Here is a 54,166-nt window from a genome sequence, read left to right on the forward strand (position 1 = left end):
GTATCGGGACACCCGTCCCTAACAGCTACAGGCCCAGGCCCGGAATCGTATCGGCCTCCACGCGGGCGAGGTCCTCGTCCGACAGGACGATCAGCTTGCGGGTCGAAAGGTCGAAAGACACCGCGATCGCCTCGGCGCTGCCCCAGGGACGACCGGTGTCCGGGTCCAGCATCCAGTGGACCAGCCGCCGGATACGGGCGTCACCGCCCGCCGAGCCCGACCGGATCTCCACCCGGTCGCCCGCCCGCGGCCAGGCATGATGGATCAGTCGGTATTCCACCGCCGCGCCGCCCACGTTCGGCCGCCCCTCGCCGGTTCCGGGCCGGCGGCCGGCGAAGACATGCGGAACCGCGTCCGAGAGCCGCGCCATGAACCCCTCCGTCCGCATCCGCCCGAAGGCGTCGCAGTCGGCCGCCAGCACGGCGCCCAGGCCGGTCCGCTTAAGGCCCAGCGCCTGTGCGCGGTCCAGGCTCGCGCCCGTCTCGACGTCGGCGAGTCCGATGGAGCGCGGCCCCGCCCCCTCCGGGACCTCGACCGAAAGCTCCGCCGCCCGCCGGCGGATGCGGTCGGACCAGGGAAAGGCCTGCGCCTCGCGCGCGGTCACATGCGCCACCCGGGTCTGGAAGGCCGCGGCGAGCGCCCCGTCGGGGTGGCGCAGCAGGAAGAGCAGGCGCGCGTCCGCCTCACCCATCTCCAGGACGCCGCCCGTCATGGCCAGCGGCGCGCCGGGCCGGGCTTCGCGCAGGAAGCGGATGTGCTGCTCGCGGACGACCAGCGTGGCCGCGGCGGCGGGCGCAAAGGCTCCGGCCATGCCCAGCTCGGCGGCCATGCCCGCCAGCGCCTCCATCGACTTGGCGACGTAGTGTCCCACGTTGAGGTGGCCCATGGCGTCGCATTCCCAGGTGGCGACACCGCCCCGCCACACCTCGACCTCCGCCACGCCGCCCCCCGTTGCAAACCCGCAGGAAGCTTAGGGAGTTGACGCCGGCCGATCCACCGCCCTTCTGACGTCGCGTCTAGCGCCCGTCGCCGGCGCCTTGGCGGGGCTGGGGATTGTCGGGGCCTGGTGAGGTGCGGCGCACCCGGCCGGGGTCCACGGAATCGTCGCGGTTCACCGACGGATAGCGCTCGGCGCCGGGATTGTCCGGCGCATTGTTGAGGTGCTGCGCCGCGTTGTCCTTGCGGCCCTGGCTCTGGATCTTGTCTTCCGGTCGGCGTTCCGCGCCCATGATCGAACTCCCGCTTCGGGTTGTGGCCTGTGTTCGTCCTTCCGGACAAAGCGCCCCGAGACCGGGTATCGTTCCGTGGCCTGCCCCGCCCCCTCCCTCGACAGCCGGATCGAGGTCCCTGAGTGGGATTGGCGGGTGGGATTGGCGGGTGGGACGGACGGACATGGACGACAGAGGCACGGAGGCGCGTTCGATCCCGATGGCCCGGCCCGCGCGGCCCAGAACGGTTCTGGTGAAGCGGCACGGGATCGTGACCCGCGTCACGCATGGGCTGAACGTGGTGTTCGTGATCGTGCTGCTGATGAGCGGCCTGCAGATCTTCAACGCGCACCCGGCCCTCTACTGGGGCGAGGTCTCGACCTTCGATTCGCCCTGGATCGCCATGACCAAGGCCGAGATCGGCGACGAGGCGCGGGGGATCACCACGATCGGATCGCTGCGCTTCGATACCACGGGCCTGTTCGGCTGGTCGGGCCGCGAGGGCGCGCGCGAGCCGCGCGGCTTCCCCGCCTGGGCCACCATCCCGAGCTGGCGCGACCTCGCCGCCGGACGCCGCTGGCACCTCTTCTTCGCCTGGCTTTTCGTGGCCAACGGCCTCGTCTACCTCTCGTGGACGTTGCTGAGCGGGCGACTGAAACGCGATCTGCTGCCGAGCCGCGACCAGCTCCGGCCCTCTCACCTGGCGCGCGAGGCCCTGGACCACGCCCGCCTGCGGTTCCCCAGGGGCGAGGACGCGCGCCGCTACAATGCGATCCAGAAGCTGGCCTATCTGTCGGTGATCCTGGTCCTGCTGCCCGCCATGCTGCTGACCGGGCTCTGCATGTCGCCCGGCTTCAATGCGGCGGCGCCCTGGCTCACCGACCTGTTCGGCGGACGGCAGTCGGCGCGGACGTTCCACTTCCTGTCGGCCGGGCTCATCGCCCTGTTCGTGGCCGTCCACGTCGCGATGGTCGTCGCCTCGGGCCTGTGGAACAACCTCCGCTCGATGATCACCGGGCGCTACGCCATCCAGGCCGGGGAGCCGCCCCGATGAGCCTCCATCGCCGCGGATGGCTGAAGGCGGCCGGCGCCGGCCTGGGCGCGCTGTGGCTGGCGGGCTGCGACCGGCTGAGCCGCAGCCCCGGCTTCACCGGTGTCCTGCGCGTCGCGGAGAAATGGACGCAGGGCGCCCACCGCCTGGTCACCGACCGCAACGCGCTCGCGAAGGAGTTCGGGCCGGAGCACATCTCGACCGACTTCCGCGCCAACGGCACCGTGCGGCCGCAGAATCCCGGCTACCTGGCCCTGCTGGCGGAGAACTTCGCCGGCTACCGGCTGGTGGTGGACGGGCTGGTCGAGCAGCCCCTGTCGCTGAGTCTGGCCGAGGTGCGCGCGCTGCCGTCGCGAACCCAGATCACCCGCCACGACTGCGTGGAGGGCTGGTCGTCCATCGGCAAGTGGACGGGCGCCCGGCTCTCGGCGCTGCTCGACCGGGCCGGCCTGAAGCCCGAGGCGCGCTACATCGTCTTCCACTGCGCCGACACCCTGGACCCCTTCGCCACCGACGGCGCGGGCGGCTACTATGAAAGCATCGATCTGATCGACGCCTACCACCCACAGACGATCCTGGCCTACCGGATGAACGACGCCACCCTTCCGGTGCGCCACGGCGCGCCCCTGCGGCTGCGGGTGGAACGCCAGCTCGGCTACAAGCACGCCAAGTACGTGATGCGCATCGAAGCCGTCGCATCCCTCGACCGCATCGGCCGCGGCCAGGGGGGCTTCTGGCCCGACCGCGGCTACGAGTGGTACGCGGGGATATAGGGGCCCATGGCCCGCGCCGTCAGAACGCCGAGCTGTTCAGCGGCGCCTGCGCCGCGCAGGCGGCGGCCTCCGGCTTCGGCCCGTTGGCGCGCAGCGCCGCGATCTCGGCGCGGACGGCCTCCAGGTCGGCCTTGAACGCGGGCTCGCCGTGGGCGGCGGCGACCTGGGCCGAGGCCAGCAGCATCCCGGCCTCGACGGCGCTCAGGGTGTGGACGCCGCAGACCGCCCGGCTCTCGGCGAAGGCGCGGCCGCGGGCCAGGATCTGGCTGGCCCTGTCGGGCGCGGCCTCGGCCAGCACCAGGGCGTTGGTCCAGCCGAGCTGGGCGTGGCCGGACGGATAGTCGTAGCTCTTGTCCAGGCTTGGGCTGGGCGGCGTGCAGATCGTCCCGCCCCAGCGCTGGTAGGGCCGCACGCGGTTGTAGAGCGCCTTGGCGGCGCCGTTCAGCCGGCCCACGTCCATCGAGGTCTTGCCGATCAGGGCCGCCAGCTTCGGCGCGGTCTGGGGCGTGAGCGTCGCGCCCACGGCGCAGGAGAAGCCGCCCATCTGGTCGGCGATCCCATAGGGCACGTCGGCCTGGGCCATCGCCCAGCGCGGCCCGCCCTCCAGCTTGCGGGCCGCCTCGTAGACGCGCTTGTCCTCCAGGTCGCGGGCGTCGCCGTCCCTGGGCGAAGGCCGCAGGATGGCCGCCGGATCGGGCACGGCCGAAAGGTAGCCCGGCGGGATCGCCGGCGGCGCGGCCGGCGGCTGGGCGATCGCGATTCCCGCCGTCGCCGCGGCGGCCGCGAAGGCCGCGCCCATCATCCATCCCCGCATTCCGCGCTCCCTCCAGATTCGTGATTTGCCGGCGATCATGGCGCCCGTCGCCGCGAAACGAAACGGCCGGGGAGATCCCCGGCCGCTCGGACTACGTCTGGAAGAGGTCGGCCCAGCGGCGCTTCTTCCGGTTCTTGTGGGCGCCGCGGTGCCAGGCGTCCGAGGCGATCAGCGGCACCACCGTGGTGGCCTCGGCGAACACCATCTGCTCCCACGTCACGTCCACCTTGCCCCAGGAGCAGGCCTCCTTGAGCGTCGAGGACGAGCAGGCGCCGTCCCGCACGTCGGCCACCGTGATCTGGACGGCGTACTTGTGCATGTCCACCTCGTGGCCGAGGATCTCGGCGCAGACGACGGTGTCCTGGGCGAAGTTCTTCGGCACGCCGCCGCCCACCATGAACAGGCCCGTGGCGCCGGCCTTCAGCTTGATCTCGGTCAGTTCGCGGAAATCGGCCACGGCGTCGATGGTCAGGTAGGGCTTGCCCGCCTTCATCCGCTCGACCTGGTGCTTCACGAGCCCGAAGCCGGCCGACGAATCGACGAACGCCGGGCAGAAGATCGGCACGCCCTCGCGGTACGCCACCTCGATCAGGCTGTCGGGCTTCTTGGCGTTGCCGGCGGCCAGCCACTTGCCCATCTCGTGGATGAACTCGCGGCTGGAATAGGGGCGGGGCTCCAGCAGCTCGCAGATCTGGTAGATCGTGCCGTCGCAGTTCTGGAGCTCCTCCTCGTCGATGTAGGTGTCGTAGATGCGGTCGATGTACATCTCGCGCAGCTCGCGGTCGTCGACCGTGGAGTCCGCCTGGTAGTGCTTGAAGCCCAGGGCCTCGAAGAAATCCATGTCGACGATCGAGGCGCCGGTCGCGACGATCGCGTCGATCATCCCGTACTTCACCATGTCGCGGTAGATGTGCATGCAGCCGCCCGCCGAGGTGGACCCGGCCAGGGTCAGCCAGGTGGAGCAGTCGGCGTCCTCCAGGCTCATCCGCCAGATGTCGGCGGCGCGCGCGGTGTCGCGGCTGGTGAAGCTCATCTTGCGCATGGCGTCGATGACGGGACGGGCGTCGTACTGGTCGATCGCCACGTGCTCGACGGTGTTGGCCAGCAGTTCGGCCTTGCGGTTGGAGTTCGCCGGAGCGTTCATCTTCCGAAGTTCCCTTCTGAGGGTGAAAGCCCGTCGCGAATAGAAAAGGCGCGACCGGGACGGAGCGACCGGCCGCGCCTACAGCACCATTGTGACCGTTCTTAGCGTCGACGGCGCTTCTTGCCGGCGGCGCCCTTGGGGCGGGAGAGCCGGACGACCTTGCGTTCGTCCTCACGCTCCTCGCGGGGCGTGCGGATCACGCGGCCGGCCAGGCCGAACATCGAGGCCATCGGCGCGTCCCCGACCTCGACGATCTCGGCGTCGCCGAAACCGTTGAAGTTGGTGGTCATGGCCACCCCGTAGGCGCCCAGCATGCCGATCTCGACATAGTCGCCTTCGCGGATGTCCTCCGGCAGCCAGAACGGGCCCGGCATGTGGTCGATGGAGTCGCAGGTCGGCCCGTAGAAGCGGAAGGGCTTCAGCGGCCCGCCCACCTCATGCGCCTCTGCGCCCTCGCCACGGTACAGCTTCACCGGAAACGGCCACTTCATGTGCGCCGCGTCGAACAGCGAGCCGTAGCTGCCGTCGTTGAGGTACACGGCGTCGCCCTTCTTCAGCTCGACCTTGGTGAGGATCGAGGAGGCCTCGGCCACCAGGGCGCGCCCCGGCTCGCACCACAGCTCGGTCTCCTCATGCACGCTCATCTCGGCGAAGCCGCGCTGGATGGAGTCGACATAGTCGATCATGTCCGGCGGGATCATGCCCGGGTAGATCGACGGGAAGCCGCCGCCCACGTCCACGATGTCGACCATGACGCCGGCGCGCACGATGGCGCGCTGGGCCTGGGCCATCGCCGCCTGGTAGGCGGTCGGCCGCATGCACTGGCTGCCGACGTGGAAGCTGACGCCCATCTTGCCCTGGGTCGCGCGGCGGGCGGCCAGCAGCAGCGACGGCGCCTCGTGCGGCTCGACGCCGAACTTGCCGGCGAGCGAGTAGGACGCGCCCTCGGCGCTGACCGCCAAGCGGACGATCAGGGTCAGGTCCCGCGCGCCATCGGTCGCCTCGAGGATCTTGGCCAGCTCCTCATGCGTATCCAGGGCGAAGGTCTTCACCCCGAAGCGATGGTACGCCTCGGAGATCGCCTTGCGGCTCTTCACGGGATGCATGAAGGCCATGCGCGCGCCCGGGGCGTACGCGGCGACCAGTTCGATCTCGCGGATCGAGGCCACATCGAAGGATTGGACGCCGGCCTTCACCAGGGTCTCGATGACCCACGGCGAAGGGTTCGCCTTTACGGCGTAGAAGACGTCGCCTCGAAAATTGTCCTGGAACCAGCGCGCCGCTACGGCCACCACGCCCGGCCGCGCAAAGGCGACAGGACGCTCCGGGGACCGCTCGCGGACCAGGTCCAGGGGCGTATGGTACGTGTGCACCTCACGCAACCCCCAACGGATTGTTGAACCCAGACCGGCGTTAGCAGCGCTTTTTGAGGACATCGGGTCCGCCGGAAGGCGCGCAAATAGGGTCTTTGACGGGGGATGTAAAGAGCCGGCCTGTCGTCCGTTCCGCAACATGCCCCGGCGCGCGGCGGGCGGACGGGCCGGCAGCGACGGCGCGGCAGGGATGGGGCGGCAGGGATGGGACGGCAGGGATGGGACGGCAGAAGGCGGGACGGCAGGCGCCCATCCGGCGCGCGTTCCGCAGGCGGAGCGCCACTTCGTCGGCGAGCGCGCTAGACCGGACGCGCGTCGCCGTGCCATGTAGCCGGCGTATCACGGGAAAGCTCCGACCTCTCTCATGTCCGACGCCGCCGTTCTGTCGATACGGAACGTCTCCAAGACCTTCGGCCAGCGCCGGGCCCTCGACGGGGTCTCGCTGGACGCCTGCAAAGGCGAGATGATCGCCCTCATCGGCCCGTCAGGTTCCGGGAAATCCACCCTCCTGCGCTCGATCAGCGGGTTGCAGACCATCGACGGCGGCGCGGGCGAGATCGTCGCCTTCGGCGGCCCCATCCAGAAGGACGGGAAGATCGACTCGGGCGTGCGCAGGACGCGCACCCGCATCGGCATGATCTTCCAGCAGTTCAACCTGGTGGGCCGGCTGTCGCTTTTCTCGAACGTCGCCCTGGGTTCGCTGGGGCGCATCCCCGCCTGGCGCGGTGCGCTGGGCCTGTGGCCGGCCGAGACCCGGCACGCGGTGATGGCCGCGCTGCACCGCTTCGGCGTCGCCGACTACGCCGCCCAGCGTGCGAACACCCTTTCGGGCGGCCAGCAGCAGCGGGGCGCCATCGCCCGCGCGCTGGTCCAGAAGGCCAAGATCATCCTGGCCGACGAGCCGGTGGCCTCGCTCGACCCGGTCTCGGCGCGGCGGGTGATGGAGATCCTGCGCGAGCTGAACCGCAACGACGGGCTCACCGTCGTCGTCACCCTGCACCAGGTGGACTACGCCCTGCGCTACTGCGACCGCGTCGTGGCGCTCAAGGCCGGACAGGTCGTCTACGACGGCCCCTCCGACGGCCTGAAGCGCGACCAGCTCATCGACATCTACGGCCCCGAATTCGAGGACGTCTTCTGGGAAGGAGCGCCCACATGATCCGCCGCACCCTCATGTCCGCCGCCGCCGCCCTGGCCGCGACCCTGGCCCTCGCCGGCTGCGGCCAGCCGGCCGAGAAAGCCGATCCCGACGCGCCCCTGAAGGAGCTGACCTTCTCGATCCTGTCGGCCGAGAACCAGACCTCGATGGAGCCGCTCTGGACGCCGCTGCTCACCGACATGTCCGAAGCGATCGGCGTGAAGGTGAAGCCCTATTTCGCCACCAACTACACCTCGCTGGTCGAGGCGATGCGCTTCAAGCAGGTGCAGGTCGGCTGGTTCTCGGCGTCGCCGGCGCTCCAGGCGATCCGCCGCTCGGACGGCGAGGTCCTGGGCCGCGTGGTCGATGCCGGCGGCGAGGCGACGTATAAGTCCGTCATCATCGTGCGCAAAGGGTCCGGCCTGACGGTCGACAAGATCCTGACGTGCGACCGCAGCCTGTCGTTCGGCCTGGGCGACACCCAGTCGACGTCGGGCACGCTGGCCCCGATGACCTACCTGTTCACGCCCCGCGGGATCGACCCCAACCGGTGCTTCAAGTCCGTGCGGTCGGCCAGCCACCAGGCCAACGCCTTCTCGGTGGCCAACGGCGTCGTCGACGTGGCGACGAACAACTCCGTCGGCATGCTGTTCTTCGCGCGGCAGAGCCCCGAGCTCGCGGCCAAGGTCGAGACGATCTGGGAATCGCCGCCGCTGCCGGAAAGCTCCATCGTCGTGCGCCGGGACCTCGATCCGGCGCTGAAGGAGAAGATCCGCCAGTTCTTCCTGACCTACGGCACCGGAGCCGACGCCAAGGCCGAGAAGCAGCGCGAAGTCCTGAAGGGGCTGGCGTACGGCGGCTTCCGGCCCGCCGACAACTCGTACCTCGATCCCGTCCGCGAGATGGAGGCCAGCGAGGCCCTGGCGGCGGCCAAGCGTTCCGGCGACAAGGCGCGCATCGACAAGGCCCAGGCCGAGTTCGACAAGATCAGCGCCGAAGCCGCCCGCTCGCGCGCCGTCGCGCCCGTGACGACCCCGTGATCGACCCGTCCGCCGCCGTTCCGCCGCCGCCCAGGCGCTCGCTGTCGCAGCGCGCGCCCGACCTAGCCCTGTGGGGCGGGCTGGTCGTCCTGCTGGCCATCGCCTTCGGCCCGGCCGAACTCAGCAAGCTGCCGTTGCTCTTCCAGAACTCGGCCAACATGCAGGAGCTGGGGCGCGGCTTCCTCTCGCCCGACTTCACGGAATGGCGGCTCTACGTCTCGAAGATGTGGCTGACGATCCAGATGGCGCTCTGGGGCACGACGCTGGCGATCGTCGCCGCCACGCCGCTGGGCCTGCTCGCCTCGCGCAACATCACGCCGGCCTTCATCCAGCTCCCCGTCCGCCGCTTCCTCGACGTCGTGCGCTCGGTGCCGGACCTCGTCATCGGGATGATCTTCCTGGTGGCCGTCGGCCCCGGCCCCCTGGCGGGCGTCATGGCGCTGGCCATCGGCACCACCGGCGTGCTGGCGAAGCTGTTCTCCGAGGCCGTGGAATCCATCGACAAGGGCCCCGTGGAAGGCGTCCGCGCCACGGGCGGCGCAAAGCTGCACGAGGTGGTATGGGGCGTGATCCCGCAGGTGGCGCCGCTCTGGACCAGCTATGCGCTCTATCGCTTCGAATCGAACAGCCGCAGCGCCACCGTGCTGGGCCTGATCGGCGCCGGCGGCATCGGCCAGGTGCTGTTCGACAGCCTGAACGCCTTCGCCTACTCCAACACCGCCGCGATCGTCGTGGTGATCATCGTCGCCGTGAGCCTGATCGACATGCTGAGCCAGGCGATCCGCACCCGTCTCCTCTGAACGACGCGCGGGGGTCGGACGGCGTCAGGCGATGATGTCCGGGTTGAGCATGTCCTCGACCCGGGCGATCTCGTCCTTCAGCGCCAGTTTCTTGCGTTTCAGGCGGCCGATCACGATCAGGTCGGGCACCGGACTGGCCGCGAGGGCCTGGATGGCGGCGTCCAGGTCGGCGTGATCCTGGCGAAGCTCGGCGAGCCGGGCTTCCAGCGCCTCTTCTGTGAAGGTCGTGTAGTCGATCATGCGGAACGCGGATCCTGCGCCAGCGCGGCGGCCAGCGCGGCCAGGGCGGCCGGCGGCGCGGGCTTTTCCCACGCCCGGGACGCCGCTTCCAGGGCCTCCAGCGCAGGCGCGCCGCCCGAAGCGTGTCTGGGCGCGCCGCAAAGCCCGGCGAGGGTCTCCAGCAACAGGCGTTCGGCGGCCAGCTCCAGCCCCTTCACCTCATCGCGGAGAGCCTGGCGGGCGCCGTCGGGAAACGGCGGCAGGGCGGGCTTCAACGCGCGCCGCACCTCGCGCAACGGCCTCAACGCCGTCGCGTCCCACGCCCGCGCCGCCTCGACGCCGCGCGCCAGCAGGGCCGGATCGCGCGCCTCGGCATAGACGGCCCAGAGCAGCAGGGAGGTGTTCTGGCCGTGCTCGTCCTGGAGGGCGAGGCAGGCCTCGGGCACGCCCGGGAGCGCGTAGGCGGCCAGCGCCCAGTCCCAGATCGAGGGGGTCCAGATCGGCATCGTCAGGTCTCCGCGGCGCTGTCCGGGCCAATGGGGGCCGTGGGGCCGATGTCGTGGCCCCAGCGGCGCACGGGCGTCCAGGCCAGGCCGAACAGGTCCAGCGCCCGTCCCACCGACTGGTCGACCATCTCCTCCAGGGTCCGGGGCTTGGCATAGAAGGCCGGGACGGGCGGCGCGATCACCGCCCCCATCTCGGCCAGCCGGACCAGGGTGCGCAGGTGGCCCAGGTGCAGCGGCGTCTCGCGCACCATCAGCACCAGGGGCCGACGCTCCTTCAGCGTCACGTCGGCGGCGCGGGTCAGGAGCGATGCGGTCACGCCCGTGGCGATCTCGCTCATGGTGCGGATGGAACAGGGGGCCACGATCATGCCCAGGGCGTGGAACGAACCCGAAGCGATGGCGGCGCCGACGTCGCCGGCCTTGTGGACCACATCGGCGCGGGCCTGGGCGTCCGCCAGGCTCTCGTCGGTCTCCTGGGCCAGGGTCAGGGCCGCCGAACGGCTCAGGACGAGGTGGCTCTCGACCCCGAGATCCCGGCAGGCGTCCAGGGCCCTGAGGCCATAGACCGCGCCCGAGGCCCCCGAGACGCCCACGATCAGCCGCGGCCTGCGCGTTGCGTCCATGCTTCCAAGCGTCTCCGACAGGATCCCCGGTTCCAGCGGGACCGCGTGCAAACATATGTGATCTGACAGCCGCGGGAAGCGGGTGTTCACTCGAACGCCGTTCAACTGAGAGGAGGCTCTCGATATGGCGCTAGATGCCCGGATCCGCGAACTCGGATCCCGTCACCAGTCCCTGGAACAGGCGATCCAGGACGAGATGCGCAGGCCCTACGCCGACGACCTCAAGCTCAAGGAACTCAAGCGACAGAAACTCAGGCTGAAGGAAGAGATCGAAACTCTTCGCGGCCGGGTGCACTGACCGGTCCCGGCCCCCTGGGAGGAACCCTTTCCCGGAAGGCCGAGGGAAGCAGCGACCGGGCGAGGCGTGGGAGTCATCCCGCGCTTCGCCGGCTGGCCTGCATATCATCCTGACCGCGGATGCGGCTCGTCCCCCTTCGGGAGACGGAGAGGGAAGCTCAGGCCCTGTCCAGGCTCAGGCTTCGTCCCAACTCAGGCTTCGTCCTCGTCGTCGTGGCCCGAGTCGTCGGCATGGGTCGCCTCGGGCTCGGGATCGTCCTGGGCCGAGCCGGTTTCGGACGCCGGACGCAGGGTGTCGCCTTCCGGCTCGACGATCCCGCGGCGCGCGTCGTCCTTGGCTTTCTTGTCGGCCGCCTTCCGGACCACCGCATCCAGTTCGAGCTGGCTGGCGAGGCCCAGGGTCACCGGGTCCACCGGCTTGATGTTGGGCGAATTCCAGTGCGTGCGGTCGCGCACCTGGTCGATGGTGGCCTTGGTGGTGCCCAGCAGGCGCGCGACCTGGCTGTCGGGCACTTCCGGGTGGTTGCGGACGAACCAGGCGATGGCGTCGGGACGGTCCTGGCGGCGCGACACCGGGGTATAGCGGGGCGCCTTCTTCACCGGCTTCAGGAGCTCGGCGTGGCGGCTCTTCTGGACCTTCATCCGATAGGCCGGGTTCTTCTCGGCCGCATCCAGCTCGTCGCGGTTGAGCTGGCCGTTCGCGATCGGGTCGGCGCCGCGGATATCGCGCGCGACCTCGCCGTCGGCGATGCCCTTCACTTCCAGGGGGTGGAGGCCGCAGAAGTCGGCGATCTGGTCGAAGGTGAGCGAGGTGTTGTCCACCAGCCAGACGGCGGTCGCCTTGGGCATCAGGATCTGGGTCATGGTCTGCAACCTTGGACTGGGCCGGAAGGACCGGAAGCCTGGAAGGCGGACCGGATTCCGGAGCCCCGGAAACGAAGGCGCCCGGCCTTTCGGCCGGGCGGTTGGGAAATCCCATATAGGCCGGTTACGGCCGCCTGGAAACGGGATTGTTCGCGCGGCAGGGCGCTCCACGCCCCAGACCCCGGATTCACCCGAGCTCGCATACTCAGGCCGCGTGCCGGGTCAGATATCAGGCCAGATATCAGGCCCCGAAGATCCAGCCCGCGGGCAGGGTGTCGAGCTGGACGTTCACCAGCACCATCCGGTCGATCGTCCCGGCGATGGCGATCACGGTGTCGGCGCCCACCTGGGTCACCGTGTAGGCCGTTCCCGGAAGGAGGTTCACCCGGTCCCCCTCGGCGGCGTTGAAATCCAGCACCCGGTCCATCCCCGCCTCGGCGAAGAAGTGGAAGATGTCGGCGCCGGCGCCGCCCACGATGGTGTCGTCGCCCCGGTCGCCGGAGAGGAAGTCGTTCCCGGCCCCGCCCGACAGGCTGTCGTTCCCCTGCCCGCCGCGGACGATGTCGTCGCCAGCGCCGCCGAAACAGGTGTCGTCGCCCAGGTTGCCGTAGACGATGTCGTTCCCGGCGTCGCCATAGAGGACGTCGTTGTCCTTGCCCCCCACGACCCAGTCGTCGCCGTCGCCGCCCGAGGCGGTGTCATCGCCCATGTTGCCGTGGATGTCGTCGAAGGCGGAGCCCCCGACGATGGAGTCGTTGCCGTCCTCGCCGCGAAGATAGCCGCTGCCCGCGCCGCCCTGGATCGTGTCGTGGCCCGCCCCGGCGAAGACGCGGTCGGCCCCGGCGCCGCCCTGGATGAGGTTGTTCAGGGCGTTGCCGATGATGGTGTCGGCGCCCAGGCCGCCGATGGCGTTCTCGATCTTGGCGCCCTGGGCGATGGCCACGTTGCCGGTCAGCGCGCCGACGTTCGAGAAGTGGCCCTCCCGCAGGTCGATGAGCTGGTTCTGGCCGTAGCCGGAGAAGTCGAAGGTGTCGTTCCCGCCGGCGTCCCAGACCGCGAAGATCAGGCGCGTGGAACTGTTCGTGGCCACGAACCAGTCGCGGCCGGCGTTGGAGTTGAACCCATAGACGGTATCCCCCGTCCGCGTGCTCATGTTGGGGCCGTACTCGTACTGCGCCGCCCGGATGTCGTCGAGCTGAGGCGCCGCGGCATAGCGGCCGCCGTAGGCCGCGCCCGTGTTGGCCTCGGAGAAATAGCTCATCACCGAATACTGTCGGGTGTCCTCGTAGTACTCGGCGTGCTGGGCGTAGGTGATGGTGGCGTCTTCACCGGCGTTATAGTCGCCAGGATGCATGAGGCCGATCGCGTGGCCGATTTCATGGACCAGGACGTGCGCGCCGTAGTTGCCCATTACGGGGGTGGCGTTGGTGCTCCGCGCGATCGCGATCCAGACGTCGCCCGCCCCGCTGGCGGACGACGGGTTGCCGGGAAAGTTCGCGAAGCCCGCGGAGCCGCCCTGGCCGGACGTGAAGTTGGCGAAGAGGATCGAGGCGTTGTTGGAATAGGCCTCCTCGCCCTCGGTCCCGCTGCCCACGCGCTGGAAGCGGATGTTCGCCACGTCGGCCCAGGCCTGAAGCGCCTGCTCGGCCCATTGGATCTGCATGGCGTTGAAGCGCTGGAAGCCCTCGGTGTCGCTGGGCATGGTGGTCGGCGCGGTCGACCGGAAGGCGTAGGTGACCGTGTAGGCCTGCCCGGCGACACCCCCCCAGCCGGGGTGGGGGGCCATGGTGACGGGATTGAAGCCCACCATCTGGAGGCCGGCGCGGTCGGTGGAGAAGCTGACCTTGCCACCGATCGCGCCCTGCCCGCGTTCGTCGGCGTTGAGGTAGGACTGGCCGAACGGTTCCCCCGTGTCGACGACAGTGGCGATCCCGAGGCAGAGCGGGCACCCGCAGGGCGCCGGGGCGGCGTCCGGAAAGGGGCGGGCGTTCAACGCCGCCGCATCGGGTGTGAAGGGTGGATTCGGGCCCATGGTCTCTGCCGCACTCTACCGTGACCCGTCCCTCGAATTCTTAAGGGAACAGGTGAATCCGCACAATGCGGAAGCCACGCCGCGCGGCGCGCCATGAAGATACGGCCGCCGCCGACCTGCGGATTGCGGCGCCAAGGATCGCGGCGTCAGGGTAGCGGCACGCGCCCCACGATCTTCAGCCCATAGCCGGCGGAGGCCGGAAGCACGGTCTGGGACGAGCTCAGCAGCAGCATGTCACGGACGCCGAGGTCGAGCAGGATCTGGGCGCCGATCCCGTAGTCGCGCAGGACGTTGGCGGTGTGATCGGCCTGCGGCTGGCCATAGCGCTCGGACAGCCAGTGGGGATTGGAGTCGCGGATGAAGACCGCCACGCCCGCCCCGTCGTAGTCGGCCAGGGCCTTGAGCGCGCGCGGCACGTACTCCCGGCGCGCCTCGACCGCACCCAGCATGTCGGTGGCGAGATCGACGCGGTGCATCCGGACCAGGGTGGGTTTCTCGGGCTCGATCTTGCCCCGCGAGAGGACGACGTGCTCGGTCTGGTCGATGGAATTGCGGTAGATCACCATCCGGAAGCGCCCGCCGAAGGCGCTTTCGAACGGGGTCTCCAGCACACGCTCGACCTGGCGCTCGGTGCGGCGGCGGTAGGCGATCAGATCGGCGATGGTGCCGATCTTCAGGCCGTGGAGCTGGGCGAAGGCCACCAGATCGGGAAGTCGGGCCATCGACCCGTCGTCCTTCATGATCTCGCAGATCACGCCGGCGGGGTTCAGGCCGGCCATGCGGCTGATGTCGACCGCCGCCTCGGTGTGGCCGGCGCGGACCAGGACGCCGCCGTCCTTGGCCACCAGCGGGAAGACGTGGCCCGGCGAAACCACGTCCTCGACGCCCTTCGTCGGATCGACGGCCACTGCGATCGTGTGGGCCCGGTCGTGCGCCGAGATGCCCGTCGTCACGCCGTCGCGGGCCTCGATCGAGACGGTGAAGGCCGTGCCGTGGCCCGAGCCGTTCTCGTGCGCCATGGGGGGCAGGCGAAGCTGGCGGGCGCGCTCGCCGGTGATCGACAGGCAGATCAGGCCGCGCGCGTGCTTGGCCATGAAGTTGATCTGCTCGGGCGTCGCGAACTGGGCGGGGATGATGACGTCGCCCTCGTTCTCGCGATCTTCGGCGTCGACCAGGATGTAGGGCCGCCCGTTACGGGCGTCCTCGATGATGTCCTCGATCGGGCTGATCGCGCCTGTCACGGGATCGTCCTCGGAGCCGGTCGGGGGAACGAGATAGGGACGCTTCATCGTGCTGCGGCCTTCAATGGGTGCTGGCTCTCATCCGGGCGAACTCCATCACCTGCTCGGCGACGGTGGCGAGCTGCCAGGCGTCTTTCTGGTCGTTGCAGTTCCCGGCCTCGTCGAAGAGACCGGCTCCCGCGTTCAGGGCTGCGCCGAACGGCGTCGGCCAGCCCCGCAAGGCATGTATGATCGCCCGCAGCGCCATCAAGGTGGTGCCGGCCGCCTGCCAGCCGTCGGCGGTGATGATCGTCCCGACGGGCTTGTGCGACAGGTAGGGCTCGGCGTCGCCCCGCGTCAGCTCCAGGGTGTCGAGCGCGTTCTTGATCACCCCCGATATCGAGCCGTGATAGCCGGGGCTGGCCACGATGACGCCGTCGGCGGCGCGGATCGCCTCGGCCAGTTCCTGCTGGGCCGTGTTGGTCTCGCCCGGCCGCGGATCGAAGATCGGCAGGCCCGACAGGAAGGCCCCGCCGAGGAGCCGCGTCTCCGCGCCGCGCGCCTCGGCCATCTTCAGCGCGCAGGCCAGCGCCTTCTCGGTGGACGAGCCGGCCCGGACGGTTCCGCCGAGGCCGACGATGAGAGGCTTCCTGATCATGACCTAGCGCTAGCGCGCCGACCCTGGGGGAGTCACGCGTCTTCGGCCTCTTCGGTGAACACCTTCTTCAGCTCGGTCTTGAGGATCTTGCCGTTCGCGTTGCGCGGCAGGGTCTCGGGCCAGAAGGCGACCTTGACCGGGACCTTGAACGCCGCCAGCCGCTCGCGCACCCACTGGCGCAGCTCAGCCTCGGTCGCCGTCCCGCCGGGCTTGAGGTGGACGACGGCCGCCGGCTCCTCGCCCAGGGTCTTGTGCGGGATGCCCACGAGGGCGGCGTCCATGACGTCGGGATGGTCGTAGAGGACGTTCTCGACCTCGACGCAGTAGATGTTCTCGCCGCCGCGGATCAGCATGTCCTTGGCCCGGTCGATGATGAAGAGGAAGCCTTCCTCGTCGATCCGCGCCAGGTCGCCGGTGCGGAGCCAGCCGTCCCGGAAGGTCTCGGCCGTGGCCTCGGGCTTGTTCCAGTAGAGCTTCACCACCTGCGGGCCTTTCACCCACAGCTCGCCGACGGCGCCGGCGGGCAGGATCGTCTCGCCATCGGCCGGATCGCGCACGTGCATCTCTCCGACCGGCGCCGCGGGGCCGGCGCTGTCGGGGCGGTTCTCGTAGTCCTTGCCGAGATGGCTGGTGAAGGTGGCCGTGGTCTCGGTCATGCCCCAGCCGTTGCCGGGCTGGGAGCCGGGGAACGTCTCGGCGATCCGCCGCACCAGCTCGGGCGCCGAGGGCGCGCCGCCATAGCTGACGGTCACCAGCGACGACAGGTCGTACTTCGCCCGCGCGGGATGCTCGATGAGCTGCCAGGCGATGGTCGGCACCCCGCCCGTGGAGCTGACCTTCTCGCGCTCGATCAGGCGCATCGCCGGCTCGGCGTCCCATCGGCGCATGAGCACGAGCTTGCCCCCGGCGCTCATCGACGGCCCGACCGTCGCCGACAGGCCGGTGGCGTGGAACATCGGCACCACCAGCAGTGTGACCCGCTGCGGCAGCTTCGTGGCGTCCATCTCGGGCAGCGGCTGACCGGCGCGCAGGAAGTTGCGGGCCGCCGAGATCCCGCCGGCCCCGATGTTCGAGGTCATGTTGCGGTGGGTGCCGAGGGCGCCCTTGGGACGCCCGGTCGTCCCCGAGGTGTAGAGGATGGTGGCGTCGTCCTCGGGCTCCAGCGGCACGTCGGGCAGGGCCAGTTCGGGCAGGGCGCCCCAGTCGTTGACCCGCCCGATCACGTCCTCCAGCCGGCGCGTCTTGGCCGGCAGGTCGGCCCCGGCATGCCGGGTGACGTAGACCGCTTCCAGGTCGGGCAGCTTGTCCAGGAACTCGGCGATACGGTCCAGGCGCTCCTCGTCCACCAGGGCGACCTTGGTCCCGGAATCGGCCAGGCCGTATTCCAGCTCGGGGCCGGTCCACCAGGCGTTCAGGGGCGTGACGATGGCCCCCACGAGCTGCCCGGCCCAGAAGGCCACCGCCCATTCCGGCAGGTTGCGCATGATGACGGCGACCCGGTCGCCCTTCCTCACCCCGTCGGCCAGGAGCTGGTGCGCGAGTTTGAGGGTGGCCCGCCCGAAGCTGTCGAAGGTGGCCCGGTCGTCCTCGTAGACCAGGAACTCGCGATCCTTGAACCGCTGGCCGTTCAGGAAGACGTCGCGCAGCGTGGGCGGGGCGTTCTTCCATGTCTTCGTGGGCACGCCCCGGATCACCTTCTCCTCGATCTCGAAGGGCGCGCCGGGGGCGGTGAGGCGCGCGTGCGCCTCGGCGATCGACATCGCGGGCCAGGTTTTCGAAGAGTCGGTCATGAGCGGTCCCTAACGCGCCGACCCCGCGTCACCCTGAAGGGCGCTGCGCACGTCGGTCTTGGAAAAGTCGTCTCCTACGAACAGGAGCGGGCAATCGTATCTCCGGGCGACTTCGTAGGCGAAACAATCGCCGAGGTTCAGCTTCGCAGGATGAGCCCCCTTGCCCCATGTGGCATAGGCGTCTGCGATCCCGTTGATCGTCGCGAGCGTCACCGGGACGACGTCCCACTGAAGATCTCGCGCCAGTCGGTTGATCTCATCGAGCAGATTGCGCCGCCCCGCCACGATCAACGTTTCCGCGAGCGTGCCTGCCGAGATCAGCAGCTTCTGCTCTTCCATCAACCTGTTGAAGCACGCCTCGGCCGCAAGCTCGCGGCTGACGATCGCGATGAGCGCCGACGTGTCGATGGCGATCAACCTGGCAGCCCATCGTCGTCATAGAGGAAGTCCTGGCTGCGGGCCGCGCCAGGACCGGGCGTGATCCTCCCGGGGCCGGTTCGCATGACGTCCTCCAGCGCCCGCCTGCGCCGCGCCATGTCGACGGGCCTGGAAATGGGCTGCAACCGTACGATTTCATGGCCGTGACGGGTGAGCACGACATCCTCACCCGCCTCGGCCCGCCGCACGAGTTCGGTCAACTGAGCCTTGGCCTCACTGAGAGAAATCCGCACGACGAACCTTTTGGACCATTATGTAGTCCAAACATATAGCTTCGTGCGCTTCGTACAACCTCAGCCCGCCTCCGCGGCCCTGCGCCCGGCATAGTGTTCGCGGATCACGCCGAGCTCCTTGGCGAAGCGCTTCTCGGCTTCCTCCCGCAGCTTCGGGATGTGGTAGCTGGGGAAGAGGTCGTTGTCGGGCGTGTAGTCCTTCAGGATCTGCTTCGCGAGCGTCACCTTGTGGACCTCGGTCGGGCCGTCGGCGATGCCCATCACCAGGCTGGAATTGACCATGTGCATGAAGGGCATCTCGTTCGAGACGCCCAGGGCGCCGTGCAGGTGCGCCGCCTTGGTCGCCACGTCGTGATAGACTTTAGGCATGGCCACCTTGATGGCCGCGATGTCCTTGCGGACTTTGTTGTAGTCCTTGTGCCGGTCGATCAGCCACGCGGTGCGCAGGACCAGCAGGCGGAAGCTCTCCACCGCGATCCAGCTCTCGGCGATCTGCTCCTGCACCATCTGCAGGTCGGCGAGGCGACCGTCGCGCGTGGTGCGGGAGACCGCGCGGCGGCACATCAGGTCCAGCGCGTGGCGGCAGGCGCCGACGGTACGCATGGCGTGGTGGACGCGCCCGCCGCCCAGGCGCACCTGGGCGATCATGAACGCCGCGCCGCGGTCGCCCAGCAGGGCGTCATAGGGCAGCCGCACGTCGTTGTAGCGGACATAGCCCTCGTTCCCGCCGCCGATCTGGCCCCCCGCGCCCACGGCGACGTTGCGGATGATCTCCACGCCGGGCGTGTCGGTGGGCACCAGGAAGATCGAGGTTCGCCGGTAGGGGTCCTTCGCGTCGGGGTCGGTGATGGCGTAGAGCACCAGCACCTTGGAATACTGGGCGTTGGTCGAGAACCACTTCTCGCCGTTGATGACCCACTCGTTCCCGTCCAGCACCGCGCGGGTCTGGAAGGTGAGCGGGTCCGAGCCGCCGGTGGGCTCGCTCATCGAGAAGGCCGAGCGGATCTCGCCGTTCAGCAGCGGCCAGAGGTAGCGTTCCTTCTGCGCCTCGGTGCCGTAGTGCGCGATGATCTCGGCGTTGCCGCTGTCGGGCGCCTGGCAGCCGAAGACCGATGGCGCCAGGCTGTTGCGGCCCAGCTTCTCGTTCATCAGCGCCAGCTTGAGCTGGCCGTAGCCCTGGCCGCCCAGCTCGGGGCCCAGGTGGCAGGCCCACAGGCCCTGATCCCTGACCTTCTGTTGTAGCGGCTTGATGAACGTCTCGCGCCCGACCGACGAATAGGCCGCCATGCCGAGGTGCGACACGGGCTCGACCTCGTCGCGCATGAAGTCCTCGATCCAGTCGAGCTTCTTCTGGAACTCGGGATCGGTCTCGAAATCCCAGGCCATGGATCGCCTCCCAGCGGACCGCCGATCAGGCGGAGTTTTCGTATTCTGGGTATGTTAGGCGCGCGTCCGAGCAATATCAAACGCTGGCTCAGAACGCGCCGCCACGGCCCTCGCCCGAGACGAATCGCGTGGCGCCGTCCATCGCCGAGCCAGTGCGCAGGGTCTCCATGCCCACCTTGATCTCGAAGGCGGTGGCCTGGTCCCAGTCGAGCGACCATTGCGCCAGCGCCGAGAGCCGGTCGTTGCGCATGCAGAGCTGGGGGAAGCCCGAAAGCTGACTAGCCAGGTCCAGCGCGGCGGCCAGGGCCTCGCCTTTGGGGACCACCCGGTTGGCCAATCCCATCGCCAGCGCCTCCCGAGCATCGACGGGGCGGCCGGTGAGGATCATGTCCATCGCCCGCGACTGGCCGATCAGCCGGGGCAGGCGCACGGTGCCCAGGTCGATCAGCGGCACGCCGAACCGGCGGCAGAAGACGCCGAAGACGGCATCCTCGGCCGCCACTCTCAGGTCGGCCCAGCAGGCGACCTCCAGGCCCCCGGCCACGGCATGGCCCTCGATCGCGGCGATCACAGGCTTGCCGAGCCGCAGACGCGTGCAGCCCATCGGTCCGAAGTCGCCGTCCGGCTTCACGGGATTGCCGCGGCCCTCGCTGACACCTTTGAGGTCGGCCCCGGCGCAGACGGCGCCGCCGCGGCCGGTCAGCACCGCCACGTCCAGGCCGTCGTCGGCGTCGAAGGTCTTGAAGGCGTCGTAGAGCTCGCGCGCGGTGGGGCCGTCCACGGCGTTGCGGCGCTCGGGCCGTTCGATCGTGACGATGGCCGTCCGGCCGTCGGTCTCGTAGCTGACGTTGGGCATGGTGCGCCTCCCTGAAGAGGCGGCGATGCTGGCGCTTGCGACCGCCGGGAAGGCAAGACCAAATGCGGACAAACAGGGACGGGCAAATCAGGGAGAGGCGCATGGGCAAGGCCAAGCAGCACGGGTTCTCGAAGGAGCGGCTTCAGCGGATCGACCGGTTCCTGGAGGAACGATACGTCGGCCCCGGCCGGATGCCCTGCGCCCAGTTCCTGCTCGCCCGCGACGGCGAGGTGGTCCACCAGACCCTGCTGGGCCACCGGGACGTCGAGCGCGGGACGCCCATCGCCGAGGACACGGTCTTCCGCATCTATTCGATGACCAAGCCGGTCACCTCGGTGGCGCTGATGCAGTTCGTGGAAGAGGGCCGCATCGCCCTGGACGACCCCGTGGAGCGACACATCCCGGAATGGAAGGGGATGGGCGTGTTCTCGGCCGGCGCGGACCCCTACCTGACCACGCCGCCGGCGCGGCCGATGCAGGTGGTCGACCTGCTGCGCCACACCTCGGGACTCACCTACGGCTTCCAGAACCGGACGAACGTGGACGCGGCCTATCGCAAGCTGAAGCTGGAGGAGATGCACGCCGGCCACGACCTGGAGGCCATGATCCGGATGCTGGCGAAGCAGCCGCTGGAGTTCTCGCCGGGCGAGGCCTGGAACTACTCGGTCTCCACGGACGTCTGCGGCTGGCTGGTGCAGACGCTGGCCGGCAAGCCCCTGGACGAGGTCTACCGCGAGCGCATCTTCGAGCCCCTGAAGATGGCCGACACCGGCTTCCACGTGCGGGACGACCAGCGCGCCCGCTTCGCCGCCTGCTACAACGCCGCGCCAGGCGGCAAGATGAAGCTTCAGGACGACCCGCAGAAGAGCCCCTACCTGGCGCCGCCGGCGTTGCTGTCGGGCGGCGGCGGGCTGGTGGGCACGGCGGCCGACTACATGCGCTTCGCCACCATGCTGCTGAACGGCGGCGAACTGGACGGCGCGCGCATCCTGGCGCCCAAGACCATCGAGCTGATGGCGTCCAACCACCTGCCCGGCGGGGCCGACCTGACCCAGGTGTCACGCTCGCTGTTCTCGGAGAGCACCAACGCCGGCGTGGGCTTCGGCCTGGGCTTCGCGGTGGTGTTCGACCCGCCCCAGACCCTGGTGCCGTGCAGCCTGGGCGAATTCTACTGGGGCGGCGCCGCCTCGACCGCGTTCTGGGTCGATCCCGTCGAGCAGGTGACGGCGGTGTTCATGACCCAGCTCCTGCCGTCGTCCACCTATCCGGTCCGGCGCGAGCTCAGGACCCTGGTGTATTCGGCGCTGATGGAGACCTACGGCTAGCCTCGGCGGCGTCGGCCAGGGCCTCGGCCTCCTCGATCATCGGCTGGCCGAAGCCGGTGTCGGGCTCGTCGGTGACGGGCGGCGTGGTGGGCAGCATCCGCGACGTCCGCCAGCCGCCCCAGACGTAGTAGCCCGCCGCCAGGATCAGGGTCACGGCCGAGCCGATCGGGAAGCTGATCCAGATCGCCTCGGCGCCCATGTGCGGCTCCAGCGCCGTGGCCAGCGGCACCCGCACCACCCAGAGCGAGATGACCATCGCCAGCAGGGGCGGCCACACCGCCCCCGTCGCCCGCACCACGCCCGAGAAGATGAAGGCGATGCCGAAGGGGATGAAGCCCCAGAGCACGATCGAATTGATGTGGATGGCGATGGGCAGCGAGGGGCTGTCGCCCGGCAGGAAGGCGCGCAGCACCCAGGGGTCGGCCAGGTAGATCAGCACCACGGGGACCGCCGTGAACAGAAGCGCCCAGAGCGAACCGGTCCGCGCGATCTGCTCCACCCGGTCCATGCGGCCGGCGCCGACGTTCTGGGCCGCCATCGACGAGACGGCGGCGCCCAGGGCCATGGCCGGCATCTGCACATAGGTCCAGAGCTGGGCCGCCGCGCCGTAGGCCGCCGAGGTCTCGACGCCGTGGCGGTTGACCAGGCTCATCATGGTCACCGCCGCCAGCGAGGTGACCATCATCTGGAAGCTCATCGGCACGCCCTTGAACACCAGGCCGCGGATGATGGGCAGGTCGGGGACCAGCAGCCGGAACTCGCCCGGGCGCAGCACCAGGATGGACTTGCGGCGATACAGATGGACGATCATGGCCGCGAGGGTGATCGTCTGCGCGATCAGGGTGGCGGTGGCCGAGCCGGCGATCCCCAGTTCGGGGAACGGCCCATAGCCGGTGATCAGCAGGGGGTTCAGGACGATGTCCAGCGCCACCATCAGGATCGAGAAGTAGAACGGCGTGCGGCTGTCGCCCACGCCGCGCTGGGCCATCATCACGTACGAGAAGAAGTACATGAACGGCATGGCCGAGAAGATCACCCGCAGGTAGGCGATGGCGTCGCGGCGCGCCGCGGCCGGGGTGCCCATCGCGTCGAGGATGTGCGGGGTCAGCCAGACGCCCAGCAGGCCGACGCTGAGGGACACGGCGACGAAGAAGGCGGTGGAGGTGCCGATCACCTTCTTGGCCTGGGCCTCGTCGCGGGCGCCCACCGCCTGGCCGATCATGATGTTGGACGCCATCGACAGGCCGAACACCGCGCCCAGCATGAGGAACATGATCTGGTTGGCGTTGACCGTGGCGGTCAGCGCCGCCTCGCCCAGGATATGGCTGACCCAAACGGCGTTGGCCGAACCGTTCACCGAGTGGAGGATGTTGGTCGCCATCACCGGGAGGGCGAACAGGACCAGCGTCCTGCCGATCGGGCCGGTGGTCAGGTCCGGGACCTTGCGGCCGCCGGCCATGCGGCCGGGTCCTCGCGCCGCTTCCCCCGGACTGTCCACCTTCGCCCCCGCTCGCTCGGCCCGACCGGCCCGCACCGAGGCTTCTAAGGGCGCGCGCCGGGCAGGTTCAAGCACGGCGGGCGGTCGCATGACGACTTCACGACAGCTTGAGGCGGCCGGCTTTCGCGCTAAGGAAGCCGCATGACCCTGAAGATCCTACAGTTCGGAACCACCGGTCAGCTCGGCGTCGAGCTGCTGCGCCAGGCGCCCGGACACGACGTCGCCGTCACCGCCCTGGGCCGCGCCGAAGCGGACCTGGCCGATCCGGACGCGGCGGCCGCCCAGGTGCGGGCGCACCGCCCGGACGTGGTGGTCATCGCCGCCGCCTATACCGCCGTGGACCTGGCCGAGACCGAGGGCGACCTGGCCCGGACGGTGAACGCGCTCACGCCCGGCGCGATCGCGGCTGCGGCGCGCGAGGCGGGCGCCGCGTTGATCAACGTCTCGACCGACTACGTCTTCGACGGCGACGGGGGCGCCCCCTATGCCGAGGACGCGCCGACGAACCCGCTCAACGCCTATGGCCGCACCAAGCTGGAGGGCGAGCGGACGGTGGCGGCGGCCAATCCCCGCGCGCTCAACATCCGCACCTCGTGGGTGGTCTCGCCCCACGGCAAGAACTTCGTGAAGACGATGCTACGCGTGGCGGCGGCCGGGAACCCCCTGAAGGTGGTGGACGACCAGGCCGGCCGGCCCACCTCGGCGGGAGACCTGGCGGGCTTCATCCTGGGCCTCGCGCCGCGACTGGCGGCGGCGCCCGCCGGCGACCCGCTGTTCGGGACCGTCCATTTCGCCAACACGGGCGAGGTGACCTGGCGCGACTTCGCGGTGGAGATCTTCGCCCAGGCGCTGGGCGAAGCGGCGCCCGAGGTGGGCGGGCAACGCACCGCCGACTACGTGACCCCGGCCCGCCGCCCCCTGCGCGCGACGATGGACCTGGGGCGGCTCGAGCGCGTGTACGGCGTCACGCCCCGGCCGTGGCAGGCGGCGCTGGCCGACATCGTCGCGGAACTGAAGGGCTAACGCGTCGGGCGACAGGCGCCGACGCCCGGTCCTGCAAGGCCGCGCCGCGGCGTCTTCCGGATTCAACGAACCGCGGACAGCGGAGGCGCGCGAGCGCGTCAGGCCGCAAACCTCAGGAAATGCACCCGCGCGGCGCCGTAGTCGCGGGCGTCGAGGACTTCGTAGCCGGGCGTCTCGGGCGTCGGCTCGGACACGCCGCGTTCGAAGACCACGACCGCGCCCGGCGCCAGCCAGCCGCCTTCAGCGAGGCGCGCCAGGGCCTGTTCGCCCAGGCCCTGGGCGTAGGGCGGGTCGAGGAAGGCCAGGTCGAAGGCCGGGCCATCCGCGCCGGGGCGCACGCCCAGGTCGACGGCGGAGCGGCGGTGGACACGGATGCGGCCGAAGAGGCCGAAGGCGTCGACGGTCTCGCGGATGGCGCCGCGGGCCGCCTCGCCCGTCTCGACGAACAGGCAGAAGGCGGCGCCGCGCGACAGGGCCTCGAAGCCCAGGGCGCCCGAGCCGGCGAAGAGGTCGATCACGCGCCGGTCCCGGAGGCCCGGCGACCAGGGCGCATGCTCCAGGATGTTGAAGATCGCCTGGCGCGCGCGGTCCGAGGTGGGGCGGGTGGCCTCGCCCTCGGGCGCGACGATCGGCCGGCCGCGGAATTCTCCCGAGACGATGCGCAAGCCCGTGACTCCCTATGGCCGGGGACTCCTGCGACCCTGGCCTTCTTGATGACTGGGGTCTCCCGTTCCAAGGTTTCGGCCAAGACGCAAGAGCGCGGAGACAAGGAGGAGGACGCATGAGCCTGGTCACGGTCGAACGGCGCGGCGGGACGGCCGTCGTCACCTACGCCAACCCCCCGTTCGGCACGATGACCGCGCCGGGCGCGCAGGAGATGCTGGAGGCGTTCCGGCCCCTGGCGGCCGACCCGGCGGTGCGGTCGGTGGTGATCACCGGCGGCCTGCCCGGCGTCTTCATCCGCCACTACGACGTGGACGAGCTGGGTGCGATGGGCGAGCGACTGAAGGACGGCCCACCGCCGCCCCCGCCGACCGACCCGGGGGCGCGGCCGACGGAAGGATACCTGGCGCTGGTGGACGCCATCTTCGAGGCGCCCAAGCCCGTGGTCGCCGCGATCAACGGCCTCTGCATGGGCGGCGGGTTCGAGCTGACCCTGGCCTGCGACCTGCGGATCGCGGCGCCGGACGTGGAGGCCATCGGCCTGCCCGAGACGCGGGTCGGCATCTTTCCCGGCGGCGGCGGCACGCAGCGGCTGCCGCGCGTGGTGGGCGAGGCGAAGGCGCTGGAGATCATCCTGCGCGGCCTGACGTTCCGGGGCGAGCAGGCCCACGCCATCGGCCTGGTCCACGAGCTGGCCGACGACCCGCTGGCGCGCGCGCTGGAGATCGCCGCCGAGTGGGCGGGGCGCGGCGCCGAGGGGCTGGCCTACGCCAAGCGGCTCACCCGCGCGGCCCTCGACCGCCCGGTTTGGGAGGGGCTGGCCGACGAGCGCCGGGCTTTCCTCGAGGTGATGTCGACGGCTTCGGCCCGCGCGGGGCTGGGCCAGGGCCGGCCGCCCGCGGAGATCCAGCGGATTTAGGCCCCTTGCCGACGCCGCGGCCTCGCGCCCTCTCCTCACCAGGTTCGGGGCCAGGTTCGGGGAAAGCTTCGGACGCCCCCTTCTTTCGCTGAGGGGGGTCGTTGCGAAAAGCGCTGGCGGCCTTGGTTCGCCCCTCCCCCTTGCGGGGAGGGGCGTTCTGCGACGGCTTCCCGTGGGCGGGTGGAATCGCGAAGCGGCGCCTGGGGCGCGGCGGAGGACTTGCGCTTGGGCGGGGGATGCGGACGGGCCTTGGGCTTCGCCTTGGCCCAGCCGGCCTTGTAGGTCTTCTTCGCCGGCTTCGCCTCGGACCTGGACTCCGGCGCGGACTCCGCGGCCGCCGGCGCCTGGGCGGCGCGGCGGGCCTTCTTCGCGGGCGAACGGTACTGGGGCCGTTCGCCCGTGGGCAGGTTGGCCGGGTCGATGTGGGCGGCGAACTGCTCGCGGATCACGCGGGGACCCACCTCCTCCACCTCGCCGACGTCCAGCGTGCCGAGCGCCAGGGGGCCGTAGGCCAGGCGGATCAGGCGGTTCACCTTCAGCCCGAGGGATTCCAGCACCCGGCGCACCTCGCGGTTCTTGCCTTCGTGCAGGGTGACGGTGATCCAGAGGTTCGCGCCCTCGCGACCCTCCTTCGCCTTGTCGAGCCGGGCCTCGATGGCGCCGTAACGCACGCCGTCGACGGTGACGCCGTCCTTCAGCCGGTCCAGCGCGGCCTGGGTCGTGCGGCCGTAGGCGCGGGCGCGGTAGCGGCGCACGATCCCGGTGGCGGGCGACTCCAGCGCGCGCGCCAGCTCGCCGTCGTTGGTGAGCAGTAGCAGGCCTTCGGAACTCAGGTCGAGGCGGCCCACCGAGATCAGCCGCGGCAGGCCCTCGGGCAGGGCGGCGAACACGGTGGGGCGGCCCGCCGGGTCCTTGTGGGTCGTCACCAGGCCCACGGGCTTGTGATAGCGGAACAGGCGGGCGGGCTCGGGCTCGCCCACCACCTCGCCGTCGACGGTGACGATGTCGCCGGCCTCGACCTTGACCGCGGGGGTCTCCAGCGCGCGGCCGTTGACGGCCACCCGGCCCTCGGCGATCAGGCGCTCGACGTCGCGGCGGGAACCGACGCCGGCGCGGGCCAGAAGCTTGGCGACGCGCTCGCCGGCCGCTTCGCTGTCGGGGTCATCGGCGTCGGTCCCGGCTTGACCGGACGCGTGCGGCTGGGTTCGTAGGGGATCGTGGACCATGACCGCCGGACAATGCGCATCGCGCTCGAAGCCGCGCAAGCCGCCGCCGCGGCCGGCGAGACGCCCGTGGGCGCGGTGATCGTGGATCCGGCGACCGGCGAGGTGGTGGCCGTCGGCGCGAACCGGCCCATCGGCGCCCAAGACCCCACCGCCCACGCCGAGATCGTCGCCATCCGCGCGGCGGCGGAGAAGCTGGGGAACTATCGCCTCACGGGCCTGGAGCTGTTCGTCACCCTGGAGCCCTGCGCCATGTGCGCCGGCGCCATCAGCCACGCGCGGATCGGGCGGCTGGTCTACGGCGCCGACGACCCGAAGGGTGGGGCGGTGGTCCACGGCCCGCGCGTCTTCGACCAGCCCACCTGCCACTGGCGGCCGGCGGTGGCGGGGGGCGTGCTGGCCGAGGAGTCGGCCGACCTGCTGCGCGGCTTCTTCCGCGCCCGGCGCAAGCCGCGGCCGGGGACTTCCGGGCCGGAGGCCTGAGATCCGGCGAGCGGCGTGACGAGCCCTCATGGCGCGAAGGGTGCGGGGCGCCTTGCCAACCGGCCCCCGCCGGCCCGATGATCCTCCAAAAGAACGGTATGGGAGGACGTCATGGCGGGACTGCTCGACGGAAAGGTCGCCATCATCACAGGCGCGGGCAACGGGCTGGGCGAGGCCTACGCCAAGCTGTTCGCGAAGGAAGGCGCCGCGGTCGTGGTCAACGACCTGGGCGGCGCGCGGGACGGATCGGGCGCCGACGTCTCGGCGGCTCAGAAGGTGGTGGACGCCATCGTCGCGGCCGGCGGCCGGGCCGTGGCCAACGGCGACGACGTCTCGACCGTGCAGGGCGGCGAGAACATCCTGAAGGCGGCGCTGGACGCGTTCGGCCGGGTGGACATCCTGGTCTGCAACGCCGGCATCCTGCGCGACAAGTCGTTCGCCAACACGTCCGAGGCCGACTGGGACGCGGTCATCAAGGTGCACCTGAAGGGGACCTACTGCTGCGCCCTGCCGGTGTGGAAGTGGATGAAGGAGAACGGCGGCGGCTCGATGGTGCTGACCTCGTCCACTTCGGGCCTCTACGGCAACTTCGGCCAGACGAACTACGGCGCGGCCAAGGCCGGCATCTACGGCATGGTCCGGGTGATGGCGATCGAAGGCCGCAAGTACAACATCCGCGTCATGGGCCTGGCGCCCGGCGCCTACACCCGGATGACCTCGGACCTGCCCGGCCGCCAGGGGCGCGAACCCGACCCGCTGAGCCTGCCCGAGAACGTGGCGCCGGGGGTGCTCTACATGGTCTCGGACCTGGCCGCCGAGCACTCGGGCAAGATCCTGGGCGTCTCGGCGCGTGGCGTTCGCGAGATCAAGATGCTGGAGACCGAGGGCTTCACGCCCGGCCGGCCCTACACCGCCCAGGAGGTGGCCGAGAACGCCTCGAAGGTCTTCTTCGACGTGGCCGAGAACGTGCATCGGCTGGCGCCGGCAGGTTAGCCGGCGGGTTGGGCCGGGACCCGGCCCGCTACAGCGCCAGGCTGGCGCGGGCCGCCGCCAGCGCGCGTTCCAGGCCGTCGGCGTCGAAGGCGGCGGCGGTCCCGTGGCCCCACACCGGGCCGGGCCAGGCGGGATCGCCGGCCCATCGGCCGATCACATGGACGTGGAGCTGCGGCGTGATGTTGCCGAGCTGGCCCACGTTCAGCTTGGCGACCGGAAGGCCCAGGGCCTCGCCCACGGCGCGCACCGCCGTCCCGGCCTGGACCACCTCCTCCACCAGCCGCCCGCGCTCGGCGCCCGACAGGTGCTCGAGCTCGGTCGCGCCCGCCACCCGCGGGAGCAGCACCAGCCACGGCCAGCGGGCGTCGCCGTGCAGCCGGACGTGGCAGAGGGCCAGGTCGCCCACGCTTTCGGAGGTGGCGGGGAAGGCCGGATGCAGATCGAACATGGCCGCAAGCGGGTGCGGCATTGCCGCACGGGCGTCAACGAGCTAGAGCCCGCGCCGACATCACAATGAGGAGTGGTCACCCATGGCGAAGAAGCCCATCCGCGTGGCGGTCACCGGCGCGGCCGGAAACATCGGCTACGCCCTGCTGTTCCGGATCGCCTCGGGCGAGATGCTGGGCAAGGACCAGCCGGTGATCCTGCAACTGCTGGAGATCCCGGTCGAGGGCCCGCAGAAGGCGCTGAAGGGCGTGGCCATGGAGCTGGAGGACTGCGCCTTCCCGCTTCTCCAGGACATGGTGCTGACCGGCGACCCGGACGTGGCCTTCAAGGACGCCAACTGGTGCCTGCTGGTGGGCTCCAAGCCCCGCGGCCCCGGCATGGAGCGGGCCGACCTGCTCAAGGACAACGGCAAGATCTTCATTGCCCAGGGCAAGTCGATCGACGCCAACGCCGCCGACGACGCCCGCGTCGCGGTGGTGGGCAACCCCTGCAACACCAACGTGATGATCGCCGCCAGCCAGGCCAGGCGCCTGACGCCCGACCGCTTCACCGCGATGGTGCGCCTGGACGAGAACCGCGGCCGCAACCAGCTGGCCAAGAAGGCCGGCGTCCCGGTGACCGACGTCTCCGAGCTGTTCATCTACGGCAACCACAGCCCGACGATGTTCGCCGACTTCACCCACGCCAGGATCGGCGGCAAGGCGGTGACCGACGTGATCACCGACCGCGCCTGGCTGGAGACCGAGTACCTGCCGACGGTCGGCAAGCGCGGCGCGGCGATCATCGACGCCCGCGGCCAGTCCTCGGCCGCCTCGGCCGCCAACGCCCTGATCGACCATGTCCGCGACCTCGTCACGCCGGGCGCGATCCATTCGGTGGCCGTGGCCAGCGAGGGCCGCTACGGCTTCGACGATGGCGTCTGGGCCGGGATGCCCGTCAAGACCACCGCGCCGGGCGCCTACGAGGTCATCACCAGCTACGAGATGGACGACTTCGCCACGTCGAAGATCAAGATCACCAACGACGAGCTCGTCGGCGAGCGCGACACGGTGAAGGACATGCTGGGCTGACGCCCCGCCGCGGCCGGCCGCGGCGGACGCCTCCCGAAGGACCTGGAAGACCATCGAGCCCGCCGCAACCCGCGGCGGGCTCGTTGCATGACGCTGGTGGCGTCAGGCGGCGGCCCAGTTCAGGGCCTCGGGGTCGTCGATGGCCATCTCGTCCCAGTCGAGGTCGGGCGGCGGGCTCATGGCCGCGGCCACGACGGCGCTCATCTCGGCGGCCGAGGTGACGCCCACGAGGACGTGGCTGGCCTCGGGCCGGGTCAGCGCAAAGCCCAGGGCGGCCTGGAGCGGATCGGAGCGGCCTTCGGCGATCAGGCGCCGCGCGCGCGAGATGCGGCCGGCGGCGGCCTTCAGGTGGCTGGGCGCGCGGTCGGGCGGCAGGAAGAGGACGCCGTTCAGGAAGATCGAGCGCAGGTGGACCTCGACGCCCATTCCCGCGATCGTCTCCAACGAGCCGTCGAGCAGCAGGCGCTGGTCCAGCAGCGAGGCGGGCGCCTGGACGAGGTCGGGCTTGAAGCGGCGGGTCACGCCCACCGGATCGTCCGAAGCGTAGACCGGCACGCCGATGCGCCGGCACAGGCCCTGGTCCTTGAGCGCCTTGAGGCGGTCCCACAGGGCCGGGCCCAGCGGCGAGAACAGGTCGGTGGCCGACGGCGCGACGACGGCGTCCACCCGCTCGACCCCCAGCCGCGTCATCTGCGCGCGCAGCTCGGCCTCGACGGCGTCGGGGCCGCGTTCGGGCCGGATGGCGGTCAGGGTGATTCGGAACGGGATCGGCTGGGGCAGGGCTGCGCGCAGCAGGGTGTCGGTGGTGGTCGTCTGGCGCGCCACTTCCAGAACCGAGAGGCCCGACCGCCCGGCGATCGAGAGGATGTCACGCGCTTCGGCTTCACGCGGCCGGCCCCTGGGGCCGGGCGTTGGGCCGGGCGGTTGGTCGAGACCGAACTGGCTGGTCCCGAGGCCGAGTTTCTGGAGCGGTGAAGTCATTCAGGCCCGGGTGCTTGGTGAAATCCGTTCGAGCGGCCATTTTGACGCAGGGATGACTAAGAACCCGTATCCCACCGATGATTAACGCGTGATTGACTCTGTCCCCGATCTTCCGGAATGGCCGATGTTCGGCCTGGCCGAGGACGTGCGCCCGGCGATGGCCGCCGCGCGGGCGGCGGGCCACGCGTTCGTCCTGGGAACCCTGGTCGCCGTGGGCGGCGGCGGGCCGCGGCCCGAGGGCACCCAGATGGTCTTCGCGCCCGGGCTCGTCGCCGGGTACTTCTCGGGCGGCTGCGTCGAGGGCGACGTCGCCGGTCACGCCCGCGCGTGCCTAGCCGACGGACGGCCCCGGACCCTGGTCTATGGCGAGGGCAGCCCCTGGCCCGATATCCGCTTGCTGTGCGGCGCGCGCATCGAGATCGTGCTGGAGCGGATCGCGCCCGACGATCCCGCCCTGGCCGAGCTGCTGGACGCCTGGACCGCGCGTCGGGCGGTCGCCTACGTCAGCGACGGAACGCGGCGGGCCTGCGCCGCCGGGGCGGCAGTGTTCGCGGGCTCCAGCGTGGTCCGCGCCTACGATCCGACGCCGCGGCTGGTGATCGTGGGCGGCGACCCCACGGCGCTGGCCATCGCCGAGCTGGGGGCGCGCTCGGGCTTCGAGACCACCCTGGTTCGACCCAAGGGCCCCTCGACGCCCCCGCCGGTGGCCGGGATCGCCTATCGCCGGGACGAACCGGCCGAGGCGCTGGCCGCCGTCGGCCTGGACCCCTGGACCTATGTGGCGGTGGCCACCCACGACCTCGACACGGACCGCGCGGCGCTGAAGGCCGCCCTGCCCTCCGAGGCCGGCTATGTGGGCCTGCTCGGCGCCCGGCGGCGGCTGGCGGGCCGGCTGGCGGAGCTGGAGCATGAGGGTTTGCCGGCGGCGGCGATCGCACGCCTGCGCGCGCCCATCGGCCTCGACATCGGCGGCAAGGCGCCGTTCGAGGTGGCGGTCTCGGTGATCGGCGAGATCACCGCCCTGCGCCACGCCGCCGCGCTCACGGCTTCGACGGCGCAGGCCCTGGCGTCGTAGCGCGCCCGGCCGCGGCCCTCCAGCCTCCGCGCGAGCGGAGGCCAGCATTCCCCTTTCGCCCGCTCGTACCTCGTGCGTGAGCTCCTGGCCGATCGCCGGCGGCGGCTAAGCCCGGGCGAGCGGGAGGACGTCGACGAGGTCGCCGGCCCCGGCCGCCGGAGCGCCGGCGGGGCGGACGAGCAGGGCGTCGGCGGCGGCGAAGACGCCGACCAGCGAGGAGTCCTGGTCCCGGTAGGGGCGGGCGGTGAGGCCGGCGTCGGCATGGCCGAGCCGGGCGCGCATCCAGTGTTCGCGCGGGCCGTTGGCCGGCAGGGGCGCGTCCAGCCGGGCGCGACGCATGGGCAGCGCGGGATCCGCGCCCTGGCAGGCCGCGATCAGCGGGCGAAGGAACAGTTCGGCGCAGACCATCGCCGAGGCGGGGTTGCCCGGCAGGCCCAGCAGCCGACGCCCGTCGCCGAGGAGGCCGAAGAAGGTGGGCTTGCCGGGCCGAATCGCCACGCTGGCGACGCGGAGCTGAAGGCCCAGCGCCTCGGCCGCGCCGCGCACGAGATCGTGGTCGCCCACCGAGGCGCCCCCCACCGTCACCACGAGATCGCCCTCGGCGTCGCGCAGGGCGGCCACGGTGGCGTCGAAGTCGTCGCGCACCGGCCGCGCGCGGCGGACCACGGCCCCCCAGCCCTCGGCCAGGGCCGCCAGGGCGCGGGAGCCGGAATCGTAGATCTGGAACGGTCCCGGGACGGCCGGCGCCTCGACGATCTCCTCGCCCGTGGAGAACAGGGCGATGCGCGGCCGGCGCGCCACCGAAAGCGTCGCCCGCCCCGCCGCGGCGGCCAGGGACAGCCGCCAGGGGTCGATCCCCGCGCCCCGACGCAGCAGCGTCTCGCCAGCCCGGAAGTCGCCCCCCGCGGGACGGAGATGATGGCCAGCCGAGGCCCGCGGCACGGCGACGACACCGTCGGCGGCCGTGGCGTCTTCCTGGATGACCACCGCGTCGCAGCCGGCGGGAACCGCCGCGCCGGTGAAGATGCGGACGGCCTGGCCCGCCGCCACGGCGCCGCCGTAGGCGTGGCCGGCCGCGCTCTCGCCGACGATCGCCAGGCGGCCGGGCGTGTCGGCGGCGCGCACCGCCCAGCCGTCCATCGCCGAAGCCGGGAAAGGGGGCTGATCGCGGACCGCGGCGACGTCCTCGGCCAGCACGCGGCCCACGGCCGCCTCCAGGGACACGGCCTCGGCCTCGGGAACAAGGGCCTCGGCCAGCATCCGCGCCCGGGCGTCATCGACGGAAAGCAGTTTCATGGGTCCGATATAGCCGTCATCCCGCCGGCGGCGAACCGGGTGCTATCCCAGATGAGCCCTGTAGAGCGCGAGCAGCTCGGCCCAGGCCTTCTCCGCGGCGGCCTCGTCGTAGACGGGGCTCCCCTTCACGCACCAGCCGTGGTTCGCGCCTTCATAGACCTCGACGGCGGCGGGGCGGCCGGCGGCGGCGAAGGCGGCGCGGAGCCGATCCTTCTCCTGCGGGCGCTGCTTGTCGTCGTTGTCGGCCGTGGCGACGAGATAGGCCGCCTTGGTCTTCGGGATCAGGAGATGCGGGCTGTCGGGCGTGTCCGACACCAGGACGCTCGCGTGGAAAGTCGCCGCGGCGCCCACCCGATCCGGCCGCACGGCGGCGGTCCGCAGGGTGAACGGCCCGCCCATGCAATAGCCCTGGACGCCGATCTTCTTCGCCGTGTCGGTCTGGGGCTGGGCGTCCAGGAAATCGACGTAGGCGGCGGCGTCGATGTCGACCTTGTCGTTGGTGAGGGCGGCGCGCAGCGGCGCGATCTTCGCCCTGTCGTCCTGGCTGGCGAAGTTGAAGGCGCCCTCGAACACCGGGGCCTTCCTCGAGCGGTAATAGAAGTTGGGGACCAGGACCACGTAGCCCGACGCGGCCAGCCGCCGCCCCATCTCGCGGAACACTGGGCGCAGGGACAGGAAATCGCACCAGATCACCACCCCCGGCCACCGGCCCTTGCCGGCCGGATGGAAGAGGGCCGCATCGGCCAGGCCGTCGGGCGTCTTCACCTCGACGTCCTTCTCGACCACGCCGTCGACGAGCGCGGGGGCCGCCAGGGCGGGGCTGGCGAGCCCGCCGGCGGCGGCGGCCGAGAGCAGGCCGAATGTCCGCCGCGAGACCGTGGGGTCGTGGATCAGGCCTTCGTGGATGTCGTCGCACATGGCGGGGCGCCTCGGTTTCCGTCGCCGGCGATGTTGCGTCGTCTTTGGAGAATCCGCCACCTCTTCGCGACGACCGGCGGTTCGCGATCGTCGCGACATGATAGTCAGGGGCATGGCGACGCTGCGTGAGATCCGGGCCCGGACGCTGGGGCCCTATTTCGAGGCCCAGCTCCGTCTGGCCGGGCACATGGCCGGGCTGACCGGCGTCTCCCTGGGGGAGGCTGCCTGGCGATACACGAACTTCCACCGCCGGTTCGGCTACGGCTCGCCGGACGAGGCGACGCGGGCGGGGCCAGCCGGGAACCCGTGGCGCGCCTACGCGACGGCCCTGGAAGCGGCGGACGGCCTGGCCGCCCAGGTGCGTGCGACGCAGGACGCGTTCATGAACGGGCAGGACGAACGGCTTCCCCTGCCCGGACAGGACGGCTTCGGCTGCTTTGCCTGCGAGGCGCCGCGGCCGGACGGGGCGGTGCGCATCCATTTCTTCAACGCCGACACGGACGGCGCGGGCGGGCCGCTGGCGGCCGGCAAGGCGCCCCGCCGGCGGGCGGAGCTGGCGCGGATGACCGCCCACGTCCGGCGCGAGCACCCTCAGGCGCGGACGATCCGCGGGAAGTCCTGGCTCTACAACCTCGAAGCCTACCGGCGGCTGTTCCCGGCGGACTATGTCGCTTCGCGGACGCCGGCCAAAGGGCCGCTGCATCTGACCGGCACATCGAGCTGGGGCCAGCTCATCGACAGCCGCGAGGCGATCCGGCCCGAGCTGCGGGACGCCTTCGTCGCGAACCTGTCCAGGCTGGACCCCGACGCGCCCTGGCGGGCGTTTCCCCTACGCGTCCTGTCCGTCGAGGCGCCGATCGAGAGCTTCGAGGCCCACCTCAGCGGATCGCGACCGGATTGATCACGATCTGGACCGTCCCCTCGAACCGCGGCTGACCCAGGACGAACAGGAACTCGGTCACGCCGTCGGCCGCCAGGGCGTTGGTGTCGATGGTCTCCAGGACGTGGACGCCCTTCTTGGCCAGCAGGGTCTGGTGGACGATGAAGGGCCGGTCCGGGTTCTCGAACGGGATCGGCTCCAGGGCGACGGTGTCGGCGCCGATGGCCACCACCCCCTGGTCGGCCAGCCAGATCGCGCCCTCCTCGCCCAGGCCCGGCTCGGTCGAGCGGAAGACGTCGCGGTCGCTCTGGGCCTTGGCCGCCATCCAGCCGGTGTGGAAGAGGACGACGTCGCCCTTGCCCACGGTGACCTTCTGGGCGCGCATGGCCGCTTCGATGTCGGCGCGGTTGAACGCCTGGCCGGCGGCGAGCGGCTTTCCGAAATGCCTGACCATGTCGATCAGGACGCCGCGCGTGACGATGGGCGGCACGCGGGCGAGGTCGAGGGCGAAACCCTTGTCGGTGTTCACCTGCGAGGCGTGGAGGCCGTTGTAATAGCGGTGGTCGATGCCCAGGTGGCCCAGGCCGTCCATCTGGGTGCCGATGCCCATGCTGGTGACGACCCGCTCGTCATAGGCGGTGACCTTGTTCGCGCCGACCGGCGGGGCCAGGGGGGCGGCAGGGCCGGGTATCCGTTCGACGGAATATCTGCGCTCGCCGTAGGCCGGGGTCGAGACGCCGGTGGGGACGCCCAGGGCATAGACCTTGCCCGTCGTGACCAGAGCGGCGGCGCGTTTCACGCCCTCGGGCGAGAGGTTGTTGACGGCGCCCAGGGTGTCGGCCGCGCCGTAGGCCGACGGATACCAGGCCTCGTGCGCCGTCGCCGCGCCCGCCATCAGCGTGGCCGCCAGCGCGGCTCCCGCCGCGATCCATCCCGTCCGGCCCATGAACACCTCCCTCGCCCTGCTTGTTGTAGGGCCAGCGTGTCACGATAGCCCGGCCGGCGACAAGCTCATGCTCCAGTCCTGCGAGGCCGCGAAGCGGCGCCTCTCGAAATTCAAGGAACCGCGGAAGATGCGGAAAAGCGCGGAAGGCGAAGCTGCGATTCCGCGGTGACATGGCGGAGCCTCCGCTCGCGCGGAGGCCCGGGACTCCCGACCGGATTTTTCGTCTGGCTTCGTGGCTGACGAAGCGTGCGCCTGCGGGCCTAGGCGAGGGTATCCGGCTGCGGCGCGACAGGGGCGGTTTCGGTGAGGGGGCGGCCGCCGATGGGGCGGGGGGTGCGGCGATCCTGGGCGTGGATCTCGGCGAAGGTCAGGTGCGGGTGGGTGCGCGCCAGCTCCCGAAGGCGGGTGACCCAGATCGGCGCATAGGCCACGGCCACGCCCACCGCGTCGCCGGCGAAGTCGCTCCACGAGGCCTGACGGCCGAGGGCGGCCTGGGCCAGCTCGCTCATGGCGCCCAGCAGCACGGCGACGATCGCCACCTCGCCGGCCCGCGAGCGGGGCAGCGCGGTCAGCATCGCCAGGGTGACGCCGTAGAACAGCAGCGCATGCGCCACATGGTCGGGAAACGGCAGGCCGAGATCGCCGTAGCGGAACGGGCCCGTGAGCGCGATCACCGCCGCCACGCCGCCCAGCGCACCGCCCGCGCGCAGGCCTTGCATCAGTCGGTGGGGCGTGAGGCGCATGGGGTCCGGGGCGGCGGGGAGGAACGGCCCCACCCTGCCCGAACGTCGTGAAAGCCCGTTGAAGAGGCGTGGTTAGCGCGAGGTGACCATCCGACGGGACAGGCCCTGGACCCCGCCGACGGCGATCAGGCTCTGACCGCCGAAATAGAGTCCCCAGACCGCCAGGCCCATGGGCAGGATGTCGAGCGCCGGACGGCCTGTGCGCAGGAAGATCAGCAGGTCCGAGGCCACGAACATCAGGGCGCCGGCGGCGACCAGGGCGCGCGGCAGGCGGCTGAGCCATGCGGCGGCAGCCATCGCGGCGAGCCCGAAGGCGTAGAGCGCCACGCCCGGCGCCAGGCCCCGGTCGGGCGGCAGCAGGAACGAGACCCCCGTCGTCACCGCCACGATGGCTCCGGCGACGATCCAGTCCAGGCGGGCGAGGGCCGGCCGCCGGTTGCGCGCGTAGAGGGCGATGGCGACGAGATGCCCCGCCAGGAAGGCGAAGGCGCCGACGACCAGGCCGTGGGTCGCCAGCAGCACGTCGCCCAGCGCGCCGAACGCCAGGACGGCCGCCAGCATCCAGCCGTCGCGGTTGCGGGCCTCGAGGCCCGCCCAGACCGCCAGCAGGGACACGCCGGCCCCCTTCCACGCCACGCCGACCGCGTCGGGCAGGTCGGGCGACCACAGGCCGGCCGCGATCGCCGCGGGCGCCAGGCCATAGGTGATCCCGGCCGCGAGGGCGGCGAAGAGGACGATGCGGTTCATTCCCAGCCCTTCAGGTCGCACCACACGTCCAGCGGGTCGCGTGTGGAGCGCCAGCCGTTGATCGGATGGTCCGGGTCGCGGTAGCCGAGCGCGAGGCCGGAGAACACCATGTGATCCTCGGGCAGGCCGGTAGCCCGGGCCACCGAGAGGGGGTAGCGGGCCCAGAACTCCTGGGCGCAGGTGTCCAGCCCGCGTTCGACGGCCAGGAGCATGACGGTCTGCATGTACATGCCCAGGTCCGACCACTGGGGCGGGCCCAGCTTGCGGTCCAGGCAGAAGAAGATCCCCACGGGCGCGCCGAAGAACTGAGCGTTGCGCGCGAACCAGCGCAGGCGGGCGGCCTTGTCCTCGCGCGGGACGCCGATGGACGCGTAGAGCTGCTCTCCGTTCTCGAACCGGCGGGTGCGGAAGGGGTCCCACAGGTCGGGCGGGTAGACGGCGTATTCCATCGGCTCGCCGGCGGGGTTCCCGGCGACCTCGGCCTTGAACGCCTCCAGCGGGGCGCCCGTCAGGGCGTAGACACGCCACGGCTGGAGATTGCCGCCGGACGGGGCCCGGGCCGCGCGCTCCAGGATGTCGGCGACCACGGCCCGGGGCACGGGGTCGGGCTTGTAGGCGCGCACCGAGATGCGATGTTCGACGGCGTCGGAGACGTTCATGGGGAACCTGTTGACCTTGGCCTTGCGAATCTCGGCTAGCATCTCAACGCTAGGTGAAGGCAAGCGACGTGGGCAAACGCGGTAAGTCGGGCGGGATCGCGGGCGCATTGGGCGCCGCGCTGAAGATCGTGGTCGTCGCCGGCCTGGTCGTCTTCTTCATCGGCCCGGTGATCGCCGTCGCGGTCTATCGGTTCGTCCCGCCGCCCGTCACCATCCTGATGATCCAGCGGGTGTTCGAGGGCCACGGGCTGGACCGCCGCTGGGTTGCGCTCGACGACATCTCACCCAACCTCGTCCGCGCGGTGATCGCCGCCGAGGACGCGCGGTTCTGCGAGCACATGGGCTTCGACGTCGAGGCCATCGAGAAGGCCATGACCGCCAACGCCTCCGGCAAGCGGCTGCGCGGCGGCTCCACCATCAGCCAGCAGACCGCCAAGAACGTGTTCCTCTGGCCGCAGCGGGACTGGGTGCGCAAGGGCCTGGAGGCCTGGTTCACCGGCCTGATCGAGGTCGGCTGGGGCAAGCGGCGGATCATGGAGGTGTACCTCAACACGATCGAGTTCGGCCCCGGCGTGTACGGCGCGGAAGCCGCCGCCCGGAAGACCTTCGGCGTGCCGGCCAGCAAGCTCACCCCCACCCAGGCGGCGCGGCTGGCGGCCATCCTGCCGAAGCCGCTGGGGTGGCGGGCGGCCACGCCGGGCCCCTATGTCCAGCGGCGCGCAGGCGCCATCAACCGCAACGCCCGCGTGGTCCGGAGCGAGGGCCTGACCGCCTGCGTGCTGACGTGACGGGCGCCGAAGTCACGGGCGCCACGAATATTTTGTTCTGAAGTAATCGATCCTTAGCCCTGGGCGTGCAGGATGCTGGGACTGGAACCGGAAACGCCCCCATGTCGAGATCCGGGCTGAAACCCGGGCCGAAGCTCGGCCTCGTCGCCCTCGCCGCCCTCGCCGCCGTGGTCCTCGCCCCACGGACGGGCGGGGCCGACGTCCCCGCGCCGCCCGCGTTCGAAAGCGCCCAGTAGCCGGCCTCCAAGTCGCCGGTCCGATAGCCGGCGCCGCCTCGAGGGAGGGCGGCGCGTCGAAGGCGGAACGCGGAAAACCAGGAACGCGGAACCCGGGGATGGCGTTGTCCTGCACCGAACAGGTTGCAGGAGGCCATTCCATGAAAGTCGCCGACGTCATGACCGCCCAGGTGGTCACCGCCACGCCCCGTTCCACCATCGCCGAGGTGGCGCGCACCATGGCGCAGATCGAGACGGGCGCCGTGCCGGTCACCGACGACGGCCAGGTCGTGGGTCTCGTCACCGACCGCGACATCGTCCTGCGGGCGGTGGCGGAAGGCCTTCCCCTCAGCACGCCGATCTCCGAGGTGATGACCGAGGGGGTGGAAACCTGCCGCGAAGACGACAGCGTCGCCGACGCCACGGGCAAGATGGGCGGCAAGCAGATCCGCCGGCTGGTGGTCCTCAACGACAGCGGCCGGCTGGCCGGGATCCTGTCGCTGGGCGACGTCGCCCAGGAGTACGGCGCCAAGCAGGTGGGCCGCACCCTGGAGGAGATCAGCGAGAGTACGCCGGCGGCGCAGTAGCGACGGCGGAACAGGCCTGGGGGCCTGTGCGATGGCGAAAGCCCCATGCCATCTTCTGACGCTGGATAAGGATCCGATCACCCACGCGACAGAAGGTTCCTGGATGGAGGTCTATACGGACCTCCCGGTCGCCGACATGCGCGATGGCGTACGCCCTGATCCTGTGCTCGGACGGAAGCGTCCCCAGCCGCAGAACCGAACCGTAGACCTCGGTCGTCGGGCCGACTGGTGTCATCGCCCACAGAAAGCCCATCAGTATCGCAGCGAGAAGGAGGATGGCGAGCACGAGCCTGCCGCCATGCTCCTCAGAATCCGGCAGAACGGCCCGTCGAAATTCCCGCGCGATCTGGATGTCGCGAAGACTTGGACCCATCTTCTTCATCGACTGGAGACCTTGGGCCCATTCCGACAGCGTCGCCATTCGACCCTTCGCTCCTTGATCTCGGAATGAGCGCCCCTCAAGTTTCTTCTTCAAGGAATAATCTGCCTCGAAAGGCCACCTGATGCGCGTCGGCGTGCCGAGAGAGATCAAGCCGGACGAATATCGTGTCGGGCTGACGCCCACGGCTGTGCGCGAGTATGTGGGCCGTGGGCACGAGGTGTTCGTGGAGACGGGGGCCGGCGTCGGAGCGGGCTACGGCGACGACCTCTATGCGCGCGCCGGGGCGAGCCTTCTGCCCGACGCTGCGGCGGTGTTCGACGCGGCGCGGCTGATCGTGAAGGTCAAGGAGCCGCAGGCGCCGGAATGGGCGCGGCTGACGAAGGACCACATCCTCTTCACTTACCTGCACCTGGCGCCCGATCCGACCCAGGCCGAGGGGTTGCTCGCGAGCGGCTGCGCCGCGATCGCCTACGAGACCGTGACTGACGCCGACGGCGGCCTGCCACTTCTCGCGCCCATGTCCGAGGTGGCCGGGCGGCTCGCGGTGCTCTCGGCCGGCGCGACCCTGCTGAAGCACAACGGCGGCATGGGCCTGCTGATCTGCGGTGTTCCCGGATCGCCGCCGGCCCGGGTGCTCGTGCTCGGGGGCGGCGTGGTGGGCATGAACGCGGCCCGGATGGCCGCCGGCCTGGGCGCCGAGGTGGTGGTGGTCGAGCGCTCGATCCCACGGATGCGCGAGCTGGACGACATGTTCCGGGGCCGGGTGGTCACCCGGTATTCCACCCGCGACGCCGTGGACGAGGAAGTCCTGAAGGCCGACGTGGTGATCGGCGCCGTACTGACGGCCGGCGCCTCGGCGCCCACGATGGTGACCGCGGCGCACCTTCCCAGGATGAAGCCCGGCTCAGTGCTGGTGGACGTGTCCATCGACCAGGGCGGCTGTTTCGAGACCAGCCGGCCGACCACGCACAAGGACCCGACCTATGTGGTCGACGGCGTCGTCCACTACTGCGTCGCCAACATGCCGGGCGCGGCGCCGCGCACCTCGTCCGAGGCCCTGGTGCACGCCACCCTGCCGTTCGGCCTGCAACTGGCGGACAGGGGCCTGGAGGCGCTCGAGGCCAACGTCCACCTGGCCAAGGGGCTGAACGTGCTCGCCGGCGAGATCACCCATCCGGCCGTCGCCGAGGCCCTCGGCAAACCGTTCCGCGACCCGTTCGGAGCCTGGAGCTAGGTGTCCAGCCGCTTGCCCCGCGTCTCGGGCAGCAGCAACAGGCAGACGACGACCGAGATCGCGGTGAAGGCGAAGGGGTACCACAGGCCCGAATAGAGCTGGCCCGTGGCGGTCACGATGGCGAAGGCGGTGAACGGCACGAAGCCGCCGACCCAGCCCGTGCCGATGTGGTAGGGCAGCGACAGCGCCGTGTAGCGCACCTTGGTCGGGAACAGCTCCACCAGGCAGGCCGCGATGGGACCGTAGAGCGCGGTGGCGGCGACGACGAAGATCAGCAGCACCCCGAACGCGCCGAGCAGGTTCATCCGCTCGGGATCGGCCTTGTCCGGATAGCCGGCGGCGGCCAGCGCGCCCTTGATGCGGCCCTCGACACGGGTCTTGACCGCTTTGGCGACGTCGGGCGCCAGGCCCGTGGCGCTGGCCGAAGGCACCGTCTGCGTCCCGATCCGGACCAGGGTCGCCTGACCGGGGGCGCCGGCCTCGTTGCTGTACGAGATCCCGGCGTTGGCCAGGGTGGACTTGGCGATGTCGCACGAGGACAGGAAGCTGGCGCGACCGACAGGATCGAACTGGAGCGAACAGTCGGCCGGGTCGGCGATCACGACCACCGGCGTCCGCGCCTCGGCTTCGGCGAGGGCGGGGTTCAGGGTCTGGGACAGCAGGTGGAACCCCGGGAAATAGGCCACGAGCATCAGCGTCATGCCGAACAGCATCACCGTCTTGCGGCCCAGGCGGTCGGACATCCAGCCGAAGAAGACGTACAGCGGCGCACTGGCCGCCACGGCCGCCAGCATCAGCAGGTTGATCGTCTCGGGCGGTGCGCGAAGGAACCGCTCCATGAAGGTCTGGACGTAGAAGAAGGCGGTGTACCAGACGGCCCCCTGGGCGAACATGATCGCCACCAGGGCGATCAGCACCAGCTTCAGGTTGGGCCATTCGCCGAAGGCTTCCTTGAAGGGCGCCTGGCTCTGCCTGCCCTCGGCCTTGAGGCGTGCGAACTCGGGGCTCTCGGTGAGCTTGAGGCGCATCCAGATCGAAACCGCCAGCAGCACGCCCGAGAACAGGAACGGGATGCGCCAGCCCCAGGCCTCGAACGCCTCGGGCCCGACGGCCAGGCGCGAGAGCAGGATCACGATGAGGGCGCCGAAGAGGCCGAAGGCCGCCGAGCTCTGAATCCAGCTCGTGGCGAAGCCGCGGCGGTTGGGCGGCGCGTGCTCGGCCACGTAGATCGCCGCCCCGCCGTACTCGCCGCCCAGGGCGAAGCCCTGGAGGATGCGCATGAGGATCAGGAGGATCGGCCCGATCAGGCCCGCCTGGGTGTAGGACGGCAACAGGCCGATCGCGAGCGTCGCCCCGCCCATCAGCAGCACCGTGGCCAGGAACGCGCCCTTGCGCCCCGCCCGGTCGCCGATGCGGCCGAACACCAGGGCGCCCAGGGGCCGGAACAGGAAGCCCGCGCCGAACAGGGCCAGCGCCGCCGCCAGGGCGGCGGTCTCGGGCAGGCCGGTGAAGAACGTCCGCGAGATGACGCCCGTCAGGCTTCCGAAGACGAAGAAGTCGTACCACTCGAAGGTCGTGCCGGCGGACGAAGCCGCGACGACGGTCTTGAGCGAAGCCGGCTTTTCGCCCGCCTGCCCGGCTACGGCATCCGCCATGCGGTGTGTTCCCTTCCCCAGAACGCCTTGTTCAGCCTGATCTATGGGCTGGCGGCCGGGTTGAGAAGACTCCTTGGCGGCGCCGGGCCGGACGGACGCCGTCGCGCTCAGGCGACGGACAGCCTGCGACGCCGGAGCCGCAGGATCGAGCCGGTCCCGAAGAAGCCGCCGATCATCAGGCCCCAGGTCGCCGGTTCGGGCACCGCCCCCGCGCTGATCACGCCGCCGGCCGAGGCGCGGAAGTCGCGGAGCTGGCGCGTGGCGCCCGAGCCGGTGATGGCCGCGGCCTGGTTCAGGCCCGTGAAGGCCAGAGCCAGGTCGCCGTCGAACAGGCGGTTGGCGGGGATGATGTCGGAGGCCAGGGTCACCGTGCCGCCGGTGAGGGCGAAGGAGTCGGCGAAACCGCCCGAGGTGCCGCCCACCGACAGCCACCCGTGCGTGAACGCGCCGCTGAGCAGGATCCCGCCGGTCGTGATCGTGTTCCCGTAGGCGGTGATCGGCGTCAGTCCGGTGTACTTGAACTGGAACGCGCCGTTGAGGTCGCTCTGGCGGATCGGCGCGCCGGCGGTGAGCTGGCTCACGGCGCCGCTGGGCGCGCTGGCGTCGAACAGGAGCTGGGCGCTCAGGCCGTACAGGCCGGCGTCGTTCAGGTTGAAGAGGACGTCGATCCACTGGGCGGTGGCGGCCGCGTAGGCCGAAGCGCCGGGGTTCACCGCCAGGCTGCTGTTGGAGATCAGCCGGCCGGCGTTGGCGCCCGAGCCGTCCCAGGCGAAGGTCTTGCCGCTGCCCACCTGATTGAAGCTGGCCACCTGGACCAGCGTGGCGGCCTCGGCGCCCGAGGCGGCGGCGACACATCCGGCCGCCAGGGCGGCCGTAAAGGCCAGAGTCGAGAAACGCACCATCACAAACCCCTCTGTCCGCGGTCGTGGACCGCCTTCGCCGACCCCTCCGGCCGGCGCCCGACCAAAGGCGGCAGGGCGAGCGGGCGCGGGGTGGGCGACCTTGCCGGGGATTATCGGGCGCTGAGCCAGCGTAACAATCTGGCGTGACGGACAGGCCCGACCCCTAACTTTCGATCAGGTGTCGCGGCGCCGGACGATCGCGGATAGTGGTGGCGGACAGTGATGGCGGACAGTGATGGCGGGGCGCGCAGCAAGCCGCCCGGAGGATGCGGGCTTTGGACGGCGGACGGCTCTTCTCGGTCCGGGGCGAGCGCATCATCGCCTTCGGGCGGGCGATCCTCGCCGCCTTCCTGTGCCTGTCGCTGGTGGTCGGTCACGTCGCGGACGACGCCATCGTGCGGGGCCTGATCGTCGGCTATCTGGCCTACAGCCTGCTGATGCTGGCCGGAACGCGCAGCCGCCTGTTCGTCTATGGGGTCCTGCGACGGCCCTGGCTGACCTCGGGCCTCGACTTCGCGATCTTCACGATCCTGCTCTTCCTGACCAACGGGGCCGAGAGCCCGTTCTTCAGCCCGTTCATCTTCATGATCCTCAGCGCCACCCTCCAGTGGGGCTCGCGGGGCGCGGTGGTCATGGGCGGCCTCACCCTGGCGGCCTTCGTGGCGACCAGCCTGGGCAGCCTGCAGAGCCAGACACAGATCTTCGTCCTGAGGATCGGCTACACCACGGTCATCACCATCATGATGGCGGCGTTCGGCGGCCATCTGGAGCGGGTGGTGCAGGAGCTGTCCCGCCTGTCGGACCCGATCGGCCCGGACGCCGAGGACAGCGAGTCCCCCCTGGCCGACGCCCTGCGCCATGCGTTGCGGGTGTTCGGCGCCCGGCGCGGCATGGCGCTCCTGGAGAGTGAGGAGCCCTATGCCCAGCTCCTCCTGCTGGGCGACGGCGAGCTCGACAGCCGCCGGCTGCCGCCCACCCCCGACGGCTGGGTTCTGGGCGAGGCGGCCGACGGCGTATTCCTCTACGAAGCGGGCGCGGGCGTGACCCTGGTGCGCAGCGGGCGCTGGACCTACGCCGGCGCCGCCCAGCCCCTGGCGGAAGCCCTTTCCGAGGTCGCGCCGTTCCAGCGCGTGCTGGCGATCCCGGCCCGGTCCCGGGGGCTTTCGGCCTGGCTCTTCGTGCTCGACCATCACGAACCGGCGAACGAGGACCTGGCGATCGGCGAGATGGTGGGCGCCCAGGCCTCGATGGCCCTGGAGCGCTGGGAGGCCCAGCGGGAACAGCAGGCCGCGGCCGCCGTGGAGGATCGCATCCGCCTCGCGCGCGACCTGCACGACGGGGTGCTCCAGTTCCTGGCCGGCGCCGGACTGCAACTCGACGCCCTGGACCGCATGCCCGACCTGCCCGACGCGGTGCGCGCCCGACTGGCCACCCTGCGCCAGGCGATCGTCGACGAGCAGCGCGAGCTGCGGGGCTTCATCTCGGCCATGCGGCCGACCAGCCGCGGCGGCCACCCCGCCACGGGCCCGCTGAAGGCCGAACTGGACGCCCTGGCCGAGCGGCTGTCGCGGTACTGGAGCATCGAGGTCTCGGCCGGCGCCGAGCCGCCGGACGCAATGGCGCCCGAGCCGCTGCTGTACGACCTGCGCTGGATCGTGCGCGAGGCGGTGGCCAATGCGGTGCGCCACGGCCAGGCCGACCACGTGCGGATCGAAGCCCGGGCGGACGGACGGACGCTCGACCTGACCATCCAGGACAACGGCCGCGGTTTCGCCCGCAATCCGGCCGAGCCGCCCCGTTCCCTCCATGAGCGGGCCCGGGCGCTGGGGGGGCGCCTGGTCGTGCAGAACGATCCGGGCGGCTGCCGCCTCGTCGTCCATGCGCCCCTGGACCTCGCCTCATGACCTCCGTCCTGATCGCCGACGATCATCCGCTGATGCTGGACGCCGTGGCCGGCCTGTTCGCCGACAGCGAGTTCGAGGTGGTGGCCCGCTGCCAGGACGGAGCCCAGGCGCTGGCCTCTCTGGAGCGCCTGTCGCCGCAGCTCGCGATCCTGGACGTCCACATGCCCCGGCTCAGCGGCCTGGAGCTGCTGCGGGAGGTGCGGGCCCGGAGCTGGCCGACGCGGGTGCTGCTGTTGACCGCCGGGCTGGAATCCGCGCCGATCCTGGAGGCGCTGAGGCTGCGCGTGGACGGACTCGTGCTGAAAGGGGCGGCCGGCGACGTCCTGGTGCGCGCGGCGCGTTCGGCCGCCGATGGGGTGCAGTGGGTGGACCGCGACGTCATGGACAAGGTGCTGCCGCTGCTTGCGGGCGGCGCCGAGGTCACGCCAGGCCTGACGCCGCGGGAGACCGAGGTCGTCCGGCTGGTCGCCCAGGGCCGGCGCAACAAGGAGATCGCCCGTCACCTCGGCATCTCGGAAGGCACCGTGAAGATGCACCTGCACAACCTGTACGAAAAGCTGTCGGTGACCTCTCGGACCGAGCTGGCGATCCTGGCCCGGGAACGGAACCTGGGCTGACGGCGGCCGCTACAGCCCGAACCGGCTCCAGAGATCCTCGCCCTTCACCTTGTCGCGGATGAACGCGGCGTGCCGGGCGCGTTCCTCGTCGGTGGAACGGGGCGCGAGCGGGCGTGGCCGGACGCCGTACTCGACCCTGGACGCCACCGAAACCGCATTGACCATCACCGCGCTGGTCAGCTCCAGGCGCCGCTCGCGGCCGCCCTTGAGTTCGAGATAGACCGCGGCCAGCAGCTTGGCGTCGATGAGCGCGCCATGCTTCTCGCGTTCGCTGAGCGAGATCTTGAATCGCTTGCACAGCGCATCCAGCGAATTGTGCATGCCGGGGAACCGCTGCTTGGCCAGCGCCAGGGTGTCGATCCAGCGGTGCTCTGGGATCTCCTCGCGGCGGATGTTGGCCAGTTCCCAGTTCACGAAGCCCCGGTCGAAGGCGGCGTTGTGGGCGATGATCGGCGCATCGCCGATGAACTCGAGGAAGGCGTCCACCACCTCCGGGTGTTCGAACCGCGGCTTGCCCCGCAGGAAGGCGGCCGAAAGGCCGTGCACCTTCTCGGCCTCGGCCGGCATGTCGCGGCAGGGATCGATGTAGATATGGAAGCTGCGCCCGGTGGGCACGAAGTGCTCGATCTCGAGCGCCGCCAGCTCCACCAGGCGGTCACCCGTCCGAGGGTCGAATCCGGTCGTTTCGGTGTCGAGCACGATCTCGCGGGCCATGGCCTATCCATGCCGCGGTTCGGGTGGGGGCTCAACCGCCCCCTGCGCTTCCGGAACGCTTCAGGCCCGGAAACCTTCAGGCCAGGACCCCGCGTTCAGGCGCCGGTCCCGCGCAGATCGGCGATGATGGCCTCGACCTGGCTGCGCGCATGGTCCAGGCCCTGTCCCGTATCCACCACATAGTGGGCGCGGGCGCGCTTCTCGACGTCGGCCAGCTGCTGGGCCAGGATGGCGTCGAAGCGGTCGGGGGTCATGCCGGGACGCGCCAGGACCCGCTCGCGCTGCATCCCGGGCGGGGCCGAGACCACCACCACGACGTCCACATTGGCGTGACCGCCCGTCTCGAACAGCAAGGGAATATCCAGCACCACCAGATCGGCGCCGATCTCGTCCACATGCTTGAAGAACTTTCCGCGATCCTGGCCCACGAGCGGGTGGACGATAGCGTTGAGGCGTTTCAGTTCCTCGGGCTGGCCCAGGACACGCTGGCGCAGCGCCTCGCGATCGACGCGGCCGTCCTTCACCACGCCGGGGAAGGCCTCGCCGACCGGCCCCACCGCCGCCCCGCCCTGGTCATAGAGGTCGTGGACGGCGGCGTCGGCGTCGTAGACCGGAATCCCGGCGTCCCGGAACATCGCCGCCGTGGTCGACTTGCCCATGCCGATCGAGCCGGTCAGGCCGATGAGCTTGCGTACGGTCATAGTCCCAGGGCCTCCAGAGCCAGCGCGCGGACGTCCACTTCCGTCGGCGGATAGCAGCCGAAGAAGGCCTCGAACGAGGGTTCGGCCTGGCGGATCAGCATCTCCAGGCCGTCCACGACAGGACGGCCCAACGCACGGGCCTGGGCCAGGAACGGCGTTTCGAGGGGCTTGTAGACCATGTCCATGACCACACAGCCGTCCGGCGTCAGCTCCAGCGGGACGTCCAGCGCGCCTTCGGCGGCAAGGCCGGCGGAGGTGGCGTTGATCACCGCGGTCGAGTCGCGGAACGCGCCGGCCGCATGCGGCAGGGGCAGGGGGCGCACCTTCGCCCCCAGCTGGCGGGCGATGGCCTCGGCCCTGGCCAGGGTTCGGTTGACGAGGAACACCTTCGGCGCGCCGGCCCGGATCAGAGCGGCCGCCGCGCCCCGCGCCGCACCGCCGGCGCCCAGAACGGTCACCGGCCCACGGTCCGCCGACCATTGCGGGGCCTGGACGTCCAGGGCCTTGAGCAGGCCGAATCCGTCGGTGTTGTCGGCGACGACCCGCCCGTCGGGCTCGAATACGAGGACATTGGCGGCTGCGGCGTCGCGGGCGGCGTCACTGGCCCGATCGGCGAGGCGAAGGGCCTGCTCCTTGAAGGGCAGGGTGACGTTCACGCCCCGGATGGCGCCGCCCCGGAAACCCTGGACCAGGCGCTCGAAGCCGTGGGCGTCGGGGGCGAACGGCACATAGACCCCATCGATTCCGGCCGCCGCCAGCCAGGCGTTGTGCAGGAGCGGCGACAGGGAATGGGCGACGGGCCGTCCCACGACACCCGCCACAACCGTATGGCCCGTGATCATGCCGCCAGCACCCCTTCGCCGCGCAGGAATTCCAGAAGGCCCAGGAGCGGCAGGCCCAGGATGGAGAAATAGTCGCCCTCGATCCGCGCGAAGAGCTGGGCGCCCGGACCCTCCAGGCGGTAGCAGCCCACCGATCCCAGGGCATGCGGCCCCTCGGTCGCCAGGTAGCCGTCCAGGAAGTCGTCCGAGACGTCCCGCATGGTCAGGACGGCAGTCTCCAGCGTCCGCCAGACAGGCACCCCGTCCCGCGCCACCACTACGGCCGAATGCAGGCGATGGGTCCGACCGCGCAGCAGGGTCAGCCTTTCCCGAGCCGCCGCCAGATCCTCGGCCTTGTCGTAGAGCCGACCTTCCAGGTCCAGGGTCTGGTCGGCCCCGATCACCAGGCCCGGCCTGAGCGCCGAGATGGCCAGGGCCTTGCGTTCGGCCAGGGCCTCGGCGATGGCCGCGGGCCCTGCGCCGGCCGCCAGCATCTCCGCCTTCACCACATCCTCGTCCACGCCGGGCGAAGCGGCTTCATAGGCCACGCCCGCGCCGTCCAGGACGGCGCGCCGGGCCGCGCTCTTCGAGGCCAGGATCAAGGTCACCCCAGGACCTCGACCTGGCCGTGGCCCTTGTGCAGCAGGTTCATGACCGCCGCCGCCGTCTCTTCCACCGAGCGGCGGGTGACGTCGATGGTGGGCCAGCCGTGGCGCTCCAGCAGCCGCCGGGCGGCGATGATCTCCTCGCGCACGGCTTCCTGGTCGGTGTAGCTGGTGTCGCGCGTCTCCTTCAGGCTGAGCAGGCGGTTGCGGCGGATCTGGATCAGCCGGTCGGGCGAGATCAGCAGGCCGACGATGAGGGCGTTCCGGAGCTGGAACAGCTTTTCCGGCAGCGGCCGGCCGGGCACCAGCGGCACATTGGCCGCCCGGATGCCCCGATGGGCCAGGTAGATGCAGGTCGGCGTCTTCGACGTCCGCGAGACGCCCAGCAGGACCACGTCGGCCTGGTCGAGGTCCTGGCCGCCCTGGCCGTCGTCGTGGCCGATGGCATAGTTCAGGGCGTCCATCCGGTTGAAGTAGTCGTTGTCCAGGCGCAGGTGGGCGCCGACCCGGCTGGTGGTCGTGGCGCCCAGGTAGCGCTGCATGGCGCCGACCAGAGGGTCCAGCGCCGGCAGGCACGGCATGTCCAGCCGCCGGCACCCTTCCTCAAGGGTCTCGCGCAGAGTCGCGTCCACGATGGTGTGCAGGACGATGCCGGGCGCCTCCTCGATGTCGGCCAGGGCCCGGTCGAGCTGCCGTTGGGAACGAACCAGGGCGTAGATGTGTTCGATGGGGATGACGTTCTCGAACCGGGCGCAAACGGCGCGCGCCATCGCGTTCAGCGTCTCGCCGGTGGAGTCCGAGACGAGATGGACGTGGAAGTAGGTGGCGAGCCGGGGCGGCTGGGAATTGGGCAAGGACAGAAATCCCTGGGGATGGGCCGGTGGATTCTTCTCTTAGCGAAGCTGAACGCCGATGGGGATAGACGCCGCGTCGCGAGGACGAAACCGACAGCCGGTGGACGGGCGGGGACAGGCGGCGGCGTTAACCATCCGTTAACCCCCAGGCACGGGGCGCCGTGGATTTCCGTTCGGCGGACCTCCGCCAACGATGTGGACCCCGGCCGGCGCCGGCTCTCATCCCCGGAAGTCCTACCGATTCCTTAAGGCTCTCCGTGGGCCCTGGCTGGCTTCCCCGCAATTCACAGGCCACCCCGGGCGCCGCGGCCGCCTGGGCGCCGGCTGTGGATCGGGCGAGGGCGGTCAACGGATCGTTAAGGTTTTCCACGCCGCCGACAGGCCTAACGACTTCTTCCATCATCCATTTCGAATCTTTCCTTGTTTGAAGAACGAAGGCCGATCCGTCGGCGCCCTTGAGCCTGGAAGGCCGTCGGGCTTTAAGGCGGTCATGAGCCAGACGCCCCGCCTCCTCCGCGTCCTCGCCGGTGAAACCCTGGACCGGCCGCCGGTATGGTTCATGCGTCAGGCCGGCCGGTCCTTGCCCGAGTACCGGGCCCTGCGCGAGAAGGCGCCGGACTTCATCGCCTTCTGCCTGCATCCCGAGATGGCCGCCGAGGCGACGCTTCAGCCCATGCGCCGCTTCCCGATGGACGCCGCCATCGTGTTCGCCGACATCCTGCTGATCCCCCTGGCGCTGGGCCAGGACGTCTGGTTCGAGGCGGGCGAGGGTCCGCGCCTGGGGGCGTTGCCGCCCCTCGAAGCCCTCCGCGATGCGGTGGAGGGTTCGACCGCGCGCCTGGCCAACGTGGGCGAAACCCTGGCGCGGGTCCGGTCCGAGCTAGAGCCCGAACGGGCGCTGATCGGGTTTGCCGGCGCGCCCTGGACGGTGGCCACCTACATGCTGGAGGGGCGAGGGTCGCAGCGCGAATCCGCCCGCACCTACGCCTACGCCCATCCCGAAGCCCTGGATGCCCTGCTCGATGTGCTGGTCGACGCGACCGCCCGATACCTGGTCATGCAGGCGAGGGCCGGGGCGCAGGTCCTGAAGCTGTTCGAGAGCTGGGCCGACAACCTGGCCGAGGACGTCTTCGAGCGGATCGTCGTGGGTCCCCATCGACGGATCGTGGAACAGGTCCGGGCCGCCGGCGTGGACACCCCGATCATCGGCTTCCCGCGCAGCGCCGGCGCGCTCGTGTCGGGCTATGCCGAGCGGGTTCCGGTCCAGGCCGTCGCCCTCGACACCCAGGCCAGCGCTGTGTTGGGACGTTCCATCCAGTCGGGCGGCAAGGCGATCCAGGGCGCGCTCGACAACCTGCTCCTGCGGGCCGGCGGGCCGGCGATGGACGCGCGGGTCGAGCAGCTCCTGGCCCAGTGGGCGTCGGGACCCTACATCTTCAACCTGGGTCACGGCGTGATGCCCGACACCCCCATCGAACATATCGCCCGGGTGGTGGAGCGGGTGACGGGAAAGCCTGCCAACCGGCTGGCGGCGGAATGAGGACGCCGGAGGAGTCCTTTTCCCCATCGCGGGAAAGGACGGCATGAAGCTCGCCGTCGTCCTCTTCAACCTGGGTGGCCCCGACAGCCCGAAGGCGGTCAGGCCGTTCCTGTTCAACCTGTTCCGCGACCCCGCGATCATCCGGTTGCCGGCGGTCGCGCGCTATCCGCTGGCGGCGCTGATCGCCACGACGCGAACGAAGACCGCACAGGCCAACTACGCCCTCATGGGCGGGCGTTCGCCCCTGCTGCCCGAGACCGAGGCCCAGGCCGCCGCGCTCGAGGCGGAGCTGGCGCGACGCGGCTACGAGGCGCGGGTCTTCATCGCCATGCGCTACTGGCGCCCGGAGGCGGCGGAGACCGCCAAGGCCGTGGCGGCCTATGCGCCGGACGAGATCGTGCTGCTGCCGCTCTATCCGCAGTACTCGACCACCACGACCGGATCGTCGTTCAAGGCGTGGGACACCGCCTATCGGGGACCGGGCCGAACGCGGGCGGTGGGCTGCTATCCGACGGCGAAAGGCCTCGCCGAAGCCCACGCCGCCGAAATCCGCAAGGTCTGGGACGCCGCGGGGCGACCGTCCGGCGTGCGCCTGCTGTTCTCGGCCCACGGCCTGCCGCAGCGTGTGGTGGACGAAGGTGATCCCTATGAGGCCCAGGTCCGGGCGACGGCCGAGGCGGTTGCGGTGCAGGTTCCAGAGCTGTCCGACTGGCGGATCTCGTTCCAGAGCCGGGTGGGCCGGTTGAAGTGGCTGGAGCCGTCCACCGAGCAGGCGATCGAGACCGCCGCCCACGACGGGAAGGGTGTGTTGATCTGTCCCATCGCCTTCGTCTCGGAGCATGTGGAGACGCTGGTCGAGCTGGATCACGAGTACGCCGGACTGGCCGGACGCCTGGGCGTGAGGCCTTACCTGCGGGCGCGGACGCCGGGCGTGAGGCCTGAGTTCATCGCCGAGCTGGCGGATGTGGCGGACGAAGCCTTGGGAAGGCCCGAGGCGGGCGGGCCGACGGCCGTGGCGCCCCACGGCGCTTGGCGGTGCCCGGCGACACATGGCAAGTGCGGGTGCAGGGAAGGGGACGCCTGATGAGCTGGCCGGGATTCCTGAGCTTCGATCTTCTGCGCGGCCTCCACATCATCGCCGTGATCGCCTGGATGGCCGGCATGATGTACCTGCCCAGGCTCTACGCCTATCACACCGAGACCGCGCCGCCCGGCAGCGAGTTCGACGCGCACTTCCTCGTGTGGGAGCGCAAGCTCCTGAAGATCATCATAAATCCTTCGATGAGTCTCGCCTGGGTTCTGGGGACCGGCCTGATCCTGTGGCACGTCTACGCCGCCCGCGAGGGGTGGAGCTTCCTGGCCCAGCCCTGGATGCTGGTGAAGCTGGCGGCGGTGCTGTTCCTCTCGGGCTGGCACGGTTTCCTGGCGGGCTCGTATCGCAAGTTCACCGCCGGTCAGCGGCCCAGGTCCGCGAAATTCTGGCGCGCCACCAATGAACTTCCCTTCCTGGCCGCGGTCGTGGCGGTCCTGGCGGTGACACTCCAGTTCTGGGCGCGATAGGGGGCGCCGTGGCGGGTGACGGGTTGATCGCTTGACCACGGCCCCCCAACTGTGGTTCCCCTGGCGCACGCGTCGGGCTCCGGCGCGCCCCGCCTTTTTCCGGCGCCGCGCGACATCCGCGCCGACCGCCGGACCTCCAGACGAAGATCACAACGGCGCAGCGATGCGCCCACACCCTTCTCCGCCCACCCTCGGACGCCGTCCGACGGGTGCGCTTTCCCGAAGTGAAATCCCATGACCGATCAGACCGAAGACACCGAGGACCAGGTTCCGGCCGCCGACGCCGACGCCGCCGGGCCCGAGACCGACACCCAGGACATCGTGGCCGCCGAGGCCGAGGCGGAAGCCGACGGCGCCGACGATGAGCCCGAGGAACCCTCCCAGGCCGCCAAGGCGATCGCCGCCATGGGCCTGACCCGGATGAGCCTGCAGGAGCTGAAGGACAAGTCGCCCGCCGACCTGCTGGCCTTCGCCGAGCAGCTCGAAGTCGAATCCGCGAACTCCATGCGCAAGCAGGACATGATGTTCGCGATCCTCAAGACGCTCGCGGAAGAGGGCGTCGAGATCGAAGGTTCGGGCACGCTGGAAGTGGTGCAGGACGGCTTCGGCTTCCTGCGCAGCCCCGAAGCCAACTACCTGCCCGGCCCCGACGACGTCTACGTCAGCCCCTCGCAGATCCGGAAGTTCGGCCTTCGCACTGGCGACACGGTGGTGGGCGCGGTCCGCGCCCCGCGC

Annotated in this window: 60 protein-coding genes (1 of these 60 cut by a window edge); 24 read left to right on the forward strand and 36 right to left on the reverse strand. The window is 70.8% G+C overall.

The genetic code is table 11. From position 1 onward, the window contains the following. Positions 1–25 precede the first annotated feature (25 nt). Together WG212_RS20725 and WG212_RS20730 are read right to left on the reverse strand one after the other, a co-directional pair. Positions 26–940 carry a thioesterase family protein gene (locus WG212_RS20725; RefSeq protein WP_337189012.1) on the reverse strand — a complete coding sequence of 305 codons (915 nt, stop codon included), beginning with the start codon at positions 938–940 and terminating at the stop codon, positions 26–28. A gap of 76 nt (positions 941–1,016) precedes the next feature. Then, positions 1,017–1,229, reverse strand: coding sequence for a hypothetical protein (locus WG212_RS20730; protein WP_337189013.1), 213 nt, complete (start codon positions 1,227–1,229; stop codon positions 1,017–1,019). Positions 1,230–1,392: 163 nt separating this feature from the next. Between WG212_RS20730 and WG212_RS20735 the strand changes: the two genes are divergently transcribed. Both WG212_RS20735 and WG212_RS20740 read left to right on the forward strand, forming a co-directional pair. After that, the gene (locus WG212_RS20735) at positions 1,393–2,262 is read left to right on the forward strand and encodes a cytochrome b/b6 domain-containing protein (RefSeq protein ID WP_337189014.1); all 870 of its coding nucleotides are present in this window, start codon (positions 1,393–1,395) and stop codon (positions 2,260–2,262) included. After that, a complete protein-coding gene (locus WG212_RS20740) occupies positions 2,259–3,032 on the forward strand; it encodes a molybdopterin-binding protein (protein ID WP_337189015.1) in 774 nt (257 codons plus the stop codon). The genes WG212_RS20735 and WG212_RS20740 overlap by 4 nt, the downstream gene beginning before the upstream one ends. 19 nt (positions 3,033–3,051) lie before the next feature. On the opposite strand, the gene WG212_RS20745 is transcribed toward WG212_RS20740, so the two are convergent. From WG212_RS20745 to WG212_RS20755, 3 genes are all read right to left on the reverse strand, one after another. Then, positions 3,052–3,846, reverse strand: a complete 795-nt coding sequence (locus WG212_RS20745) for a phosphatase PAP2 family protein (protein WP_337189016.1) — start codon at positions 3,844–3,846, stop codon at positions 3,052–3,054. 91 nt (positions 3,847–3,937) lie between these two features. Then, positions 3,938–4,990: a deoxyhypusine synthase gene (locus tag WG212_RS20750; protein ID WP_337189017.1), complete on the reverse strand. Its 1,053-nt coding sequence runs from the start codon at positions 4,988–4,990 to the stop codon at positions 3,938–3,940. A 101-nt stretch (positions 4,991–5,091) separates the two neighbouring features. Further along, a complete protein-coding gene (locus WG212_RS20755; protein ID WP_337189018.1) occupies positions 5,092–6,363 on the reverse strand; it encodes a type III PLP-dependent enzyme in 1,272 nt (423 codons plus the stop codon). A 364-nt stretch (positions 6,364–6,727) separates the two neighbouring features. On the opposite strand from WG212_RS20755, the gene phnC reads away from it, so the two are divergent. Genes phnC through phnE form a run of 3 tightly spaced genes read left to right on the forward strand, consistent with a single transcriptional unit; the run spans position 6,728 to position 9,341 of the window. Continuing rightward, positions 6,728–7,522 (forward strand): phosphonate ABC transporter ATP-binding protein, encoded by a 795-nt coding sequence (gene phnC, locus WG212_RS20760; protein WP_337189019.1) that lies wholly within the window; start codon positions 6,728–6,730, stop codon positions 7,520–7,522. After that, positions 7,519–8,541: a phosphate/phosphite/phosphonate ABC transporter substrate-binding protein gene (gene phnD / locus WG212_RS20765; protein ID WP_337189020.1), complete on the forward strand. Its 1,023-nt coding sequence runs from the start codon at positions 7,519–7,521 to the stop codon at positions 8,539–8,541. The genes phnC and phnD overlap by 4 nt, the downstream gene beginning before the upstream one ends. Continuing rightward, the gene (gene phnE, locus WG212_RS20770; RefSeq protein WP_337189021.1) at positions 8,538–9,341 is read left to right on the forward strand and encodes a phosphonate ABC transporter, permease protein PhnE; all 804 of its coding nucleotides are present in this window, start codon (positions 8,538–8,540) and stop codon (positions 9,339–9,341) included. The genes phnD and phnE overlap by 4 nt, the downstream gene beginning before the upstream one ends. Positions 9,342–9,365: 24 nt before the next feature. On the opposite strand, the gene WG212_RS20775 is transcribed toward phnE, so the two are convergent. Genes WG212_RS20775 through WG212_RS20785 form a run of 3 tightly spaced genes read right to left on the reverse strand, consistent with a single transcriptional unit; the run spans position 9,366 to position 10,710 of the window. Beyond that, entirely contained in the window at positions 9,366–9,581 is a 216-nt protein-coding gene (locus WG212_RS20775; RefSeq protein WP_337189022.1) for a DUF465 domain-containing protein, read from the reverse strand. After that, positions 9,578–10,066, reverse strand: coding sequence for a TIGR02444 family protein (locus WG212_RS20780; RefSeq protein WP_337189023.1), 489 nt, complete (start codon positions 10,064–10,066; stop codon positions 9,578–9,580). Before WG212_RS20780 ends, WG212_RS20775 begins: the two co-directional genes overlap by 4 nt. A gap of 2 nt (positions 10,067–10,068) precedes the next feature. After that, on the reverse strand, positions 10,069–10,710 hold the full coding sequence (locus WG212_RS20785) for a UbiX family flavin prenyltransferase (protein WP_337189077.1): 642 nt from the start codon (positions 10,708–10,710) through the stop codon (positions 10,069–10,071). Between the two features lie 103 nt (positions 10,711–10,813). Here WG212_RS20785 and WG212_RS20790 point away from each other — a divergent pair, with 103 nt between their 5' ends. Then, positions 10,814–10,987: a DUF465 domain-containing protein gene (locus WG212_RS20790; protein ID WP_337189024.1), complete on the forward strand. Its 174-nt coding sequence runs from the start codon at positions 10,814–10,816 to the stop codon at positions 10,985–10,987. 191 nt (positions 10,988–11,178) lie between these two features. Here the strand turns inward: WG212_RS20790 and WG212_RS20795 are convergent, their stop codons facing one another. The 9 genes from WG212_RS20795 to WG212_RS20835 all read right to left on the reverse strand — a co-directional run bounded on the left by WG212_RS20795 (position 11,179) and on the right by WG212_RS20835 (position 20,463). Next, positions 11,179–11,850: a cell cycle transcriptional regulator TrcR gene (locus tag WG212_RS20795; RefSeq protein ID WP_337189025.1), complete on the reverse strand. Its 672-nt coding sequence runs from the start codon at positions 11,848–11,850 to the stop codon at positions 11,179–11,181. Positions 11,851–12,091: 241 nt separating this feature from the next. Then, a complete protein-coding gene (locus WG212_RS20800; protein ID WP_337189026.1) occupies positions 12,092–13,882 on the reverse strand; it encodes a M57 family metalloprotease in 1,791 nt (596 codons plus the stop codon). Positions 13,883–14,028: 146 nt separating this feature from the next. After that, positions 14,029–15,171, reverse strand: coding sequence for a 3,4-dihydroxy-2-butanone-4-phosphate synthase (gene ribB / locus WG212_RS20805; RefSeq protein WP_337189027.1), 1,143 nt, complete (start codon positions 15,169–15,171; stop codon positions 14,029–14,031). Between the two features lie 13 nt (positions 15,172–15,184). Then, a complete protein-coding gene (locus WG212_RS20810) occupies positions 15,185–15,760 on the reverse strand; it encodes an NADPH-dependent FMN reductase (RefSeq protein ID WP_337189028.1) in 576 nt (191 codons plus the stop codon). A 32-nt stretch (positions 15,761–15,792) separates the two neighbouring features. After that, complete coding sequence (locus WG212_RS20815) at positions 15,793–17,550, reverse strand: class I adenylate-forming enzyme family protein (protein WP_337189029.1); 1,758 nt, start codon at positions 17,548–17,550, stop codon at positions 15,793–15,795. Between the two features lie 9 nt (positions 17,551–17,559). Continuing rightward, entirely contained in the window at positions 17,560–17,967 is a 408-nt protein-coding gene (locus WG212_RS20820; RefSeq protein ID WP_337189030.1) for a type II toxin-antitoxin system VapC family toxin, read from the reverse strand. After that, positions 17,964–18,221 carry a type II toxin-antitoxin system prevent-host-death family antitoxin gene (locus WG212_RS20825; protein WP_337189031.1) on the reverse strand — a complete coding sequence of 86 codons (258 nt, stop codon included), beginning with the start codon at positions 18,219–18,221 and terminating at the stop codon, positions 17,964–17,966. Before WG212_RS20825 ends, WG212_RS20820 begins: the two co-directional genes overlap by 4 nt. 60 nt (positions 18,222–18,281) lie before the next feature. Beyond that, complete coding sequence (locus tag WG212_RS20830; RefSeq protein WP_337189032.1) at positions 18,282–19,607, reverse strand: acyl-CoA dehydrogenase family protein; 1,326 nt, start codon at positions 19,605–19,607, stop codon at positions 18,282–18,284. An 88-nt stretch (positions 19,608–19,695) separates the two neighbouring features. Continuing rightward, positions 19,696–20,463 (reverse strand): crotonase/enoyl-CoA hydratase family protein, encoded by a 768-nt coding sequence (locus WG212_RS20835; RefSeq protein WP_337189033.1) that lies wholly within the window; start codon positions 20,461–20,463, stop codon positions 19,696–19,698. A 101-nt stretch (positions 20,464–20,564) separates the two neighbouring features. On the opposite strand from WG212_RS20835, the gene WG212_RS20840 reads away from it, so the two are divergent. Next, entirely contained in the window at positions 20,565–21,788 is a 1,224-nt protein-coding gene (locus tag WG212_RS20840) for a serine hydrolase domain-containing protein (RefSeq protein WP_337189034.1), read from the forward strand. Here the strand turns inward: WG212_RS20840 and WG212_RS20845 are convergent. Beyond that, a complete protein-coding gene (locus WG212_RS20845; RefSeq protein ID WP_337189035.1) occupies positions 21,745–23,247 on the reverse strand; it encodes an MATE family efflux transporter in 1,503 nt (500 codons plus the stop codon). The two genes, WG212_RS20840 and WG212_RS20845, sit on opposite strands and share 44 nt — an antisense overlap. A 180-nt stretch (positions 23,248–23,427) precedes the next feature. Here WG212_RS20845 and rfbD point away from each other — a divergent pair, with 180 nt between their 5' ends. Further along, positions 23,428–24,309 carry a dTDP-4-dehydrorhamnose reductase gene (rfbD, locus tag WG212_RS20850; RefSeq protein ID WP_337189036.1) on the forward strand — a complete coding sequence of 294 codons (882 nt, stop codon included), beginning with the start codon at positions 23,428–23,430 and terminating at the stop codon, positions 24,307–24,309. Positions 24,310–24,407: 98 nt separating this feature from the next. Here rfbD and rsmD read toward each other — a convergent pair whose 3' ends face one another. Beyond that, positions 24,408–24,974: a 16S rRNA (guanine(966)-N(2))-methyltransferase RsmD gene (gene rsmD, locus WG212_RS20855; RefSeq protein WP_337189037.1), complete on the reverse strand. Its 567-nt coding sequence runs from the start codon at positions 24,972–24,974 to the stop codon at positions 24,408–24,410. A 116-nt stretch (positions 24,975–25,090) separates the two neighbouring features. Between rsmD and WG212_RS20860 the strand changes: the two genes are divergently transcribed. Further along, positions 25,091–25,891, forward strand: a complete 801-nt coding sequence (locus WG212_RS20860; protein ID WP_337189038.1) for an enoyl-CoA hydratase/isomerase family protein — start codon at positions 25,091–25,093, stop codon at positions 25,889–25,891. 35 nt (positions 25,892–25,926) lie between these two features. Here WG212_RS20860 and WG212_RS20865 read toward each other — a convergent pair whose 3' ends face one another. Beyond that, on the reverse strand, positions 25,927–27,117 hold the full coding sequence (locus WG212_RS20865) for a pseudouridine synthase (protein WP_337189039.1): 1,191 nt from the start codon (positions 27,115–27,117) through the stop codon (positions 25,927–25,929). 12 nt (positions 27,118–27,129) lie between these two features. Here WG212_RS20865 and tadA point away from each other — a divergent pair, with 12 nt between their 5' ends. Continuing rightward, positions 27,130–27,597, forward strand: coding sequence for a tRNA adenosine(34) deaminase TadA (gene tadA, locus WG212_RS20870; protein ID WP_337189040.1), 468 nt, complete (start codon positions 27,130–27,132; stop codon positions 27,595–27,597). A gap of 111 nt (positions 27,598–27,708) precedes the next feature. Further along, positions 27,709–28,590: an SDR family NAD(P)-dependent oxidoreductase gene (locus WG212_RS20875; protein WP_337189041.1), complete on the forward strand. Its 882-nt coding sequence runs from the start codon at positions 27,709–27,711 to the stop codon at positions 28,588–28,590. A gap of 28 nt (positions 28,591–28,618) precedes the next feature. Here the strand turns inward: WG212_RS20875 and WG212_RS20880 are convergent, their stop codons facing one another. Continuing rightward, positions 28,619–29,059, reverse strand: coding sequence for an HIT domain-containing protein (locus WG212_RS20880; RefSeq protein ID WP_337189042.1), 441 nt, complete (start codon positions 29,057–29,059; stop codon positions 28,619–28,621). A 61-nt stretch (positions 29,060–29,120) separates the two neighbouring features. Between WG212_RS20880 and WG212_RS20885 the strand changes: the two genes are divergently transcribed. Continuing rightward, positions 29,121–30,107, forward strand: a complete 987-nt coding sequence (locus WG212_RS20885; protein WP_337189043.1) for a malate dehydrogenase — start codon at positions 29,121–29,123, stop codon at positions 30,105–30,107. A 102-nt stretch (positions 30,108–30,209) separates the two neighbouring features. On the opposite strand, the gene WG212_RS20890 is transcribed toward WG212_RS20885, so the two are convergent. After that, positions 30,210–31,088, reverse strand: a complete 879-nt coding sequence (locus WG212_RS20890; protein WP_337189044.1) for a bifunctional regulator KidO — start codon at positions 31,086–31,088, stop codon at positions 30,210–30,212. Between the two features lie 88 nt (positions 31,089–31,176). On the opposite strand from WG212_RS20890, the gene WG212_RS20895 reads away from it, so the two are divergent. Then, complete coding sequence (locus WG212_RS20895; protein WP_337189045.1) at positions 31,177–32,163, forward strand: XdhC family protein; 987 nt, start codon at positions 31,177–31,179, stop codon at positions 32,161–32,163. Positions 32,164–32,268: 105 nt separating this feature from the next. On the opposite strand, the gene glp is transcribed toward WG212_RS20895, so the two are convergent. Together glp and WG212_RS20905 are read right to left on the reverse strand one after the other, a co-directional pair. Beyond that, positions 32,269–33,459, reverse strand: coding sequence for a gephyrin-like molybdotransferase Glp (gene glp, locus WG212_RS20900; protein ID WP_337189046.1), 1,191 nt, complete (start codon positions 33,457–33,459; stop codon positions 32,269–32,271). Positions 33,460–33,501: 42 nt separating this feature from the next. Further along, positions 33,502–34,377 carry a dienelactone hydrolase family protein gene (locus WG212_RS20905; RefSeq protein ID WP_337189047.1) on the reverse strand — a complete coding sequence of 292 codons (876 nt, stop codon included), beginning with the start codon at positions 34,375–34,377 and terminating at the stop codon, positions 33,502–33,504. 112 nt (positions 34,378–34,489) lie between these two features. On the opposite strand from WG212_RS20905, the gene WG212_RS20910 reads away from it, so the two are divergent. Further along, complete coding sequence (locus tag WG212_RS20910) at positions 34,490–35,278, forward strand: hypothetical protein (RefSeq protein WP_337189048.1); 789 nt, start codon at positions 34,490–34,492, stop codon at positions 35,276–35,278. Here the strand turns inward: WG212_RS20910 and WG212_RS20915 are convergent. The 4 genes from WG212_RS20915 to WG212_RS20930 form a co-directional block, all read right to left on the reverse strand. Further along, a complete protein-coding gene (locus WG212_RS20915; protein ID WP_337189049.1) occupies positions 35,256–36,203 on the reverse strand; it encodes a cyclase family protein in 948 nt (315 codons plus the stop codon). The two genes, WG212_RS20910 and WG212_RS20915, sit on opposite strands and share 23 nt — an antisense overlap. Before the next feature lie 260 nt (positions 36,204–36,463). Next, entirely contained in the window at positions 36,464–36,946 is a 483-nt protein-coding gene (locus WG212_RS20920; protein WP_337189050.1) for a hypothetical protein, read from the reverse strand. A 72-nt stretch (positions 36,947–37,018) separates the two neighbouring features. After that, entirely contained in the window at positions 37,019–37,693 is a 675-nt protein-coding gene (locus WG212_RS20925) for a lysoplasmalogenase family protein (protein WP_337189051.1), read from the reverse strand. Continuing rightward, positions 37,690–38,394, reverse strand: coding sequence for a nitroreductase (locus WG212_RS20930; protein ID WP_337189052.1), 705 nt, complete (start codon positions 38,392–38,394; stop codon positions 37,690–37,692). Before WG212_RS20930 ends, WG212_RS20925 begins: the two co-directional genes overlap by 4 nt. Positions 38,395–38,459: 65 nt before the next feature. On the opposite strand from WG212_RS20930, the gene mtgA reads away from it, so the two are divergent. The 3 genes from mtgA to WG212_RS20945 all read left to right on the forward strand — a co-directional run bounded on the left by mtgA (position 38,460) and on the right by WG212_RS20945 (position 39,942). Next, on the forward strand, positions 38,460–39,140 hold the full coding sequence (mtgA, locus tag WG212_RS20935; protein WP_337189078.1) for a monofunctional biosynthetic peptidoglycan transglycosylase: 681 nt from the start codon (positions 38,460–38,462) through the stop codon (positions 39,138–39,140). A 101-nt stretch (positions 39,141–39,241) separates the two neighbouring features. Then, the gene (locus WG212_RS20940) at positions 39,242–39,376 is read left to right on the forward strand and encodes a hypothetical protein (protein WP_337189053.1); all 135 of its coding nucleotides are present in this window, start codon (positions 39,242–39,244) and stop codon (positions 39,374–39,376) included. Between the two features lie 140 nt (positions 39,377–39,516). Continuing rightward, on the forward strand, positions 39,517–39,942 hold the full coding sequence (locus WG212_RS20945) for a CBS domain-containing protein (protein WP_337189054.1): 426 nt from the start codon (positions 39,517–39,519) through the stop codon (positions 39,940–39,942). On the opposite strand, the gene WG212_RS20950 is transcribed toward WG212_RS20945, so the two are convergent. Continuing rightward, positions 39,914–40,363, reverse strand: a complete 450-nt coding sequence (locus WG212_RS20950; protein ID WP_337189055.1) for a hypothetical protein — start codon at positions 40,361–40,363, stop codon at positions 39,914–39,916. The two genes, WG212_RS20945 and WG212_RS20950, sit on opposite strands and share 29 nt — an antisense overlap. A gap of 82 nt (positions 40,364–40,445) precedes the next feature. On the opposite strand from WG212_RS20950, the gene ald reads away from it, so the two are divergent. Continuing rightward, a complete protein-coding gene (ald, locus tag WG212_RS20955) occupies positions 40,446–41,558 on the forward strand; it encodes an alanine dehydrogenase (RefSeq protein ID WP_337189056.1) in 1,113 nt (370 codons plus the stop codon). Here the strand turns inward: ald and WG212_RS20960 are convergent. Both WG212_RS20960 and WG212_RS20965 read right to left on the reverse strand, forming a co-directional pair. Continuing rightward, positions 41,555–43,213, reverse strand: a complete 1,659-nt coding sequence (locus WG212_RS20960; protein WP_337189057.1) for an MFS transporter — start codon at positions 43,211–43,213, stop codon at positions 41,555–41,557. The two genes, ald and WG212_RS20960, sit on opposite strands and share 4 nt — an antisense overlap. A 107-nt stretch (positions 43,214–43,320) precedes the next feature. Continuing rightward, positions 43,321–44,115: a PEP-CTERM sorting domain-containing protein gene (locus WG212_RS20965; protein WP_337189058.1), complete on the reverse strand. Its 795-nt coding sequence runs from the start codon at positions 44,113–44,115 to the stop codon at positions 43,321–43,323. Positions 44,116–44,390: 275 nt separating this feature from the next. Between WG212_RS20965 and WG212_RS20970 the strand changes: the two genes are divergently transcribed. Both WG212_RS20970 and WG212_RS20975 read left to right on the forward strand, forming a co-directional pair. Then, complete coding sequence (locus tag WG212_RS20970) at positions 44,391–46,019, forward strand: histidine kinase (RefSeq protein ID WP_337189059.1); 1,629 nt, start codon at positions 44,391–44,393, stop codon at positions 46,017–46,019. Next, positions 46,016–46,636: a response regulator transcription factor gene (locus WG212_RS20975; protein WP_337189060.1), complete on the forward strand. Its 621-nt coding sequence runs from the start codon at positions 46,016–46,018 to the stop codon at positions 46,634–46,636. Before WG212_RS20970 ends, WG212_RS20975 begins: the two co-directional genes overlap by 4 nt. Before the next feature lie 9 nt (positions 46,637–46,645). On the opposite strand, the gene dnaQ is transcribed toward WG212_RS20975, so the two are convergent. The 5 genes from dnaQ to WG212_RS21000 all read right to left on the reverse strand — a co-directional run bounded on the left by dnaQ (position 46,646) and on the right by WG212_RS21000 (position 50,331). Next, positions 46,646–47,350: a DNA polymerase III subunit epsilon gene (dnaQ, locus tag WG212_RS20980; protein ID WP_337189061.1), complete on the reverse strand. Its 705-nt coding sequence runs from the start codon at positions 47,348–47,350 to the stop codon at positions 46,646–46,648. 95 nt (positions 47,351–47,445) lie between these two features. Then, positions 47,446–48,051, reverse strand: coding sequence for a dephospho-CoA kinase (gene coaE, locus WG212_RS20985; RefSeq protein ID WP_337189062.1), 606 nt, complete (start codon positions 48,049–48,051; stop codon positions 47,446–47,448). Further along, a complete protein-coding gene (gene aroE / locus WG212_RS20990; protein ID WP_337189063.1) occupies positions 48,048–48,893 on the reverse strand; it encodes a shikimate dehydrogenase in 846 nt (281 codons plus the stop codon). The genes coaE and aroE overlap by 4 nt, the downstream gene beginning before the upstream one ends. Then, a complete protein-coding gene (locus WG212_RS20995) occupies positions 48,890–49,480 on the reverse strand; it encodes a Maf family protein (protein ID WP_337189064.1) in 591 nt (196 codons plus the stop codon). The genes aroE and WG212_RS20995 overlap by 4 nt, the downstream gene beginning before the upstream one ends. Further along, the gene (locus WG212_RS21000; protein ID WP_337189065.1) at positions 49,477–50,331 is read right to left on the reverse strand and encodes a pyruvate, water dikinase regulatory protein; all 855 of its coding nucleotides are present in this window, start codon (positions 50,329–50,331) and stop codon (positions 49,477–49,479) included. The genes WG212_RS20995 and WG212_RS21000 overlap by 4 nt, the downstream gene beginning before the upstream one ends. A 490-nt stretch (positions 50,332–50,821) precedes the next feature. Here WG212_RS21000 and hemE point away from each other — a divergent pair, with 490 nt between their 5' ends. The 4 genes from hemE to rho form a co-directional block, all read left to right on the forward strand. After that, positions 50,822–51,871, forward strand: a complete 1,050-nt coding sequence (gene hemE / locus WG212_RS21005; RefSeq protein WP_337189066.1) for a uroporphyrinogen decarboxylase — start codon at positions 50,822–50,824, stop codon at positions 51,869–51,871. Positions 51,872–51,914: 43 nt separating this feature from the next. Then, the gene (gene hemH, locus WG212_RS21010) at positions 51,915–52,955 is read left to right on the forward strand and encodes a ferrochelatase (protein WP_337189067.1); all 1,041 of its coding nucleotides are present in this window, start codon (positions 51,915–51,917) and stop codon (positions 52,953–52,955) included. Then, positions 52,955–53,431, forward strand: a complete 477-nt coding sequence (locus WG212_RS21015) for a CopD family protein (RefSeq protein WP_337189068.1) — start codon at positions 52,955–52,957, stop codon at positions 53,429–53,431. The genes hemH and WG212_RS21015 overlap by 1 nt, the downstream gene beginning before the upstream one ends. Before the next feature lie 234 nt (positions 53,432–53,665). Further along, on the forward strand, positions 53,666–54,166 hold the 5' end (the start) of the coding sequence (gene rho, locus WG212_RS21020) for a transcription termination factor Rho (RefSeq protein ID WP_337189069.1). Its footprint extends 942 nt past the window's final position; only the first 501 of its 1,443 coding nucleotides appear in the window; the start codon lies at positions 53,666–53,668; its stop codon lies off the right edge, out of view.

The sequence above is a fragment of the Phenylobacterium sp. genome, from assembly GCF_037189685.1.
GTDB lineage: Bacteria > Pseudomonadota > Alphaproteobacteria > Caulobacterales > Caulobacteraceae > Phenylobacterium.

Coding starts and splice junctions, on each gene's coding strand:
- WG212_RS20730 (WP_337189013.1), bottom strand. CDS start 1,229: ATGGGCGCGGAACGCCGACCGGAAGACAAGATCCAGAGCCAGGGCCGC.
- WG212_RS20735 (WP_337189014.1), top strand. CDS start 1,393: ATGGACGACAGAGGCACGGAGGCGCGTTCGATCCCGATGGCCCGGCCC.
- WG212_RS20740 (WP_337189015.1), top strand. CDS start 2,259: ATGAGCCTCCATCGCCGCGGATGGCTGAAGGCGGCCGGCGCCGGCCTG.
- WG212_RS20745 (WP_337189016.1), bottom strand. CDS start 3,846: ATGCGGGGATGGATGATGGGCGCGGCCTTCGCGGCCGCCGCGGCGACG.
- WG212_RS20750 (WP_337189017.1), bottom strand. CDS start 4,990: ATGAACGCTCCGGCGAACTCCAACCGCAAGGCCGAACTGCTGGCCAAC.
- phnC (WP_337189019.1), top strand. CDS start 6,728: ATGTCCGACGCCGCCGTTCTGTCGATACGGAACGTCTCCAAGACCTTC.
- phnD (WP_337189020.1), top strand. CDS start 7,519: ATGATCCGCCGCACCCTCATGTCCGCCGCCGCCGCCCTGGCCGCGACC.
- WG212_RS20775 (WP_337189022.1), bottom strand. CDS start 9,581: ATGATCGACTACACGACCTTCACAGAAGAGGCGCTGGAAGCCCGGCTC.
- WG212_RS20780 (WP_337189023.1), bottom strand. CDS start 10,066: ATGCCGATCTGGACCCCCTCGATCTGGGACTGGGCGCTGGCCGCCTAC.
- WG212_RS20790 (WP_337189024.1), top strand. CDS start 10,814: ATGGCGCTAGATGCCCGGATCCGCGAACTCGGATCCCGTCACCAGTCC.
- WG212_RS20795 (WP_337189025.1), bottom strand. CDS start 11,850: ATGACCCAGATCCTGATGCCCAAGGCGACCGCCGTCTGGCTGGTGGAC.
- WG212_RS20800 (WP_337189026.1), bottom strand. CDS start 13,882: ATGGGCCCGAATCCACCCTTCACACCCGATGCGGCGGCGTTGAACGCC.
- ribB (WP_337189027.1), bottom strand. CDS start 15,171: ATGAAGCGTCCCTATCTCGTTCCCCCGACCGGCTCCGAGGACGATCCC.
- WG212_RS20810 (WP_337189028.1), bottom strand. CDS start 15,760: ATGATCAGGAAGCCTCTCATCGTCGGCCTCGGCGGAACCGTCCGGGCC.
- WG212_RS20815 (WP_337189029.1), bottom strand. CDS start 17,550: ATGACCGACTCTTCGAAAACCTGGCCCGCGATGTCGATCGCCGAGGCG.
- WG212_RS20830 (WP_337189032.1), bottom strand. CDS start 19,607: ATGGCCTGGGATTTCGAGACCGATCCCGAGTTCCAGAAGAAGCTCGAC.
- WG212_RS20835 (WP_337189033.1), bottom strand. CDS start 20,463: ATGCCCAACGTCAGCTACGAGACCGACGGCCGGACGGCCATCGTCACG.
- WG212_RS20840 (WP_337189034.1), top strand. CDS start 20,565: ATGGGCAAGGCCAAGCAGCACGGGTTCTCGAAGGAGCGGCTTCAGCGG.
- WG212_RS20845 (WP_337189035.1), bottom strand. CDS start 23,247: ATGGCCGGCGGCCGCAAGGTCCCGGACCTGACCACCGGCCCGATCGGC.
- rfbD (WP_337189036.1), top strand. CDS start 23,428: ATGACCCTGAAGATCCTACAGTTCGGAACCACCGGTCAGCTCGGCGTC.
- WG212_RS20860 (WP_337189038.1), top strand. CDS start 25,091: ATGAGCCTGGTCACGGTCGAACGGCGCGGCGGGACGGCCGTCGTCACC.
- WG212_RS20865 (WP_337189039.1), bottom strand. CDS start 27,117: ATGGTCCACGATCCCCTACGAACCCAGCCGCACGCGTCCGGTCAAGCC.
- tadA (WP_337189040.1), top strand. CDS start 27,130: ATGCGCATCGCGCTCGAAGCCGCGCAAGCCGCCGCCGCGGCCGGCGAG.
- WG212_RS20875 (WP_337189041.1), top strand. CDS start 27,709: ATGGCGGGACTGCTCGACGGAAAGGTCGCCATCATCACAGGCGCGGGC.
- WG212_RS20880 (WP_337189042.1), bottom strand. CDS start 29,059: ATGCCGCACCCGCTTGCGGCCATGTTCGATCTGCATCCGGCCTTCCCC.
- WG212_RS20885 (WP_337189043.1), top strand. CDS start 29,121: ATGGCGAAGAAGCCCATCCGCGTGGCGGTCACCGGCGCGGCCGGAAAC.
- WG212_RS20890 (WP_337189044.1), bottom strand. CDS start 31,088: ATGACTTCACCGCTCCAGAAACTCGGCCTCGGGACCAGCCAGTTCGGT.
- glp (WP_337189046.1), bottom strand. CDS start 33,459: ATGAAACTGCTTTCCGTCGATGACGCCCGGGCGCGGATGCTGGCCGAG.
- WG212_RS20905 (WP_337189047.1), bottom strand. CDS start 34,377: ATGTGCGACGACATCCACGAAGGCCTGATCCACGACCCCACGGTCTCG.
- WG212_RS20910 (WP_337189048.1), top strand. CDS start 34,490: ATGGCGACGCTGCGTGAGATCCGGGCCCGGACGCTGGGGCCCTATTTC.
- WG212_RS20915 (WP_337189049.1), bottom strand. CDS start 36,203: ATGGGCCGGACGGGATGGATCGCGGCGGGAGCCGCGCTGGCGGCCACG.
- WG212_RS20920 (WP_337189050.1), bottom strand. CDS start 36,946: ATGCGCCTCACGCCCCACCGACTGATGCAAGGCCTGCGCGCGGGCGGT.
- WG212_RS20925 (WP_337189051.1), bottom strand. CDS start 37,693: ATGAACCGCATCGTCCTCTTCGCCGCCCTCGCGGCCGGGATCACCTAT.
- WG212_RS20930 (WP_337189052.1), bottom strand. CDS start 38,394: ATGCTAGCCGAGATTCGCAAGGCCAAGGTCAACAGGTTCCCCATGAAC.
- WG212_RS20940 (WP_337189053.1), top strand. CDS start 39,242: ATGTCGAGATCCGGGCTGAAACCCGGGCCGAAGCTCGGCCTCGTCGCC.
- WG212_RS20945 (WP_337189054.1), top strand. CDS start 39,517: ATGAAAGTCGCCGACGTCATGACCGCCCAGGTGGTCACCGCCACGCCC.
- WG212_RS20950 (WP_337189055.1), bottom strand. CDS start 40,363: ATGGCGACGCTGTCGGAATGGGCCCAAGGTCTCCAGTCGATGAAGAAG.
- ald (WP_337189056.1), top strand. CDS start 40,446: ATGCGCGTCGGCGTGCCGAGAGAGATCAAGCCGGACGAATATCGTGTC.
- WG212_RS20960 (WP_337189057.1), bottom strand. CDS start 43,213: ATGGCGGATGCCGTAGCCGGGCAGGCGGGCGAAAAGCCGGCTTCGCTC.
- WG212_RS20965 (WP_337189058.1), bottom strand. CDS start 44,115: ATGGTGCGTTTCTCGACTCTGGCCTTTACGGCCGCCCTGGCGGCCGGA.
- WG212_RS20975 (WP_337189060.1), top strand. CDS start 46,016: ATGACCTCCGTCCTGATCGCCGACGATCATCCGCTGATGCTGGACGCC.
- dnaQ (WP_337189061.1), bottom strand. CDS start 47,350: ATGGCCCGCGAGATCGTGCTCGACACCGAAACGACCGGATTCGACCCT.
- coaE (WP_337189062.1), bottom strand. CDS start 48,051: ATGACCGTACGCAAGCTCATCGGCCTGACCGGCTCGATCGGCATGGGC.
- aroE (WP_337189063.1), bottom strand. CDS start 48,893: ATGATCACGGGCCATACGGTTGTGGCGGGTGTCGTGGGACGGCCCGTC.
- hemE (WP_337189066.1), top strand. CDS start 50,822: ATGAGCCAGACGCCCCGCCTCCTCCGCGTCCTCGCCGGTGAAACCCTG.
- hemH (WP_337189067.1), top strand. CDS start 51,915: ATGAAGCTCGCCGTCGTCCTCTTCAACCTGGGTGGCCCCGACAGCCCG.
- WG212_RS21015 (WP_337189068.1), top strand. CDS start 52,955: ATGAGCTGGCCGGGATTCCTGAGCTTCGATCTTCTGCGCGGCCTCCAC.